The organism is Roseateles sp. (assembly GCF_965229315.1).
Lineage (GTDB): Bacteria > Pseudomonadota > Gammaproteobacteria > Burkholderiales > Burkholderiaceae_C > Pelomonas.
Window position 1 is genome coordinate 1319034 of record NZ_CBDDJA010000002.1, and the last position, 57125, is coordinate 1376158.

At 70.4% G+C, this 57125-nt stretch carries 47 protein-coding genes (1 of these 47 only partly in view); 25 read left to right on the plus strand and 22 right to left on the minus strand.

Translation table 11 applies throughout. The features are described from left to right. A protein-coding gene (locus ACO07H_RS10890; RefSeq protein WP_422013954.1) for an MFS transporter crosses the window boundary here: on the minus strand, window positions 1-141 show its 5' end (the start). 1077 nt of this gene lie to the left of the window's left edge; 141 of the gene's 1218 nt are visible here — the first part of the coding sequence; it begins with the start codon at window positions 139-141; its stop codon lies beyond the left edge, outside the window. A gap of 13 nt (window positions 142-154) precedes the next feature. Beyond that, window positions 155-1525 carry an amidohydrolase family protein gene (locus ACO07H_RS10895; protein WP_422013956.1) on the minus strand — a complete coding sequence of 457 codons (1371 nt, stop codon included), beginning with the start codon at window positions 1523-1525 and terminating at the stop codon, window positions 155-157. Window positions 1526-1772: 247 nt separating this feature from the next. Here ACO07H_RS10895 and ACO07H_RS10900 point away from each other — a divergent pair, with 247 nt between their 5' ends. From ACO07H_RS10900 to ACO07H_RS10925, 6 genes are all read left to right on the plus strand, one after another. Further along, the gene (locus tag ACO07H_RS10900) at window positions 1773-3773 is read left to right on the plus strand and encodes a DNA topoisomerase IV subunit B (RefSeq protein ID WP_422013958.1); all 2001 of its coding nucleotides are present in this window, start codon (window positions 1773-1775) and stop codon (window positions 3771-3773) included. Further along, window positions 3773-4804: a histone deacetylase family protein gene (locus ACO07H_RS10905; protein WP_422013960.1), complete on the plus strand. Its 1032-nt coding sequence runs from the start codon at window positions 3773-3775 to the stop codon at window positions 4802-4804. The genes ACO07H_RS10900 and ACO07H_RS10905 overlap by 1 nt, the downstream gene beginning before the upstream one ends. Next, window positions 4801-5325, plus strand: a complete 525-nt coding sequence (locus ACO07H_RS10910; protein ID WP_422013962.1) for a GNAT family N-acetyltransferase — start codon at window positions 4801-4803, stop codon at window positions 5323-5325. The genes ACO07H_RS10905 and ACO07H_RS10910 overlap by 4 nt, the downstream gene beginning before the upstream one ends. After that, window positions 5322-5978, plus strand: coding sequence for a lytic transglycosylase domain-containing protein (locus ACO07H_RS10915; protein WP_422013964.1), 657 nt, complete (start codon window positions 5322-5324; stop codon window positions 5976-5978). The genes ACO07H_RS10910 and ACO07H_RS10915 overlap by 4 nt, the downstream gene beginning before the upstream one ends. Next, entirely contained in the window at window positions 5975-8314 is a 2340-nt protein-coding gene (parC, locus tag ACO07H_RS10920; protein ID WP_422013966.1) for a DNA topoisomerase IV subunit A, read from the plus strand. Before ACO07H_RS10915 ends, parC begins: the two co-directional genes overlap by 4 nt. Before the next feature lie 196 nt (window positions 8315-8510). After that, window positions 8511-9008 (plus strand): FxDxF family PEP-CTERM protein, encoded by a 498-nt coding sequence (locus ACO07H_RS10925; RefSeq protein ID WP_422013968.1) that lies wholly within the window; start codon window positions 8511-8513, stop codon window positions 9006-9008. A gap of 24 nt (window positions 9009-9032) precedes the next feature. Here ACO07H_RS10925 and ACO07H_RS10930 read toward each other — a convergent pair whose 3' ends face one another. The 3 genes from ACO07H_RS10930 to ACO07H_RS10940 all read right to left on the minus strand — a co-directional run bounded on the left by ACO07H_RS10930 (window position 9033) and on the right by ACO07H_RS10940 (window position 11630). Next, the gene (locus tag ACO07H_RS10930) at window positions 9033-9533 is read right to left on the minus strand and encodes an outer membrane protein assembly factor BamE (protein ID WP_422013970.1); all 501 of its coding nucleotides are present in this window, start codon (window positions 9531-9533) and stop codon (window positions 9033-9035) included. A gap of 91 nt (window positions 9534-9624) precedes the next feature. Beyond that, on the minus strand, window positions 9625-10665 hold the full coding sequence (locus ACO07H_RS10935) for a quinone-dependent dihydroorotate dehydrogenase (RefSeq protein ID WP_422013972.1): 1041 nt from the start codon (window positions 10663-10665) through the stop codon (window positions 9625-9627). A 14-nt stretch (window positions 10666-10679) separates the two neighbouring features. Beyond that, on the minus strand, window positions 10680-11630 hold the full coding sequence (locus ACO07H_RS10940) for a LysR family transcriptional regulator (protein ID WP_422013974.1): 951 nt from the start codon (window positions 11628-11630) through the stop codon (window positions 10680-10682). 100 nt (window positions 11631-11730) lie between these two features. Between ACO07H_RS10940 and ACO07H_RS10945 the strand changes: the two genes are divergently transcribed. The 6 genes from ACO07H_RS10945 to rpiA all read left to right on the plus strand — a co-directional run bounded on the left by ACO07H_RS10945 (window position 11731) and on the right by rpiA (window position 17977). Then, entirely contained in the window at window positions 11731-12657 is a 927-nt protein-coding gene (locus tag ACO07H_RS10945) for a DMT family transporter (RefSeq protein WP_422013976.1), read from the plus strand. A gap of 28 nt (window positions 12658-12685) precedes the next feature. Further along, entirely contained in the window at window positions 12686-13819 is a 1134-nt protein-coding gene (locus ACO07H_RS10950; protein ID WP_422013978.1) for a 3-deoxy-7-phosphoheptulonate synthase, read from the plus strand. 233 nt (window positions 13820-14052) lie between these two features. Continuing rightward, window positions 14053-14727 carry a PEP-CTERM sorting domain-containing protein gene (locus tag ACO07H_RS10955; protein WP_422013980.1) on the plus strand — a complete coding sequence of 225 codons (675 nt, stop codon included), beginning with the start codon at window positions 14053-14055 and terminating at the stop codon, window positions 14725-14727. An 82-nt stretch (window positions 14728-14809) separates the two neighbouring features. After that, window positions 14810-15451: a PEP-CTERM sorting domain-containing protein gene (locus tag ACO07H_RS10960; protein WP_422013982.1), complete on the plus strand. Its 642-nt coding sequence runs from the start codon at window positions 14810-14812 to the stop codon at window positions 15449-15451. Window positions 15452-15456: 5 nt separating this feature from the next. Then, window positions 15457-17241: a glycoside hydrolase family 16 protein gene (locus ACO07H_RS10965; protein ID WP_422013984.1), complete on the plus strand. Its 1785-nt coding sequence runs from the start codon at window positions 15457-15459 to the stop codon at window positions 17239-17241. Window positions 17242-17293: 52 nt separating this feature from the next. Next, window positions 17294-17977 (plus strand): ribose-5-phosphate isomerase RpiA, encoded by a 684-nt coding sequence (rpiA, locus tag ACO07H_RS10970; RefSeq protein WP_422013986.1) that lies wholly within the window; start codon window positions 17294-17296, stop codon window positions 17975-17977. Between the two features lie 67 nt (window positions 17978-18044). Here rpiA and ACO07H_RS10975 read toward each other — a convergent pair whose 3' ends face one another. From ACO07H_RS10975 to ACO07H_RS11010, 8 genes are all read right to left on the minus strand, one after another. Then, on the minus strand, window positions 18045-19610 hold the full coding sequence (locus ACO07H_RS10975; protein WP_422013988.1) for a M4 family metallopeptidase: 1566 nt from the start codon (window positions 19608-19610) through the stop codon (window positions 18045-18047). Between the two features lie 231 nt (window positions 19611-19841). Further along, window positions 19842-21188 carry a methyl-accepting chemotaxis protein gene (locus tag ACO07H_RS10980; protein ID WP_422013990.1) on the minus strand — a complete coding sequence of 449 codons (1347 nt, stop codon included), beginning with the start codon at window positions 21186-21188 and terminating at the stop codon, window positions 19842-19844. A gap of 117 nt (window positions 21189-21305) precedes the next feature. Further along, window positions 21306-23198 (minus strand): FAD-dependent 5-carboxymethylaminomethyl-2-thiouridine(34) oxidoreductase MnmC, encoded by a 1893-nt coding sequence (gene mnmC, locus ACO07H_RS10985; protein WP_422013992.1) that lies wholly within the window; start codon window positions 23196-23198, stop codon window positions 21306-21308. Then, window positions 23195-23860: an NAD(P)H-binding protein gene (locus ACO07H_RS10990; protein ID WP_422013994.1), complete on the minus strand. Its 666-nt coding sequence runs from the start codon at window positions 23858-23860 to the stop codon at window positions 23195-23197. The genes mnmC and ACO07H_RS10990 overlap by 4 nt, the downstream gene beginning before the upstream one ends. A 56-nt stretch (window positions 23861-23916) precedes the next feature. Beyond that, a complete protein-coding gene (locus ACO07H_RS10995) occupies window positions 23917-25836 on the minus strand; it encodes a DUF3482 domain-containing protein (protein WP_422013996.1) in 1920 nt (639 codons plus the stop codon). A gap of 3 nt (window positions 25837-25839) precedes the next feature. Continuing rightward, window positions 25840-30084, minus strand: a complete 4245-nt coding sequence (locus ACO07H_RS11000) for a DEAD/DEAH box helicase (protein ID WP_422013998.1) — start codon at window positions 30082-30084, stop codon at window positions 25840-25842. A 75-nt stretch (window positions 30085-30159) separates the two neighbouring features. After that, window positions 30160-31686 carry a DEAD/DEAH box helicase gene (locus ACO07H_RS11005; RefSeq protein WP_422014000.1) on the minus strand — a complete coding sequence of 509 codons (1527 nt, stop codon included), beginning with the start codon at window positions 31684-31686 and terminating at the stop codon, window positions 30160-30162. 154 nt (window positions 31687-31840) lie between these two features. Then, window positions 31841-33412: an ABC transporter substrate-binding protein gene (locus ACO07H_RS11010; protein ID WP_422014002.1), complete on the minus strand. Its 1572-nt coding sequence runs from the start codon at window positions 33410-33412 to the stop codon at window positions 31841-31843. Window positions 33413-33590: 178 nt separating this feature from the next. Between ACO07H_RS11010 and ettA the strand changes: the two genes are divergently transcribed. The 4 genes from ettA (at window position 33591) to ACO07H_RS11030 (ending at window position 38296) form a co-directional block, all read left to right on the plus strand. Next, window positions 33591-35255 (plus strand): energy-dependent translational throttle protein EttA, encoded by a 1665-nt coding sequence (gene ettA, locus ACO07H_RS11015; protein ID WP_422014004.1) that lies wholly within the window; start codon window positions 33591-33593, stop codon window positions 35253-35255. Window positions 35256-35445: 190 nt separating this feature from the next. Further along, a complete protein-coding gene (locus ACO07H_RS11020) occupies window positions 35446-35934 on the plus strand; it encodes a Spy/CpxP family protein refolding chaperone (RefSeq protein ID WP_422014006.1) in 489 nt (162 codons plus the stop codon). A 91-nt stretch (window positions 35935-36025) separates the two neighbouring features. Continuing rightward, window positions 36026-36736, plus strand: a complete 711-nt coding sequence (locus tag ACO07H_RS11025; protein WP_422014008.1) for a response regulator — start codon at window positions 36026-36028, stop codon at window positions 36734-36736. Between the two features lie 165 nt (window positions 36737-36901). Continuing rightward, entirely contained in the window at window positions 36902-38296 is a 1395-nt protein-coding gene (locus ACO07H_RS11030; protein WP_422014010.1) for a HAMP domain-containing sensor histidine kinase, read from the plus strand. A gap of 1 nt (window position 38297) precedes the next feature. Here ACO07H_RS11030 and ACO07H_RS11035 read toward each other — a convergent pair whose 3' ends face one another. The 3 genes from ACO07H_RS11035 to trpS are packed head-to-tail and all read right to left on the minus strand — an operon-like array spanning window position 38298 to window position 41046. Then, a complete protein-coding gene (locus tag ACO07H_RS11035) occupies window positions 38298-39641 on the minus strand; it encodes an MATE family efflux transporter (protein WP_422014012.1) in 1344 nt (447 codons plus the stop codon). Beyond that, on the minus strand, window positions 39638-40048 hold the full coding sequence (locus ACO07H_RS11040) for a DUF3717 domain-containing protein (protein ID WP_422014014.1): 411 nt from the start codon (window positions 40046-40048) through the stop codon (window positions 39638-39640). Before ACO07H_RS11040 ends, ACO07H_RS11035 begins: the two co-directional genes overlap by 4 nt. After that, window positions 40045-41046, minus strand: a complete 1002-nt coding sequence (gene trpS / locus ACO07H_RS11045) for a tryptophan--tRNA ligase (RefSeq protein ID WP_422014016.1) — start codon at window positions 41044-41046, stop codon at window positions 40045-40047. The genes ACO07H_RS11040 and trpS overlap by 4 nt, the downstream gene beginning before the upstream one ends. Window positions 41047-41117: 71 nt before the next feature. Here trpS and purN point away from each other — a divergent pair, with 71 nt between their 5' ends. Beyond that, entirely contained in the window at window positions 41118-41750 is a 633-nt protein-coding gene (gene purN / locus ACO07H_RS11050; RefSeq protein WP_422014018.1) for a phosphoribosylglycinamide formyltransferase, read from the plus strand. 74 nt (window positions 41751-41824) lie between these two features. Here purN and ACO07H_RS11055 read toward each other — a convergent pair whose 3' ends face one another. Next, the gene (locus tag ACO07H_RS11055) at window positions 41825-42469 is read right to left on the minus strand and encodes a DUF1345 domain-containing protein (RefSeq protein ID WP_422014020.1); all 645 of its coding nucleotides are present in this window, start codon (window positions 42467-42469) and stop codon (window positions 41825-41827) included. Between the two features lie 36 nt (window positions 42470-42505). Here ACO07H_RS11055 and ACO07H_RS11060 point away from each other — a divergent pair, with 36 nt between their 5' ends. The 3 genes from ACO07H_RS11060 to ACO07H_RS11070 all read left to right on the plus strand — a co-directional run bounded on the left by ACO07H_RS11060 (window position 42506) and on the right by ACO07H_RS11070 (window position 45719). Beyond that, complete coding sequence (locus ACO07H_RS11060) at window positions 42506-43768, plus strand: RsmB/NOP family class I SAM-dependent RNA methyltransferase (protein WP_422014022.1); 1263 nt, start codon at window positions 42506-42508, stop codon at window positions 43766-43768. 141 nt (window positions 43769-43909) lie between these two features. Then, window positions 43910-45121 carry a DesA family fatty acid desaturase gene (locus ACO07H_RS11065; RefSeq protein ID WP_422014024.1) on the plus strand — a complete coding sequence of 404 codons (1212 nt, stop codon included), beginning with the start codon at window positions 43910-43912 and terminating at the stop codon, window positions 45119-45121. Window positions 45122-45221: 100 nt separating this feature from the next. After that, on the plus strand, window positions 45222-45719 hold the full coding sequence (locus ACO07H_RS11070) for a DUF3016 domain-containing protein (RefSeq protein WP_422014026.1): 498 nt from the start codon (window positions 45222-45224) through the stop codon (window positions 45717-45719). A gap of 211 nt (window positions 45720-45930) precedes the next feature. On the opposite strand, the gene rpmG is transcribed toward ACO07H_RS11070, so the two are convergent. The 3 genes from rpmG to trxB all read right to left on the minus strand — a co-directional run bounded on the left by rpmG (window position 45931) and on the right by trxB (window position 47507). After that, window positions 45931-46101, minus strand: coding sequence for a 50S ribosomal protein L33 (gene rpmG, locus ACO07H_RS11075; RefSeq protein ID WP_025564431.1), 171 nt, complete (start codon window positions 46099-46101; stop codon window positions 45931-45933). Between the two features lie 34 nt (window positions 46102-46135). Next, window positions 46136-46369, minus strand: coding sequence for a 50S ribosomal protein L28 (rpmB, locus tag ACO07H_RS11080; RefSeq protein WP_422014029.1), 234 nt, complete (start codon window positions 46367-46369; stop codon window positions 46136-46138). A 178-nt stretch (window positions 46370-46547) separates the two neighbouring features. Further along, a complete protein-coding gene (trxB, locus tag ACO07H_RS11085; protein WP_422014031.1) occupies window positions 46548-47507 on the minus strand; it encodes a thioredoxin-disulfide reductase in 960 nt (319 codons plus the stop codon). Window positions 47508-47670: 163 nt separating this feature from the next. On the opposite strand from trxB, the gene ACO07H_RS11090 reads away from it, so the two are divergent. The 5 genes from ACO07H_RS11090 to ACO07H_RS11110 all read left to right on the plus strand — a co-directional run bounded on the left by ACO07H_RS11090 (window position 47671) and on the right by ACO07H_RS11110 (window position 53616). Beyond that, window positions 47671-48339, plus strand: a complete 669-nt coding sequence (locus tag ACO07H_RS11090) for a Crp/Fnr family transcriptional regulator (RefSeq protein WP_056196243.1) — start codon at window positions 47671-47673, stop codon at window positions 48337-48339. A gap of 64 nt (window positions 48340-48403) precedes the next feature. Next, window positions 48404-50782, plus strand: a complete 2379-nt coding sequence (locus ACO07H_RS11095; RefSeq protein ID WP_422014033.1) for a DNA translocase FtsK — start codon at window positions 48404-48406, stop codon at window positions 50780-50782. A gap of 9 nt (window positions 50783-50791) precedes the next feature. Then, entirely contained in the window at window positions 50792-51397 is a 606-nt protein-coding gene (lolA, locus tag ACO07H_RS11100; protein WP_422014035.1) for an outer membrane lipoprotein chaperone LolA, read from the plus strand. 7 nt (window positions 51398-51404) lie between these two features. Next, window positions 51405-52718, plus strand: coding sequence for a replication-associated recombination protein A (locus ACO07H_RS11105; RefSeq protein WP_422014037.1), 1314 nt, complete (start codon window positions 51405-51407; stop codon window positions 52716-52718). Next, the gene (locus ACO07H_RS11110) at window positions 52696-53616 is read left to right on the plus strand and encodes an amino acid ABC transporter substrate-binding protein (protein WP_422014039.1); all 921 of its coding nucleotides are present in this window, start codon (window positions 52696-52698) and stop codon (window positions 53614-53616) included. Before ACO07H_RS11105 ends, ACO07H_RS11110 begins: the two co-directional genes overlap by 23 nt. On the opposite strand, the gene ACO07H_RS11115 is transcribed toward ACO07H_RS11110, so the two are convergent. After that, complete coding sequence (locus tag ACO07H_RS11115) at window positions 53613-54953, minus strand: sigma-54-dependent transcriptional regulator (protein WP_422014041.1); 1341 nt, start codon at window positions 54951-54953, stop codon at window positions 53613-53615. The genes ACO07H_RS11110 and ACO07H_RS11115 overlap by 4 nt on opposite strands. Beyond that, window positions 54946-56781, minus strand: coding sequence for a sensor histidine kinase (locus ACO07H_RS11120; protein ID WP_422014043.1), 1836 nt, complete (start codon window positions 56779-56781; stop codon window positions 54946-54948). The genes ACO07H_RS11115 and ACO07H_RS11120 overlap by 8 nt, the downstream gene beginning before the upstream one ends. Window positions 56782-57125 lie beyond the last annotated feature (344 nt).

A 57125-nucleotide genomic window follows, 5' to 3' on the forward strand; every position in this document is an offset into this window, starting at 1 on the left:
GCCCCGTTCGGTGATGACGGGCTGCAGCCAGAACCCGAAGCCGTGGCGTATGCCCATGGACATCGTGACGATGAGCGCGCCGCACATCAGCACCTGCCGGACGGACAGTGCGGGCGGGGCGGCGGTGTGGGCAGCGTTCATTCGCGCACTGTAATCAGCGCGCCTTCGTCTTGCTTGCCGCTTTGCCCTGGGCCTTGCCCTTGGGCGGTTTTTTCTTCGCCCTGGCCTTGGGCGCATCGGCCGTGGAGGTGACGGCCTGCGAGCTGGCGGCGGCGACGTCGGCCAGCCGGGTCAGCAGCCGGCCCTGCTTGACACGCAGCATGGGCATGTCGACCTGGGCCAGGTCGGCCAGCGGGTCGTCGCCCAGCACGAGGAAGCTGGCTTCGCAGCCGGGCTCGAAACAGCCCAGCTTGCGGCCGGGGAACAGCGCCCGCGGCGTGTCCTGCGTGGCCAGGCGCAGCAGCGTCGCGCGTTCCAGCCCCAGCGCGTCCAGCGCATGCAGCTCCATGCGCGACGTGCCGATGAAGACGTCCGAGCCGATCAGCAACTGCACGCCCGCCGCCTGGAGCCGGGCGAGGTTGGTGCGCTGCACCTCGCGCAGCGCAGCCAGCGCGGCGGGCTCCAGCTTGAACAGGCCGGTGGCGGCCGTCGTCGTGATGACGGCGGTGCGCTGGCGCGCCGCCTGGGCGGCCGCAGCCTCGCTGATGGCGAAGACCTCGGGCGCCTCGTCCAGCGTGTTGGCATAGCCGGGCAGGTGGCCGATGACGTCCACGCCCGCGGCCAGCGCGGCGTCGAAATCCGCGGCCGTCTCGACGTGCGCCACCACGCGCCGGCCATCGGCATGGGCCAGGCGGGTCAGCGTGGCCGCCGTGTCGGGGCGCAGCCCCAGGCGGCCGAACATCTGCGTTTGGCGGTGCAGTTCGGGTCGTTCGCTGTGGGCCAGCACCAGGCGCAGCCACTGGCCGCCGCGCGCCTTGATCGCGGGCCATTGCGCGTTGGCCTGTTCAGGGCTGTCCACCAGCACCAGTTGCTTCTGCGCCGCGGCTGTCTCGGGGCTGGGCTGGGGGAGCACCGTGGCCAGCGGGTAGCCGTCCGGCGAGGTGATGCAGGCCGTCACGAAGCTCATGTCCGGCGCGGCGGGCGCGGCGGCCAGCGGGCGCACCTCGGCCACGCCGTCCGGGTCGCCGCACAGCATGGCGGCGTACAGCACGCCGTGGTCGATGTAGTTGTCGGCGTACTGGCCCCAACCCCAGGCGGTCTGCAGGTTGTGGTTGTGTGCCTCGGCGAGCGGGTTGATCAGCACCTGGCCGCGCATGTCCATCTTGCGGTTGACCTTGGCCGGCTTCTTCGCGACGAAGACGCCGTTCTCGACATACAGGTTGCCGCGCTGGATCTTCTGGCCGTCGAACCAGCGGGCGTTCTTCAACTCCCACGAGAGCGGCGCGCTGGCCTGGTAGGGCTGGGCCAGGCAGGTGGCGGCGCACAGCAAGGTGGCCAGCGCAACGAGGAAACGGGACAGGGGCATGAGCGGGCAGTGTCGCCGCCACGGCGGCGGTCGGCAGGGCGGGGCATCCTAGCGAATGCACGGCCGACCTCACGGCAGACGCTTGTCAGACTTTGTGTCCTGTCACCGCCTTCATTCACTGCACCTGGAAGCGCCAGCGCACCGTCATCGTGCCGCCGTCCTAATTGGCGCCGCTGAGTTTGCGGGTCTGCACGCCGCTCTGGCTGCGCCGGCCTGCCAGAGACCCCCTGCATAGAATCCCGCCCCTATGTCCAGCCGACCGTCGTCCTCTCCCGCCACTGCATCCGCCGCTGCCGCCTACGGCGAAGCCTCCATCCGCGTCCTGAAAGGCCTGGAGCCCGTCAAGCAGCGGCCGGGCATGTACACCCGCACCGAGAACCCGCTGCACTGCATCCAGGAGGTCATCGACAACGCCGCCGACGAGGCGCTGGGCGGGTTCGGCAAACGCATCGACGTGACGGTGCATGCCGACGGCTCGGTGTCCGTCGCCGACGATGGCCGCGGCATCCCGTTCGGCCTGCACCCCGAGGAAGGCGTGCCGGTCGTCGAGATCGTCTTCACGCGGCTGCATGCCGGGGGCAAGTTCGACAAGGGCTCGGGCGGCGCCTACAGCTTCTCGGGCGGCCTGCATGGCGTGGGCGTGTCCGTGACCAACGCGCTGGCCAGGCGGCTGGAAGTGGCCGTCTGGCGGGACAAGCAGGTGGCCGGCATCGCCTTCGAGCATGGCGACGTGGTGCAGCAGGTCGTCACCCGCCCCGCCACGAGCGGCGACCGCAAGCAGGGCACGACGGTGCGCGTCTGGCCCGAGGCCAAGTATTTCGAGAGCGCCGAGTTGCCCAGGCATGAGCTGGTGCACCTGCTGCGGTCGAAAGCCGTGCTGATGCCGGGCGTGACCGTCACGCTGAAGTTCGAGAAGACCGGTGAGACGATCACCTGGCTCTACAAGGCCGGCCTGCGCGACTACCTGGCGCAGTCGCTGCACGCCGACCCGCTGATCCCGCTGTTCGAGGGCGAGGGCTTCGCCACCGCCGGCGAGAGCGAGAACTTCGCCGAAGGCGAGGGCGCGGCCTGGTGCGTGGCCTTCACGGAGGACGGCGCGCCGCTGCGCGAGAGCTATGTGAACCTGATCCCGACAGTCGCCGGCGGCACGCATGAGTCGGGGCTGAAGGACGGCCTGTTCGGCGCCGTCAAGGGCTTCATCGAGATGCATTCGCTGCTGCCCAAAGGCGTCAAGCTGATGCCCGACGACGTGTTCTCGCGCGCCAGCTTCGTGCTGTCCGCCAAGGTGCTGGACCCGCAGTTCCAGGGCCAGACCAAGGAGCGCCTGAACTCGCGCGACGCGCTGCGGCTGGTGTCGGCCTACGTGAAGCCGGCGCTGGAGCTGTGGCTGAACCATCACGTGGACCACGGCAAGAAACTGGCCGAGCTGGTCATCAAGCAGGCGCAGACGCGGCAGCGCGCCAGCCAGAAGGTGGAAAAGCGCAAGGGCTCCGGCGTGGCCGTGCTGCCGGGCAAGCTGACCGACTGCGAAAGCCGCGACCTGCTGCACAACGAGGTCTTCCTCGTCGAGGGCGACTCGGCCGGCGGCAGCGCCAAGATGGGCCGCGACAAGGAGACGCAGGCCATCCTGCCGCTGCGCGGCAAGGTGCTGAACTCCTGGGAGGTCGAGCGCGACCTGCTGTTCAAGAACAACGAGATCCACGACATCTCGGTGGCGCTCGGCGTGGACCCGCACGGCCCGAACGACACGCCGGACCTGTCCGGCCTGCGCTACGGCAAGGTCTGCATCCTGAGCGACGCCGACGTGGACGGCTCGCACATCCAGGTGCTGCTGCTCACACTCTTCTTCCGCCACTTTCCCAAGCTGGTCGAGACCGGCCATGTCTTCGTCGCCCGCCCGCCGCTGTACCGCATCGACGCACCGGCCCGTGGCAAGAAGCCTGCCGCCAAGCTCTACGCGCTGGACGACGGCGAGCTGACCGCCACGCTGGACAAGCTGCGCAAGGAAGGCGCGCGCGAAGGCTCGTGGAGCATCAGCCGCTTCAAGGGCCTGGGCGAGATGAACGCCGAGCAGCTCTGGGACACGACGCTGAACCCCGAGACGCGCCGCCTGTCGCGCGTCGAGTACGGGCAGCTGGACTTCGGCGCCACGGTGGAGGCCTTCAACAAGCTGATGGGCAAGGGCGAGGCCGCGTCGCGCCGCGAGCTGATGGAACTGCACGGCGACGCCGTGGAGATCGACATCTGATGCAGACGGTCTACAACGCGGTGCACGCGGCCCATGCGGCGACGCATGAGTTCTTCCGTGGGCGGCTGGTGCCGGCGTTCGAGGTGCCGTCGCGGGCCGACTACATCCTGCAGGCCGTGCAGGCGGCCAGGCTGGGCGACGTGCTGGCCCCGGTCGACCACGGCCTTGCGCCGTTGGCGCGCGTGCATGCCGCGCGTTATCTGAACTTCATCGAGGGCGCGCACGCCGAGTGGCTGGCCACGGGCGGCGAGGGCGATGCCTTCCCGGCCGTCTGGCCCGTGCGCACGCTGCGCAGCGATGTCGAGCCGGCGAGCTTCGCGGCCCGCATGGGCCTGTACTCGATGGACAGCGGCACGCCGCTGACGGCTGGCAGCTGGACGGCGGCCTATGCCGGTGCGCAGGCGTCGCTGACGGCGCTGGACCTGGTGCTGGCCGGCCAGCGCGCGGCCTACTGCCTGACCCGCCCGCCGGGCCACCATGCCGGCGCGGACTTCTTCGGCGGCTACTGCTTCATCAACCACGCCGCCGTGGCCGCGCAGGCCGCACGCGATGCCGGTCTGGCGCGCGTGGCCATCCTGGACGTGGACTACCACCACGGCAACGGCACGCAGGCCATCTTCTACGACCGCGCCGATGTGTTCTACGCCAGCGTGCACGGCGACCCGCGCACCGAGTTCCCGTTCTTCCTCGGCCATGCCGACGAGACCGGTGCGGGCGAGGGCGCGGGCTGCAACGCCAACTTCCCGCTGCCGCCGGGCGTGGCCAACGACGACTGGTTCGCCGCGCTGGCGCAGGCCTTGGCGCGGCTGACGGCGTTCAGGCCCGACCTGCTCATCGTCTCGCTGGGCGTGGACACCTACGGCGGCGACCCGATCTCCCACTTCAAGCTCGACGAGCCCGAGTTCCGCCGCATGGGCCGGCGCATCGCCGCCTTCGGCGCGCCGACGCTGTTCGTGCAGGAGGGCGGCTACGCGACCGAGGCCATCGGCCGCAACGTGGTCGCGGTGCTGGCCGGTTTCGAGGCGCCATGAGCGTGCGCCTGCGCCCCACGATGCTGTCCGACCTGGACTGGGTCGTCTCGCTGGAACGGGACGGCGCCAACCTGCCGTTCATCACGCCGTGGGAGCGCACGCAGCATGAAGGCGCCATCCGCTTCCCCGACTCGCGCCACTTCATTCTTGAAGAGGGTGACGAACTTGAACGTATCGGCTTCGTGATCCTGCAGGGCTGCCGCAACCCCAATGGCTCGGTCGAGCTCAAGCGCCTGGTGCTGCAGCCCAAGGGCCGCGGCCTGGGCCGGGCGGCGGTGCGTCAGTTGAAGGCGATGGCGTTCACGCAGCTCAAGGCGCACCGCTTCTGGCTGGACGTGAAGGCGCTGAACATGCGCGCGTTCGAGCTGTACCGCAGCGAAGGCTTCGTCGAGGAAGGCCGGCTGCGCGAGAGCGTGCGCGTCACGACCGATGGCGCCGACGGCTACGACTCGCTGATCGTCATGTCGCTGCTGGACCGCGAATACCAGGCGCGTGTCGCGCTGGGGCAGGAGGCCGCATGACGCGCTGGTTGTGCCTGCTCCTGCTCGCGTACGGGCTGCCCGCCAGGGCTGACCTCTGGGGCTTCGTGGACGCGGCCGGCGTGGCGCACTTCGCATCCAGCCGGCTTGACGCGCGTTTCAACCCCGTGCTCGGCGGTCCGCTGACGCAGCGCGTGCCCGGCAAGACCGACGCCGGCACCGCCCTGCTGACCTGGCTGGACATCGCCCCCGAGGTCAAGGCCGTGCAGCCCTGGGTGCGTGAGGCGGCCGAGAAGCATGGCGTGGACGCCGAACTGTTGAAGGCCGTCATCGCCGTGGAGTCCGGCTACCAGAAGGGCGCCGTGTCGCCACGCGGCGCGCTGGGCCTGATGCAGATCACGCCGGACACCGCCTCGCGCTATGCGTCGCCCGCCGACGCGGCACGGCTCATCGAGCCCCGCATCAACATCCACACCGGCGCCCGCATGCTGGCCGACCTGATCCGCCGTTTCGGCCGCATCGACGCGGCGCTGGCGGCCTGGAATGCCGGCGAGGGCGCCGTGCGACGCGCTGGCAACCGCGTGCCCGACATCGACGAAACCCAGGCCCATGTGCATCTCGTGCTCGAGTTGTACTGGGCTTTGCTGCAGCAGGGCCAGCCGGCCCGCGCGCAGCGACTGACCCTGCACCCATGAGTTCCCAGACCCCCATCGACTTCAGCTCGCCCGCCGACGGCGGCCCCCATGGCGACGACAGCAACGCGCTGACGCTGGCCGCCTACGCCCAGCAGGCCTATCTCGAATACGCGCTCAGCGTCGTCAAGGGCCGTGCGCTGCCGACCTATTCCGACGGCCAGAAGCCCGTGCAGCGCCGCATCCTGCACGTGATGCAGTTGCTGGGCCTGGGTTGGACCGGCAACTCCGGTGCCAAGCCCGTGAAGGGCGCCAAGGTCGTGGGCGATGTGCTCGGCGACTTCCATCCGCACGGCGACCAGTCGGTCTACGACGCGCTGGTGCGCATGGCGCAGGACTTCTCGCTGCGCTACCCCCTCATCGACGGCCACGGCAACTTCGGCAGCCGTGACGGCGACGGCGCCGCGGCGATGCGCTACACGGAAGCGCGGCTGGCACCCATCGCCCGCCTGATGCTCGACGAGATCGACGAAGGCACGGTGGACTTCCGCACCAACTACGACGGCCGGTTGCAGGAGCCCGTCGAGCTGCCGGCCCGCCTGCCGTTCGTGCTGCTCAACGGCGCCAGCGGCATCGCCGTGGGCCTGGCGACCGAAATCCCCAGCCACAACCTGCGCGAAGTGGCTGAAGCGGCCGTGTTGCTGCTCAAGAACGACAAGGCGAGCGACGACGAGTTGTTCGAGAAGATCCCCGGCCCGGACTTCCCCGGCGGCGGCCAGCTCATCAGCGCGTCCGACGACATCCGGTCGGCGTACACCTCGGGGCGTGGCAGCCTCAAGGTGCGCGCGCGCTGGAAGATCGAGGACCTGGCCCGCGGCCAGTGGCAGCTCGTCGTCACCGAGCTGCCGCACGGCACCAGTGCGCAGAAGGTGCTGGAGGAGATCGAGGAGCTGTCCAACCCCAAGGTCAAGGCCGGCAAGAAGACGCTGTCGGCCGAGCAGCTGCAGCTCAAGGCCGGCCTGCTGGCCGTGCTGGACGGCGTGCGCGACGAGTCCAGCAAGGACGCTGCCGTGCGCATCGTCTTCGAGCCCAAGAGCCGCACCGTCGAACAGCAGGACCTCATCAACACGCTGCTGGCGCACACCAGCCTGGAGAGCAGCGTGTCGGTCAACCTGACCATGATTGGCGACGACGGCCGCCCCACGCAGAAGAGCCTGCGCGAGGTGCTGGTCGAGTGGGTGGGTTTCCGCCAGACGACGGTGCGCCGCCGCACGGAGCACCGCCTGGCGCACGTCAACGACCGCATCCACGTGCTGGAAGGCCGGCAACTGGTGTTGCTGAACATCGACGAGGTCATCCGCATCATCCGCGAGTCGGACGAGCCCAAGCCGGCCCTGATCGAACACTTCAAGCTCAGCGACCGCCAGGCCGAGGACATCCTCGAGATCCGCCTGCGCCAGCTGGCGCGCCTGGAGGCCATCAAGATCGAGCAGGAGCTGGCCAAGCTGCGCGACGAGCGCGCCAAGCTGGAAGACATCCTCGGCTCCACCACCGCGCTGCGGCGCACCGTCATCAAGGAAATCGAGGCCGACGCCAAGCAATACGATGACGACCGCCGCACCTTGATCCAGGCCGAGAAGCGTGTCACCGCCGAGGTCCGGATCGTCGACGAGCCGGTCACGGTCATCGTCAGCCAGAAGGGCTGGGTAAGGGCACTGAAGGGCCACGAGGTGGACATCGCGGCGCAGACCTTCAAGGCCGGCGACGCGCTGTGGGGCGCGTTCCGCTGCCGCAGCGTGGACCCGCTCATCGTCATGGGCAGCAACGGCCGTGTGTATTCGGCGCCGGTGTCGGCGCTGCCGGGTGGCCGCGGCGACGGCCAGCCGATCACGACGCTGATCGAGCTGGAGCCCGGCTCGCAGATCGCGCATTACGTGGCCGGCGCGCCGACGCAGCGTCTGGTCATGGCCGGCACGACCGGCTACGGCTTCATCGCCCAACTGGGCGACCTGGTGGGCCGCCAAAAGGCAGGCAAGACCTTCCTCGCACTGGACGCCGGCGAGGCGCCGCTGCTCGCGGCCGTGCCGGGCGACGCCGTCGCGCTGCAACTCGGCGTGCTCAGCGCGCAGGGCCGGCTGCTGACGTTCCCGCTGGACGAGCTCAAGCACCAGCCCAAGGGCGGCAAGGGCCTGATGCTGATGGACCTGGAGGCCAAGGACAGCGTTGTGTCCGTCGCCTGCTTCACGACGCAGTTGCGCGTGCTGGGCAGCGGCCGCGGCGGCAAGCCGCGCGAGGAGCTGCTGAAGAACCAGTCGCTCGCGGCCCACGCGGGCAAGCGCGCCCGCAAGGGCAAGGCGGTGGATGGCCTGCAGAAGGTGGCGCAGCTCTCGGCCACGTGACGGGCGTCGCAACACCGCGTCATAAAACACCCCATCCAGGTGCAGAACTGACAGGGTGAGCGCCGGGTTAACACCCCGCTACAAGATGGGCCGGCGGCCTCCCTAGCACGAAGGGTGGCGAGGCCTGTTCTTCAATTTGCTGCGCCGCACAATGACTTCGGCGGTTGATCTTGACCGTCGTGTCAGGAGCCATGCCATGAAGTTGAAAACCATCACCGCCGCCTCTTTGGTCGCATTGACCACACTGGGCAGCCAGGCTGCGGACCTCGGCTGGGGCGAGCATTCGCTGCTCGAAAGCGCCTTTGGCGTCACCGCGGGGGGCGTCATCTTCGACACCTACTCGTTCTCGTTGGGCGTGCAGTCGGACGTCGCCAGCAGCGTGAGCTCGCTGGGCGCCATCAGCTCGGGCACCTACAGCCTGTTCGGCGTGGGCCTGGACGGCCAGGTCGGCACGGCGGACGACGTCGGCCTGGGCGCCTGGACCTACGGCGGCGCACCCACGGTGAACTCGCTGTCACTGGCCGCGGGCGACTACTACTACTCGGTGTTCGGTTTCGCCACCGGCGCGGCGGCGTATTCGCTCAACTCGGCCGCTACGGCGACGCCGGTCCCCGAGCCCGAGTCCTACGCGCTGCTGGCCGCCGGCCTGGGCGTCATCGGTGTCGTCGTGTCTCGCCGCCGCCGGCCATCCTGAACTGCGGGTGCCGGCGAGGTCGCCTCAGTCGTCCAGACCCGGGAAGCGCCGGTCTCGGAACACCATGCTCTGCGAGGTGCGCAGCACGACGCCGTCCTTGAAGTGCACGTTGAAGCGCAGGCCGTAGCTGCCGGGCTGGTCGGGCTCGATGGTCCAGTCCCAGACGTCCTCGCCGCTGTTGCGGTAGAGCACGCGGCTGCGTTCGGTGCCGAGGAGGCGGCTGACCTGCTCGGGCGTCATGCCGGACACGATGCGGGCGCGGGCGGCCGGGGTCAGCGTGTCCTCCACGCTCACCAGCCGGCCGTCGCCCGACAGCCGCACCATGTAGCAGTGCTTGCCCATCGGCTGGCTGGAGTATTCCAGCGTCCGCCCGCCGTCGGTCTCGGGCCAGATGCGCCGGGGCTGGCCGTACAAGGCCATCACGTCGGCCTCGCGGCTGGCGCCGGCGGTCAGCCGGGCGTCACGGTCGGGCGTGGCACAGCCGGCGAGGCAGGCGGTGCAAAGAAGCAGGGCGGCGAGGCGCATGGCGGTTCTCCAGGGGCTGCGGCAGGTGCATCGGCGGCGGCAATCGGGCTGCCTGCGCGGCGCGATGCCCGTGGCGCCGGCGGGCGCGGCGTCAGCGCCGGGCCAGGGCCCGCGCGCAGTCGCTGACCAGGGCCGGGCCCTTGTAGATGAGGCCGGTGTAGACCTGCACCAGGTCGGCGCCGGCCGCGATCTTCGCGCGCGCGTCCTCGCCGCTCAACACGCCGCCCACGCCGATGATGGGATAGCCGGCGGGCAGCGCCGCGCGCAGCAGGCGGATGACGCGGTTGCTCGCCTCGAACACCGGCGCGCCCGACAAGCCGCCGGTTTCGTTGGCGTGCGCAAGGCCTTGCACGGCGTCGCGCGCGATGGTGGTGTTGGTGGCGACCACGCCCGCGATGCCGTTGGCCGTCAGCGTGCGGGCGATGACGGCGACCTGGTCTTCTTCCAGGTCCGGCGCGATCTTCACGAACATCGGCACGCGCCGGCCGCTCTGCGCGTCCAGCTGCTGCTTGCGCTGCTGCAGCGCGCCCAGCAGCGCGTCCAGCGCGGCATCGCTCTGCAGCGCGCGCAGGTTCTTGGTGTTGGGGCTGGAGATGTTGACGGTGATGTAGTCGGCATGCGGGTGCACACCCTCCAGCCCCAGCAGGTAGTCGTCGGCCGCCTGCTCGATGGGCGTGGCGGCGTTCTTGCCGATGTTCAGCCCCAGGATGCCGCCGGCCTTGCGAAAGCTGTGCGCACGCTTCACGTTGGCGATGAAGCTCTGCAGCCCCTCGTTGTTGAAGCCCAGCCGGTTGATCAGCGCATTGGCCTCGGGCAGGCGGAACATGCGCGGCTTGTCGTTGCCGGGCTGCCCCTTGGGCGTCACGGTGCCCACCTCGATGAAGCCGAAGCCCATCGCGCCCAGGCCGTCGATGCAGCGGCCGTTCTTGTCCAGCCCGGCGGCCAGGCCCATGCGGTTGGGGAATCGCAGGCCGGCGATCGTGACCGGGTCGCTGATGCGCTCCCCACACCACAGCGCCTGCGCGGGCGTGTTCTGCAGCCGGGCGATGCCGTTCAGCGTCAGCTCGTGCGCGTGCTCGGGGTCCAGGCCGAACAGGAAGGGGCGGGTGAGGGCGTAGGGGATCAACGGCATAGCCGGCAATTCTCTCAGGCGACCTCGTCACGATCCCACGGCGGCACCTCGCCCATCTTCTCCAGCATGAAGTCGATCAGCGCGCGCACCTTGGGCGCCGCATGCCGGTTGGGCAGGTAGACGGCGTACAGCGTGTCGGCGTCTGCCAGGCCGCCCACCGGCTGCCAGTCGGGCAGCACGGCGCGCAGCCTGCCGGCACGCAGGTCGGCGCCGATGGCGTACGTTGGCAGCACGGCCAGGCCCATGCCGGCCAGCGCGGCCACGCGCAGCGACTCGCTGCTGTTGGCCGTCAGGCCGCTCTCGAAGCGCAGCGCGCCGCGCGTCTCGACCTCCGCCTCGCCCAGCGCCGCGTGCTTGAAGCGCCAGCGGTCCGGCGACTGCAGGTAGCCGAAGCGCAGGCAGCGGTGGCCGCCGATGTCCGGGACGGCCTGCGGTTCACCCTGCGCGGCGAGATAGGCCGGCGACGCGCACAGCACGAAGCGGATGGCCGCCAGGCGCCGCGCCACCAGCCCGTCCGACGGCTTGTTCGTCAGCCGCAGCACCACGTCGAAGCCTTCCTCGGCCAGGTCCACGTAGCGGTCGTTCAGCCCCAGCACCACGTCCAGCTGCGGGTGGCGGGCGCAGAACTCGGCCATCAGCGCCGTGAACTGCAGGTTGCCGAAGGCGGTGGACACCGACATGCGCAGCACGCCGCGCGGCTCGTAGCGGCGACCGGCCAGCTCGGTCTCCAGCGCCAGCGCCTCGTCCAGCAGCCGCAGCGCGCGGTCGTAGACGGCGCGGCCTTCGGCCGTGGGGCTGACGCTGCGCGTCGTGCGGTGCAGCAGCCGCGTGCCGAGTTGGTCTTCCAGCCGCACGACCTGCTTGCTGACGGCGGATTTGGTGGTGCCCAGCAGCCGGGCCGCGCCGGAAAAGCCGCGCGCGTCGACGACGCGGGCAAAGGCTTGCAGGTCTTCGAGGCGGCCCATACGTTGTGCTCCGTTTGGAAACTCTGAATCGACTTTTGACTGGATTGTGTCTTGATTGGTTGATTTCTAGAGTGGCGGCCTGCCTGTTCAAGGAGTTGCCATGTCCACCTTGTCGTCGCCCTGTCTGCCGGCGCGGTCCTTCCAGCCCAGCGTGTTCGAGCGGCTGCTGGCCACCGCGGCCGCGTCCAGCCTGCCGCTGGTCTTCATCGTGCTGTGGAGCAGCGGCTACGTGGCCGGCAAGCTGGCGTTGCCGCACACCGGGCCGCTGACGCTGCTGACGCTGCGCTTCGGCCTGGCCGCTGTCGTGCTGCTGGCCGTGGCGCTGGCCACCGGCGCGCCGTGGCCGCGCAAACGCGCGGACTGGGGGCATCTGGCCGCCGTGGGCGGGCTGATGCAGGTGCTGCATTTCTCCTGCATCTACTTCGCGCTGCAGTGGGGGCTGAGCGCCGGCATCGCCGGCCTGCTGATCGGCCTGATGCCGCTGGCGACGGCGCTGGGCGCGCACCTGTGGCTGGCCGAGCGCCTGACGCTGCGCCAGGGCGCGGGGCTGCTGGGCGGCCTGGCCGGTGTGGCGCTGGTGGTCGCCGACAAGCCGCTCGGTGGCGCCTGGCCCGCCTATGCGGCCGCGGGCACAGGCCTGCTGGGCCTGGTGGCCGGCACGCTGTACCAGAAGCGCTTTTGCGCCCACATGGACCTGCGCAGCGGCGCCGGCATCCAGATGGCCGTCTCTGCGCTGGCGGTCGCGGCGGTGGCCGGGCCGACCGAGCACTTCGCCATCGCCTGGGGGCCGGAGCTGATCGGCGCGTGGCTGTGGCTGGGCCTGGTGAACTCCATCGGCGCGTTCAGCCTGATGTTCATCATGATCCGCCGCGGCCAGGCGGGCCGGGTGGCGAGCCTGTTCTTCCTCATCCCGGGCGTGTCGGCGCTGATGGGTTTCGTGGTGCTGGGCGAGCGGCTGGCGCCGCTGGCGCTGGCGGGATTCGGGCTCTCTGCGCTGGCCGTGTGCGCGGCCGTGGCCAAGCGGTGAAAATAGCGGGCTTGCCTGGAGCCCTGCGATGAAACCTTTGGACGCCCCCCACCACGCCCGCCTGTTGGATCACGAAAGCGGCTCCCGCGACGCCACCCACGACATCACGCGCACCGACGACACCCGCATCGGTGCCGTGCGCGCGCTGATCAGCCCGGCGCTGCTGTTCGAGGAACTGCCCGTGCCCGACGCCGCGCTGGAACTGGTCGAGCAGTCGCGCCAGCAGATCAGCGACGTGCTGCACGGCCGCGACGACCGGCTGCTGGTCATCGTCGGCCCCTGCTCCATCCACGACCATGACCAGGCGATGGACTATGCCCGCCTGCTCAAGGTCGCCCGCGATGAACTCAAGCGCGATCTGCTGATCGTCATGCGCGTGTATTTCGAGAAGCCGCGCACGACGGTGGGCTGGAAGGGCTACATCAACGACCCGCGCCTGGACGGCAGCTTCCACATGAACGAAGGCCTGCGCCTGGCGCGCCAGCTGCTGCTGGACATCAGCAGCCTGGGCCTGCCGGCCGGCACGGAGTTCCTGGACCTGCTGTCGCCGCAGTACATCTCCGACCTGATCGCCTGGGGCGCCATCGGCGCGCGCACGACCGAGAGCCAGAGCCACCGCCAGCTCGCCTCAGGCCTGTCCTGCCCGGTCGGGTTCAAGAACGGCACCGACGGCGGCGTCAAGGTCGCCAGCGACGCCGTGCTGGCCGCGCGTTCGGCACACGCCTTCATGGGCATGACCAAGATGGGCACGGCCGCGATCTTCGAGACGCGCGGCAACGAGGACTGCCACGTCATCCTGCGTGGCGGCAAGGCGCCCAACTACGACGCGGCCTCGGTCAACGCGGCCTGCGAATCGCTGAAGGCCTCGGGCCTGCGCGAGCAGGTCATGATCGACTTCTCGCACGCCAACTCCAGCAAGAAGTACGAGCGTCAGGTCGACGTGGGCCGCGACGTGGCCGCGCAGATCGCCAGTGGCGACCGCCGCGTCACCGGCGTCATGATCGAAAGCCACCTGCAGCCCGGCCGCCAGGACTTGGCCGAAGGGCAGACCCGCGCCGACCTGAAGCCCGGCGTGTCCATCACCGACGCCTGCCTGGGCTGGGCGCAGACGGAGCCGCTGCTGCGCGAGCTGGCGGCCGCCGTCCAGAAGCGCCGCGGTTGACGGCTGCGGTTGCGGGCCGGCGGGCCCGGCAACCGTTCTCCCCCCTAGTTCATCGGTAGCGGCTTGGCGGTGACCGAGGGCAGCCCACATTGACAGCGTGCCGGGGCGGTCCTATGGTCCGCCCGGCACTGAAAGCGCTTTCAGAAAGCGCTTTCAGTGCCGGGCGACCGGCTTGCAGTTCGTCGTCGCCTGGTGCCGGGACACAGATCCCTTCCAAAACCAAAGGAGACGACATGCTGACCCTGAAGGCGACCTTCGCCACCCTTGCGCTCGCGGGTCTCACCGGGCTTGCCGGTGCGGACACCACCAACGGCATTGCCAACGGCGGCTTCGAAACCGCCGCGACCGACCCCGCCTACTTCGCCGCGGGCTGGCTGGCGGCGCCCACCGGCAGCCCGGCGCTGCTGTCCAACGTCGCCCACACCGGCGCGCATTCGGCGCTGCTGACCGTGCCTGCCGGCTTCGGTGCCTCCACGCTGTTCCAGGACTCGTCGGCGCACGGCGGCCTGCCGCAGCTCACCGCGGCCAACGTGGGCGACACGCCGATGCTGAGCTTCTGGGCCATGGGCGACGTCGGCACCACGGGCAACATCCTGTTCGCACTGCGCTATGTCGGCCCCGGCGGCATCCTGGCGGACAGCGGCAACCAGTTCTTCCAGGGCGCGATCAACGCCAGCGGCTGGACGCAGATCAGCTTCCAGGCCGGCGCCATTCCCGCCGGTGCGACGTCGGTGTTCCTGGAGATGAGCACGGCCGTGGGCCCGCTGCTCGACGGCCGCGCCAACGCCGTCTACATCGACGACATCCAGCTCACGCTGACCACGGCCGTGCCCGAACCGGCCAGCGTCGCGATGCTGATCGCCGGCCTGGGCGCGCTGGCTGTCCTCGCCCGCCGCCGCCGCGCCTGAGCGCCGGCCGACCCGCTTCTTTGCCACCTTTCGCACGCATGCGCCGGCCCGGCCAGGGCGGCGCATCCATGGAGACATCCGCATGAATTTCCACCCCCAACGACTGATGACCCTGCCCGCGCTGCTGCTGTGCGGGCTGACCGCCCACGTGCACGCGCAGACCGTGGTGCTCGACTCCTTCGGCCCGGGCGACGCCGTGGACGGCTGGCCGTCGCTGCTTTACCAGAGCGCCTCGGGCCGCCAGGACGTGGCCATCCCGTTCACGCTCAGCAGCGCCACGACCATCCAGTCCATCCTCACGTCCATCGACGGCCTGGGCGGCGTGACGCTGGGCATCCTGGCCCGCCAGGGCGCCGTGCCCACGGGTGCTGCCTGGCTGTACAGCAGCCACCTCGCCAACCCGACGGCCAACTCGCTGCTCACGCCCACCGGCTGGACGCTGGCGGCCGGCACCTACTGGCTGGCGGCCGTGGCCGACAACGGCTTCTCCGGCTCCTGGCAGAGCGGCACCGACGACTACACGGCCAACTGGGCCTACACCAACAGCGCCGGCGCCTGGCAGGAGGTGACGACCCAGTTCACCGGCCTGCCGGCCGCGCGCATCACCGTCACCGCCGTGCCGGAGCCGGCCAGCTTCGGCCTGCTGGGCGCGGGCGTGCTGCTTGTCGCCGCCGCCAGCCGCCGCAAGACCGCCCAGCAAGCCAACGCCAGCCAGCAAGGATGAACGCCATGCGTCAACAACCCACTTCCCCGCGCGCCTGGATGCGCGCCGTCGTCGGCGGCCTGCTGGCCGCGTGCAGCCTGGCCGCCTCGGCCAGCGTGACCAGCCCGGTCATCGGCCGGCTGCTGTGGTCCGAGGAGTTCAACGGCGCGAGCCTGGACACCAGCCTGTGGACCGCCATGGACGGCAACGGCTGCCAGATCGGCCTGTGCGGCTACGGCAACCAGGAGCTGCAGTACTACCGACCGGGCAACGTCGGCATCGCCAGCGTGCCCTTCGAGCCCGGCACGCGGGCGCTGGCCATCACGGCGCGGCGCGAGACCGTGGGCAGCAACGCCTTCACGTCCGGGCGCATCAACTCGTCCGGCAAGGTGCAGGTCAAGTACGGCATGGTCGAGATGCGCATCGCCACGCCGCAGGTCGGCATCGGCCTGTGGCCGGCCGCATGGCTGCTGGGCACCAGCCCGCAGTCGTGGCCGCGCAACGGCGAGATCGACATGATGGAAATGGGCGGCCGCCAGCCGGCGGGCATGCCCGCGGTTTCGCCCGACCAGTTCGTCGGCGCCAACGTCATCACGTTCCAGCAGGACGCCTGCGTGCCCGGCAACGAAAGCTGCGCCGGCTCCACCGCCTGGCAGAACAAGAACTGGTACACGCCCAGCCGCTCGCTGGCGAACCGCTTCGTGCTGTACCGCCTGTACTGGACCGACACGCAGATGCGCTTCACCGTCGTCGACAACGGCCGCGAGGTGGACATGTACAAGGCGCCGCTCGCGGTCAACTCGCCCGCGCTGAAGGAGCCCTTCTACCTGCTGCTGAACCTGGCGGTGGGCGGCAACTTCACGCCTGCAGCCACGCCGGCGCAGATCACCGCACCGCTGCCAGCCACCATGTACGTGGACTACGTGCGCATCTACGAGCTCGACGGCCTGGGCGAGGTCAAGCTGGGCGTGGGCACGCAGCCCGAGGTCGGCAAGTTCGGTGTCTTCACCGACCTGACGCCGGTCAACAACGGGCAGGTGCCGGGTGTATCCGCAGACGTCTTCATCTGGAACCAGGGCTCCATGACCGCCGGCGACATCGCGCCGTTCGAGGGCACGAATGTGCTGGCCTTCCGCTACTTCGCGCCGGGCCAGTGGTTCGGCGGCAGCATCCAGTCGCGCCAGGTGCACGACATGAGCGGCTTCCGCAACGGCCACATCAAGCTGAAGATCAAGGCACCCGCCAACGTCGCGTTCAAGATCGGCATCTACGACACCTACACCAACCAAAGCGCGGTGACCTTCCCGGCCAACACCACCGCCTACGGCCTGGTGCGCAACGGCGACTGGGGCACGGCGACCATCCCCGTGGCCGAGATCGCCGGCCCGCTGATCGCGCTGCAGTCCATGCTGGACCTGTTCCAGTTCTTCAGCGTGGACGGCGCGCTGCCGGGTGCGGAGTTCCAGATCGCCTTCGACGACATCATCTGGGACTCGGGCACGGGCAGCACGCTGAAGGTGCGCGCGCCCGTCACGGAAGTCGCCAAGGCGGCGGCCGCAATCACCGCGACCACGCAGACCGGCGCCAGCACGCTGGAGTTCGCGGCCACGTCCGCCGGCTGGGCCGACGTGCACTACAGCGTCAACGGCGGCGACACGCAGACCGTGCGCCTGCGCCAGGACGGCGCCAGCAGCCGCTACGCCGTCGGCGGGCTCAAGCGAGGCGACGTGGTCGAGGTCCGCTTCACGACCTGGGACGCCCAGCGCCGGATCGCCGTGGATTCGGCGGCCAGCCGGGTGGTCATGAAATGAGCGCGGCGGGTCGGCGCGGGCCCGCCCGCTCCGATCCCGCAAAATTGCGGCCATGAACCAAGACCAGCTCAAGCACCTCGTCGGCCGCGCGGCCCTGGACTACGTCCCCGCCGGCCAGATCATCGGCGTCGGCACCGGCTCCACGGTGGACTGCTTCATCGATGCGCTCGCGGCGCGGATCGCAGAGACGGGATTGGCCGTGGCCGGCGCCGTGTCCAGCTCCGAGCGCTCCACGCAGCGGCTGCAACGGCATGGCATCCACGTGCTGGACGCGGGCGAGGTGACGGGCCTGGGTGTCTACATCGACGGCGCCGACGAGATCGACGGCCAGGGCTGCATGGTCAAGGGCGGCGGCGCGGCGCTGACGCGCGAGAAGATCGTCGCCGACCTGGCCGAGCGCTTCGTCTGCATCGCCGACGAATCCAAGCTGGTGCAGACGCTGGGTGCCTTCCCGCTGCCGGTCGAGATCATCCCGATGGCCGCCGCGCAGCTTACGCGGCGCTTCGCGGCGCTGGGCGGCCAGGCAACGCTGCGCGCCGGCGTGCTCACCGACAACGGCGGCCACATCCTCGATGTGCGCGGCCTGTCCATCACCGACCCGCTGGCCTTCGAGACCGAGGTCAACCAATGGCCCGGCGTCGTCACGGTGGGCGTGTTCGCGCGCCACAGGGCGAAGGTCTGCCTTCTGGGCGAAATGAGGGGCGGCGCCGGCGGCGTCAGGACGTTGACGTTCTGAGGCGGCTCCGCATCACAAAAAGGGGCGCCATCGGCGCCCCTTGTCCTTGCCCTTGCGGCGGGCCGGGTCAGTTCACGCCCACCGCCGTCCAGGCCGCGGCGACCTTGCTGGAATAGTCGGTGCCCAGCGTCGCGGCCAGTTCCTGCGCGGCCGTGATCGTCGCCTTGCGGGCGGCGGCGTAGGTCGTGCTCGTCGTGAACTTGGTCGTCAGCGCGCGGTACCAGATCTTGGCCGCCGCGGCGCGGCCGATGCCGGTCAGCGTGCCCGAGCCCGTGGCCACGCGCGTGTTGCCGGACACGCACGTCGGGCTGGTGCCGTAGCTGCTGCTGGTGCCTTCGGCCAGTAGGAAGAAGAAGTGGTTGGCCACGCCCGAGCTGTAGTGCACGTCCAGGTTCTTCAGCGTGGTGTACCAGCAGTCCGCCGAGCCGCCGTCGCTGCTGGGCTTGACCATGCTGCGCAGCGCGCCGCCGCCCACCATGATCTTCTCGCCGATCAGGTAGTCGCCCGGGTCGCTGCCGTTGGCCGCGTAGAACTCGACCATGGTGCCGAAGATGTCCGACGTGGCCTCGTTCAGGCCGCCCGACTCGCCCGAGTAGATCAGGCCGGCGGTACGGCTCGTGACGCCGTGCGTCATCTCGTGGCCGGCCACGTCCAGCGCCACCAGCGGCTTCATCGACGTGCCGTCGCCGTCGCCATAGGTCATGCAGAAGCAGGAGTCCGACCAGTACGCGTTGTTGTAGCGGGTGCTGTAGTGCACGCGGTTGTAGGCGCCGGTGCCGTTGTTGGCGATGCCGTTGCGGCCGTGCACGTTCTTGTAGTAGTCCCAGGTCACGGCGGTGCCGTACTGGGCGTCGGCGGCGGCGCTGTTGGTGTCGCTCGTCGCGTTGTTGCCCCAGACGTTGTCGGCATCGGTCGCAATGCTGCCGCCGCTGGTGGCGTTGCGCAGGTTGATCGTGTAGGTGTTGCCGCGCGTCGGGTCGCGCAGCTCGTAGCCGCCGCTGATGCTGTTGGTGGTCAGCGTGACGTTGCCGCTGTACAGCGTCTTGCCGGTGCCATTGGCCGCCGCCGTGTGGATGTCGTCCCAGACGTCGAGCTGCCGGCCGTTGTCGGCGTCGATGATGACGTGCTTCTCGTACGGCGTGCCGTCGGCGGCCTCGCCGCTGACGCGCACTTCCCAGGCGATGCGCGGCTGGTCCTCGCGGGCCCAGACCACGCGCTCCACGCCCTTGCCGACCACACCGCCGGGGAAGGCGTCCGCCACCGCCTTCATCGCGGCCAGCGAACTGAGGGCCGTGCGCGCGGACGTCGCCAGCGCGGGCAGCAGCGCGACGCTGCGGTGCATGGTCGCGAGGTTGCCGAAACGGTCGGTCTGCACGATCAGGTCGGCGCCGATGGCGCGCAGGCCGCCGATGCGACGGTCCAGGTGCACGTGCGCGGCGCCGTCGTCGTCGACGACGATGTCGCGCACCTCGTAGCTGTGATCCTGGGCGTCGAGGCTGAGACCCGGGAACTGTTTCACGTAGCCTTGCGCGGCGGCGCGCAATTGCGCCTCGCGGGCGGCGTCCTGCGCCTGTGCCGCCGAGGTGAGGGCGGCCAGGGCGAGGAGGGTCAGCTGGTGGCTGGTTCGGAACATGGTGGGAACTCCGGTCGTTGGTGATGGCTGCTGGAGTACTGCGGCAGCGGCCCGCGGTGCGGCGCCGGGGCGCGACTATGCGTGTCACCTCACCGTGCAGCCAGCAGTGCCGCCCTGTCGCTCCGCTTGGGGACGGGAAGCCCCGGGTTCACAACCGGGCGCCGAAAAGCGCAGAGCCGGGCGAACCCGGCTCTGGCGTGCTGATGCGGTCGCGGCGCGAGGCCGCCAGCGTCAGAAGGTTTCCCAGTCGCCGTCGTCTGCGGGCGCCGGTGCTGCGGCCTTGCGTGCCGGTGCCGGTGCCGCGGCAGCCTGAGGCGCAGGGGCGGGCACGGCGGCGGGCCGCTTGATGGTGCTGGCGGCCGGGCGGGTGACGTGCGCTGCCGCTTTCTGCACTGCCGGCTTGTGCACCGCGGGTTTTTGCACGGCGGGCTTTGGCGCCGCCGCGGCCTTGGCTGGGGCGGCGCGCCGCGCGCCGCCGGCGAGCCTGAACACGCCGATGACCTCCGCCATGCGGGCCGACTGCTCGCGCAGGCTCTCGGCGGCGGCGGCGGACTCCTCCACCAGCGCCGCGTTCTGCTGCGTCATCTGGTCGAGCTGCACGACGGAGCCGTTGACGACGGCGATGCCCTCGCTCTGCTCGCGCGCCGCGGCGCTGATCTCGCCGATGATGTCCGTCACGCGCTGCACGCTGGCGACGATCTCTCCCATCGTCGTGCCGGCGGCCTGCACCTGCTGCGTGCCGGAGTCGACGCGCTCGACGCTGGCACCGATCAGCGTCTTGATCTCCTTGGCCGCGCCGGCCGAGCGCTGGGCCAGCGACCGCACCTCGGCCGCGACGACTGCGAACCCGCGGCCCTGTTCTCCGGCGCGGGCGGCTTCCACGGCCGCGTTCAGCGCCAGGATGTTGGTCTGGAACGCGATGCCGTCGATGACGCCGATGATGTCGTTGATCTTGCGCGAGCTCTGGCTGATCTCGTCCATCGTCGCCACCACCTGCGACACCACCTCGCCGCCACGGCGGGCGACGCTGGCGGCCGAGCTGGCGAGCTGGTTGGCCGTCATCGCCGCGTCGGCCGTCTGCTTGACGGTGCCGGTCAGCTCCGCCATCGACGAGGCCGCGTTCTGCAGGTTGCTGGCCGTCTGCTCGGTGCGCTGGCTGAGGTCCAGGTTGCCGGTGGCGATCTCCGCGCTGGCCGTGCCGATGCTGTCGGCCGCGCCGCGCACCTCGCCGATGAGCTTCTGCAAGGCCTGCTGCGTGTCGTCCAGGGCGCCCAGCAGGCGGCCCACCTCGCCGCTGCCGCCACGCGGGATGGCGTGGGTCAGGTCGAACCGGGCGAGCGCCTGCGCGGCCTCGGTCGCGGTCGTCAGGTCGCCACCACTGCCGGCGGTCAGCCATGCGAAGAGGCCGGCCCCCCAGGCCACGGCCAGGCTCAGGCCCAGCCAGGCCTTGGCCGCGCCGGCGTCGGCGCCCAGGCCCGCGAACGCCACCGCCGCGCCCACGCTCGTCACCACCAGCGCCACGCCCAATGCCGTGGCCAGGCGCTGTGCACCGCTGGCCGTACCGAACAAACCGCTCATGCGTCGTCTCCAACTGGAAAAAGAAACGCCGGCAGGCCGGCACCGCGGCGCAGTGTGCCGCCGCAGGCCGCTGGCGGACGGCCGGCCGGCGCGGCAAAGCGGCAATAGTTGCCGCGCTCAGCGACCGGCGTGCGCCGGGCGGCGCGCGCGGCGCACCGAAAAGCGCAGCGGGTCCACGGCATCCAGCAGGTCGGCCTCCAGTGGCCGGGGAGAGCCCAGGGCCAGCGCGGCCGTGAGGCGACCGCACAGCGCCGCCCAGGTGATGCCGCGCGACGCGAACGCCGTGCAGACCACCAGGCCGGGTCGGCGCGGACGCAGCCGCAGTTGATCGGCGTCGGCACCGGGGCCGTCGGCCGCCAGGCCGCCGACCAGCGGCAGGCGGTCCGGCGCGATGAGGCGCCAGGCCACGCGGCCCGAAAGCGGCGCCTGCGGCGGCGCGGCCAGGCCGGCCAGGCGTGCATAGCGCGCGAGGTTGTCGGCCTGGTCGGCGTCGCGCAGCGCGGGGGCCAGGTCGCCGTCGTGCGTGGTCGCGCCGCACCACACGCCGCCGTGGCCGTCGGCGATCGCATAGCCTTCGCCGGCCACGGGCACGGCGGGGCACCATGGCGCGTCCGGCAGGTGGCTGAGCTGGCCGCGCTGCACGACCAGCCCGGCGCCGGCCGTCCCCAGCAAGGGCAGCTGCCGGTGGCCGCCGGCCAGCACGACGAGCGGCGCGCGGGCGATGACCTGGCCGGCGTCGTCCAGCAGGCACCAGCCGCCGCCGTCCTCGCGCAGCGCGGCCACGGGGCGGTGCAGCCGCAGCGCGGCGCCACTGGCCTGCAGCATCGCCCGCGTGTAGGCGGCCGGATCGAGCGCGCCGCCGCCGGGGTAGAACCAGGCCGGATGCGCCAGCGGCGCGCCCGCGCGGGCGGACGCCTCGGCGGCGCCCAGCGCATCGACATAGCCCGGCACGGCCTGCATGCGTGACGGGTCCAGGCGAGTTTCCAGCCGCAGCAGGCCGCGCTGGTGCGGCAGCGCCAGGTCGGCCAGCAGCGCCTGCGTGGCCAGTGCCGCGGCGCGGTTGAAGCGGGCGTGCGGGCCGTCGTCGGGGTTCAGCGTGCCGTGGAACAGGCCCGCCGGGTTGCCGGAACTGGCCTGGGCGGGCGCGGCCAGCGCGTCGACGACGGTGCAGGCCACGCCCTCGCGCGACAGCGCCAGCGCGCAGGCCGCACCGGCCAGGCCGGCACCGACGATGACGGCGTGCGTCGCGCCCGGCGCCAGCGCTTCGCGGCCGGCCGGGCGCTGCGGCGTGTGGCGCGGCGCGAAGCGGGCGACGGTCATCTCGGGCTTGTTGGCAAAACCCGGCGCCAGCCCGACCTCGAAGCCCAGCGCGGCCAGCGACCTGCGCATCGGTCGGTGGATGCTCCACGTCGCGGCCGTCGTGCCGGGCACGGCGTGGCGGGCCAGGCTCTTCAGCAGCCACTCGTCCCACAGCGCCGGGTTGCGCTGTGGCGCGAAGCCATCAAGATAGAGCGCATCGGCGTCCAGCACCAGCTCACGCAGAAACTCGCGCGCGTCGCCCAGGCCCAGCAGCAGCGCCACCCGGCCGCCCTCGAAGCTCAGCGTGTGCAGGCCGGCCGTCAGCGGTGGCCAGCGGTCCAGCAACTGGGTGGCCAGCTCGGGCAGCGGGCTGGCGGCGTGCGCGCGGGCCAGGTCGTCGCGGTGCAGCGGGTGCTTCTCGACGCTGGCGAACACCAGCCGCCCGCAGCGTGCCGGGTCTTGCCGCCAGGCATCCCAGGTGGCGAGGAAGTTGTGGCCCAGGCCGAAGCCCGTTTCCAGCACGACGAAGCGCTCGCGCCCCTGCCAGCGGCCGGGCAGGCCGTTGCCGGCGACGAACACGTGGCGGGCCTGCGCGAGCGCGCCGGCGCGCGAGTGGTAGACATCGCCGAAGAGCGGCGAGGCCGGCGCCTGCGGGTCGGAGAAGTCGACCTCGGCGGGTGCTACCGCCACCGTGCGTGCCGCCGGCTTCATGCGCCCAGCTGCTGCATCTCGCCGGACTCGATGACGCGAACGGCCGGGCCGGGAGCGTCCAGCGCCAGCCGCATGGCGCGCGCGATGCGCCGCGGCGAGATCGGCCGCCACGCGGCGGGGATCAGCCCGGCGAGCGGCCGCGCGAGCTTCAGCGTCCAGGCCTCGGCGCTGCGGCGGGGCTGGTCCAGCGTCGCGCGCTCGCCATCCAGCAGCGAGGGCCGGGCGATGACCAGGCGCTCGAAGCCGAGCGCGACCAGCGCGTCCTCGGCTTCGCCCTTGACCTGGTTGTAGAAGACCGCCGAGCGCGTGCTGGCGCCCAGCGCGGAGACCAGGCCGCAGTGCGTCGCGCCGGCCTCGCGCGCGGCGCGGGCGACGGTCACGACGGCGTCGAGATCGGCGGCGCGGAAGGCCGCGCGCGAACCGGCCTGCGCCATCGTCGTGCCCAGCGCGATGAACACGCGGGTGGGGGCGGGCAGGGCGGCGAAGGACCCGGGCTGCGTGTAGTCCACGCGGGCCGTCTGCAGGCCTGCGGTGGCAGGCAGCCCGCTCGCCGGCCGGCGCAGCAGGGCCAGCACGGGCTGGCCCGCCAGTTCGGCCAGCAGCGCGCGGCCCACCAGGCCGCTGGCGCCGGCGACCCAGTTCAATTCAGCGGTGTGCGGCATGGGCGGGATTGTCGCGGTGCCGTGCGGCCCGCGCGGCGATCAGGCGTCGATGCGCGTCAGGGCTGACCCGCCAGCGCATCCGCCTCGCGGAGCAGCGCCTCGCAGGCGTGCGCGAGCAGCGTGCCGAGCTGCAGCTGCACCTGCGGCGGCTTGCCCTGCAAGGCCTGGCCCCAGGCCTGTGCGGCGATCAGGGCTTGCAGCCTGGCCGCCGGCAGCTTCAGGCCGATCTGCGCCTGCCAGACCTCCAGCACCTCGCCGACCAGCAGCGGCGCGGCGTCCGTCAGCTCGATGTGCAGCGAGGCCGTGCGCCGGCCCTGGCGCCGGTTCAGCCACTCCGTGAGGCCGCTGCCCGCCACGCCGCCCACCACCGCGCCCAGCAGCGCGCCGGCGCCCAGCGTCAGGCCACCGGCGGCGAGGTCCGCCCCCAGGCCCGTGGCCGCACCGCCGATCGCGCCGCCCAGCATCGAATGGCGCGCGACCGGCCGGGGGCGCACCACCTGGTGCGGCCAGCGGTCCGCGGCGGACGGCGCCATGTCGGCGGCGGCCTCCTGGCCGTAGAGCTCGCGCAGGCGATCCGCCAGCACCTGCAGCTGCTGCGCCACGGCCTTGCTCAGCTGCGCCTGCGGGTCGGCGCCTTCGGGCAGGTGCAGCGGCTGCAGGCACAGCGTGGCCAGCGCCTGGGCCATGAGCTGCCGGGCCTGGCCCTCGCACTCGCGCACCGGTGCCTCCCAGGCTTGCAGCAGGCGCTGCCAGGCCGCTTGCCGGTGCGGTGGCCACAGTGGGCCCAGGGCGAGCAGTTGGCGGCGCTGCGACGGCCACCCTGGCTGCACGACGGGCAGGTCGTCGGCCGCGATGCGGGCATCGAACGCCGGGGCCGCCACGGGCACGGCGCTCAGCCGCGCCAGCGCGCGGGCGTGCCAGGCGACGGGCAGGATGGCGGGGGCGGCATCGGCCCGCGCCACCAGCAACCGGTCGCCCTGCGGGCTGCTCAGCCGCTCGCCGGCCTCGCCCAGCAGGCTGCCTGCCAGCACGCGCCGCGGGTCGATCACCAGCAGGCGCAGGTCGGCGGGGCCGCTGCCCACCCGCAGCGGCAGCGCCCGCGCCAGCCGCCAGCTGCGCTGGCCGGCGTGCAGCACCAGCAGCAGGCGCGGCAGTGCCACGAGCGCCACCGTCGCGGCCAGCAGATGCAGCCAGTCCGCCGCCAGCGCCTGCGGGCCTTGCAGCGCGCCGTGGCGCAGCGGGCCGACGTCCGGCACCGCCAGGCCGGTCAGCCAGGCGGCCGGGGCCAGCAGCACGTCGGCCAGGCGCTGCACCTGGGTGGCGTCGAGGTAGGTGCTTTCCCAGCCGATCAGGATCTCCAGCCCCAGCGCCCGCAGGTACAGGCCGGCGATCAGGCCCAGGCTCATGCCCAGCAGCGCGAGATGCCACAGCAGCGCACACCGCGCCGCCTGCAGCGGCAGGCTGAGCCGCCACCAATGCGCCAGCGCCTGGCCCGCGCGCCCGCGGGCACCGGGCGTCAGCAGGCGCCGCCACAGGCGCATGACCCAGCCGTCGTCGGTCAGTGGGCGGGGCCCCTTGAACGCCAGCGCCAGCAGCACACCGTAGGCCAGCAATTGCAGGCCGAGGAAGGTCCACAGCGGCAGCGCCAGCAGGTTCAGCTGCTGCCCGCCCAGCCGGTCCATGCCGATGCCCAGGGCCAGGCCTGCCGCTGCCGCCACCAACGCCCAGCGCAGCGACCACAGGCGCCGCGCCAGCATCTGCGACAGCCGGTCGTCGCGCTCGCCCAGGCGCTGCGCGGCATGGCGCGCACGCGCCAGCCGGAAGTCGGCGGCGCCCTCGGCCCGTGCCTGCTGCGTGGCCCAGCGGGCGTCATCGGCCGACCACAGCGCGCCCACGTCATGGCTCTCGGCCCAGTCCAGCAGCGCCACGCGCCGCGCAGCGGCCTCGGGCGCGACGACGTCGGGTTCGGGTCGCAAGGGTCAGTCCTCCAGCAGGGCCGCCAGCGCCTGCGCGTCCAGCGGGCCGGCCTGCTCATGGCCTTCCAGCATGCCCTCGGCCAGGCCGCGTTTGTCGCGGTGCAGCTCGATGATGCGTTCTTCCACCGAGCCGGCCGTCACCAGCCGGTAGACGGTCACCGGCCGCTGCTGGCCCATGCGGTGGGCGCGGCCGCTGGCCTGGTCCTCGGCGGCGGGGTTCCACCATGGGTCGACGATGAGCACGTAGTCGGCCATCGTCAGGTTCAGGCCGAAGCCGCCGGCCTTCAGGCTGATGAGGAACACGTCGCCGCCGTCCGCGCCGCCGCGCTGGAAGGCCGCGACGCGCTTGGTGCGCTCGGCCTGGGGCGTGCTGCCGTCCAGGCGCTGGTGCGGCACGGCCATCTGCGTGAGGCGCTCGCCGAGCAGGTCAAGGTAGTCGGTGAACTGGCTGAAGACCAGCGCCTTGTGCCCGCCGTCGACCAGCTCGCGCACGATGCGCTCGAACTCCGCCATCTTGCTGCCGATCAGGCCCAGCTCGGGCGACACCAGGCGCGGGTCGCAGGCGGCGCGGCGCAGCCGCATCAGCTCGGCCAGCACCTGCATGGGCGCGGCGCGCTCGTTGCCGGCCGCGGCGGCGGCCACGGCGGCCTGGGCGTCGCGGCGCAGCGCTTCCAGGAAGTGGCGCTCGGGCTCGCTGGGCTGCACGCGGTGGACGATCTCGGTGCGGGCGGGCAGGTCCTGCAGCACCTGCGCCTTGGTCCGGCGCAGCAGAAAGGGCGCGACCAGGCGGCGCAGCCGCGCGCGCGCCGGCGCGTCCTGCTGGCGCTCGATGGGGCCGGCGAAGCGCTCGTTGAACTGCTGCGGCGAGCCCAGCAGCCCGGGGTTGATCAGGTTCATGATGGACCACAGGTCCGCCAGCCGGTTTTCCACCGGCGTGCCCGAGAGGGCCAGGCGGAAGTCGGCATCGAATTCGGCGACGGACTTGGCCCGCTTGGTGGCGGCGTTCTTCAGCGCCTGCGCCTCGTCCAGCACCAGCGTGGCCCAGCGGCGGCCGGCGAAGGCCTCGGCGTCGATCTGCGCCAGCGCGTAGCTGGCGACGATGACGTCGCCCGGCCCGGCGCGCTGCAGCAGCGCGGCGCGGTCGCCGGCCTCGCCGTAGACGTGGCAGCTCAGCGCGGGCGCGAACGTGGCGCACTCGGCCTGCCAGTTGCCGCAGACCGACGTGGGGGCCAGCACCAGCGCCGGGCCGCCGGCCGACCGGTCCAGGAGCAGGGCCAGTGCCTGGAGGGTCTTGCCCAGGCCCATGTCGTCGGCCAGGCAGGCGCCGAAGCCGGCCGCGGCCAGGCGGCTCATCCAGGCATGGCCCTCGGCCTGGTAGCCGCGCAGCTCGGCCTTCAGGCCCGCCGGCACCCGGGGCTGCAGCGCGGCGGCGGCGCCGAGCTGGGCCAGGCGCTCGCGCCAGGGCTTGTCGCCGCCGAGTTGGGTGCCGGCCAGGCCGTGCTCCAGCCAGGCGGCGCCGGCCTGGGGCAGTTGCAGCTCGCCTTTCTTGAGCTGGGCCAGCGCGTCCAGGTCGCGCAACTGCTGGCGCAGTTGTTCGGAGAGCGCCAGGTAGTGGCCCTCGGCCAGGCGCACGAAGCGGCTGCGGCTGCTGCGGCTCAAGGCCAGCAGCTCCTGCAGGCCCAGCACGCGGCCTTCGTCGACGCGTGCCTCGCCGGTCAGCCCCAGCCAGTCGCGCCCGCTGCTCACCTGGATCTGCACGGCGTCGCTGTCCAGCGGCTTGACCCGTACCGGCTTGCCCTTGGGCCAGTCCAGCGCGGCGATGCCGGGCAGGCCGGGCAGGCGCTCCACGGCGGCGAGGGCCTGCTCGGCGTCGTCCAGCAGCCAGGGCTGGTCGCCGGGCTGTTCGGGGTCGAGGAAGGGCAGGGCGTCGATCACGTCGGCGCGGTGCCGGGTTTCGGCGGCAAGGTCGCGCTCGGTGGTGAGGCTCACGCCCTCGTGCAGGCACATCAGCCGCGCACGGCCCTGGCCGGGCGTGACGACCGGGCCGAAGTCGCCGAACGGCTGGGCCACCAGCAGCAGCGAGAGGCCGTCGCCCTGGGGCGTGAGGCGGGCGCGCAGGCGGCTGTCGCCGCGCACGGGTTCGCCGGCTTCGGCGTCGCTGTGCAGCTGGAAATGACCGGTCAGCACCTGCAGCGCCGCGCCCAGCTCGGCCGTGGCCTGCGCCGGCACGCGCCAGCCCTGCGCCACCAGCTCGGCCACGCGGCGCTGCGTGGGCGTGATGCGGATGAGGCGCGCGCGCCCCGGGCCTTCGCGCAGCACGCGCTGGGCATCGCGGCGCTCTCGCTCGGCCTCGGCCTGGGCGCCGAAGCGCGCGCCGGCGTGGGCCGGCTCGCCGGTGACCAGCGGCGGATGCAGGTGGAACTCGAAGGCTTCCTCGGCGCCCTGGCCCACGCGCCTGACCTCCAGCTCGGGCTGGCCCTCGCCCAGCTCCACCCACTGCCCGGGCGCGTCGGCAAACATCAGGTGCGGGTGGCCGATCAGCGCCAGGAGGGCCTGGCTCACGTCCAGGCGCAGGTCGTGCACGCCGGCCCAGGCGTCGCGCTCGATGTGGCGCAGCACCAGGTTGTCGCGGCTGCGCTGCGCGCCCTGCTTCTTCAGCCGGGCCAGCGTCACGGGCTTGAACTTGAGGCCGCCGCGGGCGCCGGTGTGCATCTCCAGCGGCTCCAGCGTGTGCACGCGGCCGGCGGCGTCCAGGCTGAGCTGCCAGGCCAGCTCGGGCTTGGCGGCGCTGGCGGCGGGCTTGCCGTCGTCGCTGAGGGCGACGATGGCGGCCAGCGCGTCCTGCCAGGCCTGGCGCGGCTGGCCGAGGAAGTTGGCGACGCGCGTGGGTTCGGCGCCGCCCAGCTCCAGGCGTTTCAGGGCCGGGCGCAGGTACTCGGCCAGCAAGGTCTCGTCGGGGCCGAGGCCGGCGAGCAGGTCCTGCGCCAGTTCGGGCGTCCAGCCCGGCGCCGGCTTGCCCAGCCAGGCGGCGAGCAGCAGGCGGTCCACCGGCGCGGCGTCGCCCGGCGCGTGGGGATGAAAGGCGGCTTCGAGAAAGCTGTCCTCGCCCAGCTTGACACCGATGCCATGCGCCCACAGCCCCCAGCCCTCATAGGCCGTGGGGCTGCGGCTGCCAGACTCGGCGACCGCGTACTTGCGCGCCTGCGCCCAGGCCTTGGGGTCGTCCTGGGCCAGCAGGCCGAGCAGGTACAGGCGGGCGGTGTCCAGCGACAGCGCGTTGCGGCGGCTGCGGCTGGCCGAGTGGATGGCCTTGATGGCGGCCCCGAAGCCGGCACTGGCCTCGGCCCAACGGCCTTCGACGAGGGCGCGCGTGGCGGCCAGCAGCGTGACGCCGGGGCCTTCGAGGCCGCGCAGATGCTGCGCCGCACGGTCCAGTTCCAGGGCCAGCATGTCGGCCTCGGCCAGACGCGCGCGCATCGGGATGCTGAGGGCCTGGGTGCCGGCCTGCAGCCAGGCGCGCAGCTCGGCGCGAATGGGGTGGCCGGCGGGCAGCACGTCCAGCAACCGGCCCAGCAGGTCGTCGCGCAGCTCGGGGTCGATCTGGCCCAGCAGCCTGGGGCACCAGGGGTCGATCAGCGCCTGCATGGCCAGCATCGGCGGGCTCAGCTCCTGCAGGCGCGTGTTGATCAGCTCGCGGTACTCGGCCGCCGGCATGCCCGAGAAGATCATCAGGCGCAGCACGGTGCGCATGTCCTCGGCGTTGCGGAAGTTGACCCAGGCGATGGGGTCCTGCCAGTCGCCCCGGCCGGAGCCCAGCAGCCACAGGCGCTGGCGCCAGTAGCGCTCGTGGCCGGGTGCGGCCAGCAGTGTCTGCAGGCGCTTGGCATGGTCGGCCAGCGAGACGCGCGTGCCCTTGCCGTACAGCCCCTCGGCGCGGCGCTGGGCGACCAGCGCCTGCAGGCCGTCGCGCGTGGCGTAGTGGTCGAAGGCCTCGCCATGGGCGCGCTCGCGGCCCGTCAGCGACAGCCATTGCAGGACGGCATTGATGCTGGCCGTGCCGCCCAGCAGCAGCAGGGCGTCGAGCAGGGTCTGCAGGTCGGCCTCGGGCAGCGCGTCGGGCGCGGCGCGCTGCTGCGTGCGCTCGGCCGCCTTGGCCTCCTGGATCTTGCGCAGCATCTCCTGGGCGGTGACGACGGTGCCGTCGGGCAGGTTGAACTTGAGCGAGTTGTCGAGCGGGGGGCGGGCCATGGGGCGGGATTAGATCAGCGCACCGGCAAAAAAACGGCCCGCACAGGGCGGGCCGCTTGGCAATGCGCGGGAGGCTCAGCGTTTGGGCTGGGTCAGGCGCGGGCCGTTGTTGTGGCGGGGTGCGCCGCCGTTGCTGCCGCGGGCGGGCTGGGCGCCAGCCGCGCGCGGTGCATGCTCGGCATGCGGCTTGGGCGCGGTCTTGGCACCGCCCACGCCGGTGTGGCCGCCAGGCTTGCCGCCCGGGCGGCCCTGGCCTTCACGGCCGCCGTCGCGCGAGCCGCCACGGCCAGCACCACCACCGCCGCCAGGGCGGCCGCCACGGCCACCGCCATTGCCGCGGCCTCCGCTGCCGTTGGCCCCGGCCGGCGGGTTGGGGTTGCGGCCCCGGCTGCCGTTGGGGTTCAGCACGGTGCGGCCCAGCACGATGGGCTCGGCCCGCTCGTTGGGGTCAGGGGCGAAGCCGGGCACGACTTCCTTCGGGATCTCGCGCTTGATGAGGCGCTCGATGTCCTTGAGGAAGCCGTTCTCATCGATGCAGACCAGGCTGACCGCCTCGCCCTGCGCGCCGGCGCGGCCGGTGCGGCCGATGCGGTGGACATAGTCCTCCGCGACATTGGGCAGCTCGAAGTTGACGACGTGGGGCAGCTGGTCGATGTCGATGCCGCGGGCGGCGATGTCGGTGGCCACCAGGCAGGTCAGGTCACCGGCCTTGAAGTCGGCCAGCGCCTTGGTGCGCGCACCCTGGCTCTTGTTGCCGTGGATGGCCATGGCGCTGATGCCCTGGTCGTTCAGGTAGTCGGTCAGGCGGTTGGCACCGTGCTTCATGCGCGTGAAGATGAGCACCTGGTGCCAGGGCTCGCCACCGTGGCCGCCCTTGATGAGGTGGGCCAGCAGTTCCTTCTTGCGCTCGCGGCCGACCGGGTGGACCTTCTGCGCGATGGCGTCGTTGGTCTGGTTGCGGCGGGCCACCTCGATCAGCGCCGGGGCGTTGAGCAGGCGGTCGGCGAGGTTCTTGATCTCGTCGCTGAAGGTGGCGCTGAACAGCAGCGACTGCTTCTTGGCGGGCAGCAGCGCGAGCACCTTCTTGATGTCGTGCACGAAGCCCATGTCGAGCATGCGGTCGGCTTCGTCCAGCACCAGGATCTGCACCTGCGACAGGTCCAGCGTGCCTTGCTGCGCGTGGTCCAGCAGGCGGCCGGGCGTGGCCACGAGGATGTCGACGCCGTCGCGCAGCTTGTTGATCTGCGGCTGCATGCCGACGCCGCCGAACATGACCATGCTCTTGAGCGGCAGGTACTTGCCGTAGGTCTGCACGCTTTCCTCGACCTGGGCGGCCAGTTCGCGGGTGGGCGTCAGCACGAGGGCGCGGATGGCGACCTTGCCGCGCTTGTTGAGCAGCTTCTCGCCGGTGGACAGGCGGTGCAGCATGGGCAGCGTGAAGCCGGCGGTCTTGCCGGTGCCGGTCTGCGCGCCGGCCAGCAGGTCGCCACCGTTCAAGACAGCGGGAATGGCCTGGGCCTGGATGGGGGTGGGGGTGGTGTAGCCAGCGTCAGCAATGGCCTTGAGCAGCGGAGCCGCCAGGCCGAGGGAATCGAAACTCATCGAGAAAGGGAGTGAGCACGCCTGGTCGCATCGCCTGCCGCGCCGCGGAGAGCGGCGCCAGTCTTCGGGCAGGGCGGGCAGCGTGCAGGGGCTGAAAAAGAGAACGCCGCGCAAGACTGAGAAGCGCGGCGATCGGCTCATTCTAGCCGTTGGTCTATTTCCCGACCGTGACCCAGTCCATGCTGGCCCAGTTGTTGGGCGAATGCGGCAGGGCCACGTCCTTGCGCATCGCCCACGGGATGACCTGGCGGTGCAGCGGAATGATGTTGACCTGGTCGCGAAAGCCCTGCAGCGCGGCCTTCACGAGCGCTTCGCGCTTGTGCGGGTCGGTCTCGACGGTGGAGGCGGCCGCGAGCGCGTCGGCCTCGTTGTTGATGGAGCCGCCGTAGTTGGACACGCCCACGCCCTGCTCGCCGCGATTGCGCAGCACGGGGGTGAGCATGACGTCGGCGTCCGTCGAGCCGCCGCCCCAGCCGGCGAGGTACAGGCTGGTATCGAACTTCTCGACCTTGGGGAAGAACAGCGTGCGCGGCATCGCGTTGACCTTGACCTTCACCTTGATCTGCGCCCACATGCTGGCCAGCGCGATGCAGATGCGCTCGTCGTTGACATAGCGGTTGTTGGGGCAGTCCATCGTCACCTCGAAACCCTCGGCGTAGCCGGCCTCGGCCATGAGCTTCCTCGCAGCCGCCACGTCGTAGGGCAGGCGGGTTTCCAGCCTGGGATCGCCGTAGGCGCCGCGTGGCGACGAGGTCAGGCCGCCGGTGGGCTGGGCGTAGCCGTTCATCAGCTTGGTGCGGATGGCCTCGATGTCGATGGCGTGATACAGCGCGCGCCGCACGCGCAAGTCCTTGAACGGATTCCTGCCACCGGGCACCTCGCCGTACAGCAGCCGGTCGCGCGCCTGGTCCATGCCGATGAAGACGAGCCGGTTCTCCTCGCCGTCCAGCACCTTGAGCCCGGGCTGCGTGCGCAGGCGGGCGACGTCGCGCGGCGGCGGGTCCAGCACGAAGTCGACCTCGCCCGTGATCAGCGCGGCGGTGCGCGTGGCGTCGTTGGCGATGGGCAGGTAGGTGAAGGCCTGCAGGTTGCCTTCGAACGTGCCCCACCAGGCGGGGTTGCGCCGGAACACCGTCTTCACGCCCGGCTGGCGGCTGACGAGGATGAAGGGCCCCGTGCCGTTGGCGTTCTGGCTGGCATACGACTCCTCCTGCTTCTTGAAGTCCAGCGGCCGCGTCACGCGGTGCTGCTCGCACCAGCGCCGGCTCATGATGAAGAGGTTGGCCATCAGCTCGGGCACGACGGGGTTGGGCTTGTCCAGCGTGAAGACGACGGTCAGCGGGTCCACGGCCTTCGGGATGCCCACCGCGTTGGCGAACACGCGCTGCGGCGCGTTGGCGTCGCGCAGGCGCTGCATCGAGAACACGACGTCGTCGGCCGTGAACGGCGTGCCGTCGTGGAACCTGACGCCGGCGCGCAGCTTGAAGCGCCAGCTGGTGGGCGAGAGCTGCGTCCATTCGGTGGCCAGCGACGGCCCCATGGTCATGTCCTTCATGCGCCGCGTCAGGCCCTCGTAGACCTGGCTGTTCAGGCTGTTGGTCATGAGCTCGTTCTGCGAGTGCGGGTCGGTGGTCTGCATGTCGCCCTGGCTGGACCAGCGCAGGGTCTGGGCCTGGCACAGGGCCGCGAGCACGGTCATGACGGCGGTAGCAAGCAGTCGGCGCATGGTCGTCCTTCCTGGAAGAGGCCCCAGTCTGCGTGCAACGCCTGTGCGCCGTCTCAGCAGGAACCCGCGTGACCAGGGCGCCGGCCAGCCTCTGCGACAATCACGCGCATTGCGGGCCTGGTGCGTTGGCGCCAGGGCCCGCGTTCGCTTTTCCGATTCCCAGAACCACGCGAGCACCATGGCCCAGTACGTCTTCTCGATGAACCGTGTGAACAAGACGGTTCCCCCCAAGCGCCACATCCTCAAGGACATCTCGCTGAGCTTCTTCCCCGGCGCCAAGATCGGCGTGCTGGGCGTGAACGGCTCCGGCAAGTCGACCATCCTGAAGATCATGGCTGGTGTCGACAAGGAGTACGAGGGCGAGGCGATCCCGATGCCCGGCATCAAGATCGGCTACCTCGAGCAGGAGCCGCGCCTGAACCCCGAGCAGACCGTGCGCGAGGCGGTGGAAGAAGGCATCGGCGGCGTGCTGGCGGCCAAGAAGCGGCTGGACGAGGTCTATGCCGCCTATGCCGAGCCTGACGCCGACTTCGACGCGCTGGCCGCCGAGCAGGGCGAGCTGGAGGCGATCATCGCCGCCGCCGGCTCGGAGAACACCGACCTGCAGCTGGAGCTGGCCGCCGACGCGCTGAACCTGCCGCCCTGGGACGCCGTCATCGGCGTGCTGTCCGGCGGCGAGAAGCGCCGTGTGGCGCTGTGCCGCCTGCTGCTGTCCAAGCCCGACATGCTGCTGCTGGACGAGCCCACCAACCACTTGGACGCCGAGTCGGTCGAGTGGCTGGAGCAGTTCCTGCAGCGTTTCCCCGGCACCGTGGTGGCCATCACCCATGATCGCTACTTCCTGGACAACGCCGCCGAGTGGATTCTGGAACTCGACCGTGGCCACGGCATCCCGTGGAAGGGCAACTACTCCGACTGGCTGGACCAGAAGGAAAAGCGCCTGGAGCAGGAGCAGAAGTCCGAGGACGCCCGCGCCAAGGCGATGAAGGAGGAACTGAAGTGGGTCCGCTCCAACGCCAAGGGCCGCCAGGCCAAGAGCAAGGCGCGCCTGGCCCGCTTCGAGGAACTCTCGGACGTCGAGTACCAGCAGCGCAATGTCACCAACGAAATCTTCATTCCCGTGGCCGAGCGCCTGGGCAATGAGGTCATCGAGTTCGAGAACGTCAGCAAGAGCTTCGGCGACCGCGTGCTGATCGACAACCTGTCGTTCAAGGTGCCGGCCGGCGCCATCGTCGGCATCATCGGCCCCAACGGCGCCGGCAAGTCGACGCTGTTCCGCATGCTGCAGGGCGTGGAGCAGCCGGACAGCGGCACGGTCAAGATCGGCAAGACGGCCAAGATGGCTTTCGTGGACCAGAGCCGCGAGAGCATGGAAGCCGACAAGACGGTGTGGCAGGACGTCTCCGGCGGCCTGGACAACATCATCGTCGGCAAGTTCATCATGCCCAGCCGTGCCTACCTCGGCCGCTTCAACTTCAAGGGCAACGACCAGCAGAAGCTCGTCGGCGCGCTGTCCGGCGGCGAGCGTGGCCGCCTGCATCTGGCCAAGACGCTGGCCCAGGGCGGCAACGTGCTGATGCTGGACGAACCGTCCAACGACCTGGACGTGGAAACCCTGCGCGCGCTGGAAGAGGCGCTGCTGGAGTTCGCCGGCTCGGCCATGGTCATCAGCCATGACCGCTGGTTCCTGGACCGCATCTGCACGCACATCCTGGCCTGCGAAGGCAACTCGCAGTGGTTCTTCTTCGACGGCAACTTCCACGAGTACGAAGCCGACAAGAAGAAGCGACTGGGCGAGGAAGGCGCGCGCCCGAAGCGCATGCGCTTCAAGCCGATCAAGTGAGCGGCATAGAGCGTCCGCGCGACGGGCGGCAGCCCGCTCGGGCGGGCACCGCGCCGCTGCGCGCCAGAGGGCTTTCCCGCTGGTGTCCGTCTGGTGAAGACAACGGGACACAGTTCTTTACCGTGGTCCCATAGATGCCACACAGGGGGGTTAGAAGATGACTTCACCCCACTCTTCAAGGAGCCCCCTGATGACGATCTCCCGACTCCAGACCCTGTTGCGCACCGGTGCCGTCGCCGTGGCGCTGGTCATCGGCGGCGCCGCCGCGCACGCCCAGCCCGGCCCGGGCGGCCACCGCGGCGGCCCGGACATGATGGCCCCCGGCGGCCTGTTCGGCGGCCATCTGGACCATGTGCTCGAACTGGTCAACGCGACCGACGCGCAGCGCAGCCAGATCGACGCGATCTTCAAGGCGGCGCGTACCGACCTCGCGGCCCAGCGCAGCGCCGGCAGGCAGTTGCACGACCAGCAACTGGCGCTGTACACGGCCACCAACATCGACGCCGCCGCCATCGAAGCGCTGCGCGTGCAGATCAGTGCCCAGCACGAGGCGGCCTCCAAGCGCCTGAGCCAGGCCAGCATCGATGCCGCGCGCGTGCTGACGCCCGACCAGCGCACCAAGATCGCCGACCTGATGAAGAAGCGTCAGGCCCGCATGGCCAATCGGCCAGCCAACTGATTGCTTCAGGGCGAGGAGTTCTGCGATGCTTGAGCTTCGTACCCCCGGCGCGGAAACGCGCCGTCCCCTGTTCCTTTCGCAGGCCCCGCTGATGAGTGCCCGACTGCTGTTGATTGACGATGACGCCCGCCTGACCGGCATGGTGGGCGACTACCTGCGCGCCGCCGGCTTCGAGGTCAGCACGGCCGGCACCCTGGCGCAGGCGCGCGAGGCGCTGGCCCAGGGCCGCTTCGAGCTGATCGTGCTGGACATCATGCTGCCCGACGGCGACGGCCTGGACTTCTGCCGCTGGCTGCGTGGCGACGCGCGCTGGCGCCACCAGCCGGTGCTGATGCTGTCGGCCCGCGGCGAGCCCATGGACCGCATTCTGGGCCTGGAGCTGGGCGCAGACGATTACCTCGCCAAGCCCTTCGAGCCGCGCGAGCTGCAGGCCCGCGTCAAGGCGCTGCTGCGCCGGCTGGAGCCCAAGCTCGACGGCGATGAGGTGTTGCGCTTCGGCCGCCTGGAGATCGACCTGGCCGCCCGTGTGGCGCGCCTGGACGGCAAGATCTGCGACCTGACCAGCCACCAGTTCGACCTGCTCGTCGTGCTGGCGCAGAGCCCGGGTCGCGTGCTGAGCCGTGACCAGATCATGGACGCGCTCAAGGGCCATCCGCTGGAGGCCTTCGACCGCTCCATCGACGTGCACATCTCGCGCATCCGCGCCGTCATCGAGGAAGACGCCAAGAACCCGCGCCGCGTGCTGACCGTGCGTGGCGCAGGCTATGTCTTCGCCCGCAAGCAGGATGCCGACGCGGATTGAGATGCAGCCCTTCGTCCGGCCTTGCGTCGCTGAACGCGAGCGAGTGCTGTCCGTCCGCCTGATGGACGGCGATGCTTGCGGCACTGAGCCGCAGGCTCGTCGCCAGTGCGGGCCGGTTTGGCAGGAGCGGCCCGGCGCTCGGCCCGCAACAGTCGTGCGCCCCAGATGAAAAGCCTCTACGTTCGTATCTACCTGACGCTGGTGGCGCTGCTGCTGGCGTTCGCCTTCGGCTCGGCCTGGCTGTTCCAGCGCCACATCGAGCAGGAGCGCGGCAGCGTCGAGACCGCGGCGGGCGAGCGGCTCAATGCAATGGCGGCGTTGCTCAAGCTGGCGATGCCGCCTGCCACCGCGCCGCGCGAGGAGCAGGCCGCGGCGTTCGCCGACTGGGGCCAGCGCCTGCGCATGGCGATCGCGCTGGAGGATGCGGATGGCAAGCGCATCGCCACGACGCAGATGTTCCAGCGCCGCGTGGACGAACCCGGCGCCATCGTCGTCAGCACCGGCCTGGGGGATGGCCGCAGCCTGGAGATGGTGCGCAGCGTGCGCCCGCCGGGCCAGCCCGATTCGCGCATGGCCGGGCAGATGGGTCCGGGCGCGGCCAGCCCGCCGTGGCCGGGCGCGAGCCGCCCGCCGCGCCTGGACGACGGCCCCTGGGCGGGGCCTTGGCTGCACCGGCCCGTGTCGCCCGGTGCGCCGGCGGTGTCCACGCTGGCCATCGTGCTGCTGCTGCTGTTCATCGGCGTGGCGGTGGGTGCCTACCCGGTCGTGCGCCGGCTCACGCGGCGGCTGGAAGCGCTCAAGCGCGGCGTCGAGCAGTTCGGTGCCGGCCAGCTGGCCCATCGTGTGGACGACAGCGGTCGCGATGAAGTGGCTGCCGTGGCCGCCAGCTTCAACCTTGCCGCCGGCCGCATCGAGACGCTGCTGCGTTCGCACCAGACATTGCTGGCCAACGCCAGCCATGAGCTGCGCTCGCCGCTGGCGCGGCTGAAGATGGCCTTTGCGATGCTGGATGGCGCCGGGTCCGCCCAGCGCGAGAAGCTGGCGCGCGAGATCGACGTGAACATCGCCGAGCTCGATGCGCTCGTCGAGGAAGTGCTGCTGGCGAGCCGGCTCGAGGCCGGCAGCGCGCTGGGCGAGACGCACACGGTGGACCTGCTGGCGCTGGGTGCGGAGGAGGCGGCCCGCGCCGAGGTGGCCTTCGAGCCCGAGACCGATTCGGCCCGCATCCAGGGTCAGGAGCGCCTGCTGCGCCGGGCGCTGCGCAACCTGCTGGACAACGCGCGCCGCTACGGCGGGCCGGATGTCGAACTGGTGCTGCGGCCCGTGGCCGGCGGCCACGAGTTCGTCGTGGCCGACCGCGGCCCAGGCGTTCCCGCCGAGCTGCGCGAGCGCATCTTCGAGGCGTTCTACCGCCTGCCCGGGCATGCCGAGATGGCGGGCGGCGTGGGCCTGGGGCTGAGCCTGGTCAAGCAGATTGCCGAGCGCCATGGCGGCAGCGTGCGCTGCCTGCCGCGGGACGGCGGCGGCAGCCGCTTCGTGATCTTCCTGCCGGCGCGCTGAGTCAGCGGTTCTCGTCGAACACGCGCCTGAGCAGCAGGCCCAGCAGCAGCGCGGCCATCAGCAGGCCGGCCGTCGCGGCCTGCCAGAAACCCACGGCACCGGCCGCAGTGTTGCCGAAGGCCAGCACATAGCCGCCGCCGATGCCCAGGCCCCACAGCGCGACGACGTAGATGACCATGGGCAGCGTCGCGACCTGGTAGGCCCGCAGCACGTAGGCGGCGACGGTCTGCAGCGCATCGCCCAGGTGGAAGAACCACACCCACACCAGCAGCGGCAGCGCTGCCGCCGCGGCCTCCGGGCTGGACGTGTAGAGCGCGACGATGGGCTCGCGCGCCCAGGCGACGACCGCACCCACGCCTGCGGCCACCAGCGCGGCCAGCGTCATCGCATGGCGGCCGACGATGCGGGCCTCGCGCGTCTGCGCGGCACCCAGGTGCTGGGCGACCAGCGTGCCGGCGGCGGTGGCCAGCGCCAGCGCGATCATGAACATCATCGCGACGAGGTTCACGGCGATCTGGTGCCCGGCCACCGGCGTCGCGCCCAGCCGCGCGATGAAGAAGGCCATGAAGGTGAAGCCCGTCACCTCCACGAGGATGGAGCCCCCCATGGGCAGGCCCAGGCGCACCAGGCCCCACAGGTCTGCCCAGCGCGGCCGCGTCTGCCACAGGTGCGGGATCAGGAAGGGCTGGTAGAACGCATCGCGCCTGAGCATCACCTGCGCGGCCAGCAACTGCGCCGTCATCGCGATGGCCGTGGCCCAGCCGCAGCCGGCCACGCCCATGGCCGGGATGGGGCCCCAGCCGAACACCAGCACCGCGTTCAGCGGCACCTTGGCCGCCAGGCCCGTGAGCTGCATGGCCATGACGGCCTTGGGCCGGCTCACCGCCGTGGAGAAGCCGCGGAACGCTGCGAACAGCAGCCCCGCCGGCAGCGCGAAGGCCTCGGGCCGCGTGTACGCGCGCACCTTGTCCGCCTGTGCGGCGTCGAGCTGCGCGAGCCAGATGAACGGGTCGGGGAACCACAGCGCCAGGCTGCCCGGCACGCACAGCAAAAGCGCCAACCACTGCGCCTGCACGAAGCTGCGGCCCGAGCCGGGCAGGTCGCCGGCGCCGAACTGCCGGCCCGCGATGGGGCCGACCGCGAGCACGATGCCCATCAGGCCGACGAAGATGGACACGTAGGCCGCCGAACCCACGGCCAGGCCGGCCAGGTCCTGCGGGCCGACGCGGCCCATCATCAGTGTGTCCACCGTGCTGAACATCATCACGGCCAGTTGGCCCACGAGCACCGGCCAGGCCTGCGGCACCAGGCGGCGCACGCTGTCGATGAAGCGGATGCGGGTCACTTCGGCACCCGTTCGGCATAGCGGTTGAACCGCCAGGCCGTGCCTTCGTGCGTGATGCGCTGCCACACGAGGCGCTTCTCGAACGGGTCCAGCCCCGGCCACTGCTGCACCTCGTCGAAGCTGCGGCCGCAGCCCTTGCAGACCGGGTCGCCTTGCGCGGTGGAGCAGATGGCGATGCAGGGGGAGTCGGGCGTGGTTTCGTACCAGGCCAGCCAGGCTCCCAGTGCCTTGTCGCTCAGCGCGTCGACGTCCAGTTCGCTGTCACGTTGCCAGGCCAGCAGCGCATAGGCCTCGGCCAGCGCGCGCACCTCGGGCGCGGCGCTGATGCCGTCGGGCGACGGCGAACGCTCACGCCACCAGTTGATGGCGGCTTCGAGGTCGGTGACATGGATGATCTCGACGCTCAAGCCACCAGCCCCATGGCCGCACGCACCTCGCGCAGCGTCTTGCGCGCCACGGCGCGGGCGCGTTCGGTGCCCACTTCCAGCGTCCACTGCACCTGCTGTGGGTCCAGTGCCGCGGCGCGTTCGCGCCAGGGCGCCTGCTCCTGCTGGATGGCTTCGATCAGCGGTTGCTTGCAGTCCAGGCAGCCGATGCTGGCGGTGCGGCAGCCGGTGTCGCAGGCCGCACGCGTGGCGTCGTCGGTGTAGATCTGGTGCAGCGGCCAGACCGGGCAGCGGGTCGGGTCGCCGGCATCGGTGCGGCGCACGCGCTGCGGGTCGGTGGGCATGGTGCGGATCTTGACGGCGGTGACTTCGGGTTCGTCGCGCATCGCGATGGCGTTGTCCAGGCTCTTGCTCATCTTCTGGCCGTCCAGGCCGGGCACGCGGGCGGTCTCGGTCAGCAGCGCCTGCGGCTCGACGAAGATGGGCGCGTTCCCGGCGTAGAGCCGGTTGAAGCGCCGCGCGACCTCGCGGGTCACCTCGACATGGGCCGCCTGGTCCTCGCCCACCGGCACACCGGCCGGCTTGTAGAGCAGGATGTCGGCCGCCTGCAGCAGCGGGTAGCCGAGGAAGCCATAGGTCGCCAGCTCGGGGTCGGCGGCCACCTGGTCCTTGTAGCTGGGCATGCGCGCGAGCCAGCTCGACGGCGTGCACATCGCCAGCAGCGTGAACAGCTCGGCGTGTTCGGGCATGCGGCTCTGCAGGAACAGCGTGCAGCGCTCGGGGTCGATGCCGGCGGCGAGCCAGTCGGTGACCATCTCGTAGACGTGGCGCGTCAGCGTCTCGCCGCTGGGGCGCTGCGTGGTCAGCGCGTGCCAGTCGGCGACGAAGAAGAAGCCCTCGTGGCTGTCCTGCAGCCGCACCCAGTTCTTGATGGCGCCGTGGTAGTGGCCGAGGTGCAGGGCGCCGGTGGGGCGCATGCCGGAGAGCACGCGCGGGCGGGTGGGGGCGGGGAGGGACATGGGGCGCGGATTGTCGTTCAAGGCCGTTGTCCTGCCGGTGGCCATGGCCGACAGTCCTAAACTGCCGCCCCATGAAAAGGCTGGTGATTCTGATTTCCGGGCGTGGTTCCAACATGCAGGCCATCGTCAAGGCGTGCCAGGCCGAGGGCTGGCCGGCCGAGGTGGCGGCCGTCATCAGCAACCGGCCCGACGCGGGCGGTCTGCCGTTCGCCGCGTCGCACGGCATCGCGACGGCGGTCGTGGACCACAAGGCCTTTGCCAGCCGTGAAGACTTCGACGCCGAGCTGGCCCGCGTCATCGACGGCTTCTCGCCCGACCTCGTCGTGCTGGCGGGCTTCATGCGCATCCTGACGCCCGCCTTCACGGCACGGTACGCGCGCCGCATGCTGAACATCCACCCGTCGCTGCTGCCCGCCTTCACGGGCCTGCACACGCATGAGCGTGCCATCGCGATGGGCTGCAAGGTGGCCGGCGTGACGGTGCACTTCGTGACCGCCGAACTGGACCACGGCGCCATCGTCATGCAGGCCGCCGTGCCGGTGCTGCCGGGCGACGACGCGAAGGCGCTGTCGGCGCGCGTGCTGGCGGCCGAGCACCGCATCTATCCGCAGTCGGTGCGCTGGTTCATCGAGGGTGCGCTGGTGTGGAACGGCGAGGTGGTCAGCCACCGCGACGGCGCTGCGCAACAGCTTTTGCTTGCCTAGGCCTCACGCGGCCGTCGTGTCTTCAATCGGGCCGAGCGCTGGGCCGCTCCCGAGCCGGCCCGTCGGGCGAGGGGCTAGCTGATCAGCCCGGCCAGGATATTGATCGACAGCGCCAGCACGCCGGTGTTGAACACGAAGGACAGCAGCGCCTGCAGCAGCACCAGCCGGCGCATGGGCCGCGAGCTGACGGCGATGTCCGAGGTCTGCGACGTGGCTGCGACGGTGATCGAGAAGTACAGGAAGTCGCCGTAATCCGGCGGGCCGTCGTCGCAGGGGAACTCCAGGCCGTGCGCCTTCTGGCCGCGCCGGTGGTAGAGGCTCGCGTAGGCCAGGCCGAACTCCACCGGCAGAAGCAGCCAGGAGCCGGTCACCGTGGCCAGTGCCAGCCCGATGTAGCGCGTGTCGTGCGCCTGCTTGGCGGCCTGCAACTCCAGCGTGATGGCCGCCATGCTGGCCAGCGCGCCCAGTGCCGCCAGCAGCAGCATGGCCGGGATGCCCTCGCTCAGGTCCCGCGCCTTGCGCTGCACGTCGATGCGGTCGCCACGGGCCAGCATCATCCACAGCACCAGGGGCAGGTAGATCCAGATCACCAGGTTCCAGCCCAGCAGCGCGCGGGTGACGGCGGACAGCGGTGTGGGCCAGGCCCAGGCGATGATGCTGCCGACCAGCAGGGCCGTCAGCAGCCGGGGGCGCAGCCGCAACTGCTTCAGCAGATTCATGTGAGGTGGCGCGAAGGGCCTTGGGATAATGGGGCGATGCATCCTAATGCCCTGCTGGAGCTGTGCGGCGAGTTGATCGCCGCCGTCAACAAGCTCGACGCGCCCGCCGACGCCACCGTCTCGGCCTTCTTCCGTCAACACAAGAACCTGGGCCAGCGCGAGCGTGCCAGCCTGGCTGAAACCGTCTACGCGCTGCTGCGCGAGCGGCTCAAGTTCCAGAACCTGGCCCAAAGCGGCAGCGGCCCGCTGAACCGCCGCCTCGCCATGCTCGCCTGGCGTGGCAGCGACACGTTCCTGCGGGGCGCACTGAGCCCGGCCGAGCAGCAGTGGCTGGCTCAGGTGCAGGCCATCTCGCCGGCCAGCCTGCCACCCAAGCTACGCCACAACATGCCTGACTGGCTGGCGGAGCCGTTGCTGGCCCGGCTGGGCGAAGAGGAGTTCTGGCAACTCGCCGCGTCGCTGAACGAGGCGGCACCGCTGGACCTGCGCGTCAACACGCTGAAGCTCAAGCGCGAGGAGGCGCAGGCCCAGCTCGCCGCGGCCGGCATCGAGGCGGTCCCCACGCCTTATTCGCCGCTGGGCCTGCGCGTGGATGGCAAGCCGGCGTTGAACAAGCTGGCGCTGTTCACCAGCGGCGCCATCGAGGTGCAGGACGAGGGCAGCCAGTTGCTGGCCCTGCTGCTGGCGCCCAAGCGCGGCGAGATGGTGGTGGACTTCTGCGCCGGCGCCGGCGGCAAGACGCTGGCGCTGGGCGCGGCGATGCGCAACACCGGCCGGCTCTACGCCTTTGACGTGTCGGGCCATCGGCTGGATGCGCTCAAGCCACGCCTGGCGCGCAGCGGCCTGTCCAATGTCTATCCCGCCCAGATTGCCCACGAGCGCGACGAACGCATCAAGCGGCTCGCGGGCAAGATCGACCGCGTGCTGGTCGATGCGCCGTGCTCGGGACTGGGCACGCTGCGCCGCAACCCGGACCTGAAGTGGCGCCAGTCGCCCCAGGCGGTGGTGGAGCTGCAGGCCAAGCAGCGCGCCATCCTCGCCAGCGCGGCGTGCCTGGTGAAGCCGGGCGGGCGCCTGGTCTACGCGACCTGCAGCCTGCTGGACGCCGAGAACGAGGTCATCGCGGCCGAATTCGCGGCCGCCCACCCCGACTTCAAGCCCGTGGCCGCGGACGAGGCGCTGGCCAAGTCGCAAGTGGAGCGTGCGGGCGAACTGGTGGAAAACGGTGCCCTCCGGCTGTGGCCTCACCGGCATGCGATGGACGGCTTCTTCGCCGTCGCCTGGGAGCGTGCGGCCTGAAATCGGCTTGATCGCGGTCAACAAAGCGTCGATTCACACGCCGACCGCCCGTTTGAGGTGCATCAAACCCCTTGAAATTGGGGGGAGGCCTCTACAATCGAGGTTCCTTTGCATGGCCGGCTTGGCCGAGGTCCTGGACGCATGAACGACATCCTGAACGCACTGCTGAACTGGCTGGCCAATGGCTTGGCCGACTTCAGTGCCTGGCAACTGGTGGTCTACACCCTGGTGGTGACCCACATCACGATTGCTGCCGTCACGATCTTCCTGCATCGTGCCCAAGCCCACCGTGCGCTTGACCTGGGACCCATCCCGTCGCATTTCTTCCGCTTCTGGCTGTGGCTGACCACAGGCATGGTCACCCGCGAGTGGGTCGCCATCCACCGCAAGCACCACGCCAAGTGTGAGACCGAGGAAGACCCCCACAGCCCGCAGACCCGCGGCCTGAAGAAGGTGCTGGCCGAGGGTGCCGAGCTCTACCGCGCCGAGGCCAAGAACGCCGAGACCATCGCCAAGTACAGCCGCGGCACGCCCGAGGACTGGATCGAGCGCAACCTCTACACCCGCTACAGCTGGCAGGGCGTGGCGTTGATGCTCATCATCAACATGGCCTTGTTCGGCGCCATCGGCGCCTCGATCTGGGCCGTGCAGATGATCTGGATTCCGATCTGGGCCGCTGGCGTCATCAATGGCATCGGCCACTACTGGGGCTACCGCAACTTCGAAGCGCCCGACGCGTCCACCAACCTGACGCCGTGGACGCTGATCGTGGGTGGTGAGGAACTGCACAACAACCACCACACCTATCCGACCTCGGCCAAGTTCTCGGTCAAGCCGTACGAATTCGACATCGGCTGGATGTACATCCGTGGCCTGGAGATGCTGGGCATGGCCAAGGTGCGCAAGACGGCGCCCAAGCTGAGCCTGGGCGAGATCAAGCCGGCCGATGCGCGCACGCTGGAGGCGCTGATCGCCAATCGCTATGAGGTCATGGCCCACTATGCCCGTGAGCTGAAGGCCGCCTGCGCCGCCGAGCTGGCCAAGGTGAAGGCCGAAGGGGGCAAGCACAGCGAGCGCTTCACGCAGTTCAAGCAGGCCAAGCGTTGGCTGCACCGCGACGAGGACCGCATCCCCGCTTCCGTGCATGGTGATCTCGCCCATGTCCGCGCGGCCAGCCCTGTCATCGACAAGCTGGTGACCATGCGCGAAGAGCTGCGCCAGATGTGGACGCGCACGAACGTGTCGGCCGAGCAACTGGTTACCGACTTGCAAGCCTGGTGCCGCCGGGCCGAGGAGAGCGGCATTGCCGAGTTGCAGGCGTTTTCGATGCGCCTGCGTGCCGCGCACGCCTGATTGCGTCACACGGATGTAAAAGGGCGCCCCTTGGGGCGCCCTTTTTTCTTGACTGGCCTAGACTCAAAGAAGCAAGCTGCTGAATCCTAGGAGGCATGCCATGAAGTACCGCTGGATCGCTCTGGCCCTTTTTCCCCTGGTTGTCGTCGCTCACGCAGACGTGAAGGTGGATTTCGTCAACCCAGAGAAGTTCTCTGACATCCGCGACAACACGGGGTTCACCAACAAGGCCGTACTCAAAGATATCGAGGCCTATCTGGTGACCCAGTTCGGCAAGCGGATGCCCGGCAAGGAGGTGCACATCTCGGTGACCGACGTGAACCTGGCTGGGGAAATCGAGCCAGTTGGCGGGATGGCACAGTGGTTGCGCGTCATGCGCACCGTGACGTCGCCATCGATGGAGCTGACATACGAGATCCGCGACGGCGACAAGGTGGTGCAGCAGGGTACGGCGAAGCTCCGGGACATCGATTACCAGAACAGCTTCAACTCCATGTCGAGCAGTGATCCGCTGCGCTACGAGAAGCACATGATGGACCGCTGGATGGATCGCGAATTCGGCCGTGCCGTTGCGGCTGGTTCGCCGGAAGGGCGATGACACTGCCGAGAAGCCACTGGGTCGAATTTGGTTTCCAAGCCCGCTAGGCAGAGGTGTTTTGCCCGCTTTGTCTGTCGGATGAGCTTGCTTCGAGGCGAGGCACTTCTGTTGTTCAAGTCTTCGCCACCGGGCATGTTTTCGAACCGGTTCCAACCTGAGACAGGCAACAAAAAACCCGCCTAGGCGGGTTTTCTGCTTTGGGCTCCAAGCCTTACTTCAGCTTGATTTCCTTGTACAAGACGTGCTTGCGCGCCTTGGGGTCGAACTTCATGAATTCGAGCTTTTCGGGCGTCGTCTTCTTGTTCTTGTTGGTCGTGTAGAAGTGGCCGGTGCCCGCGGTGGACTCCAGCTTGATCTTTTCGCGTCCGCCTTTGGATGCCATGGTCGTGTTCCTTCAGTAGGTCAGTGGGCGTCGATCAGAGCGCGCCCTTGGCGCGCAGATCGGCGATGACTTGGTCGATGCCGACCTTGTCAATCAAACGCAGAGCGGCGTTGGTGATGCGCAGACGCACCCAACGGTTCTCGGACTCCACCCAGAAACGGCGGTATTGCAGGTTCGGCAGGAACCGGCGCTTGGTTTTGTTGTTGGCATGGGAAACATTGTTCCCGACCATGGGCTTCTTGCCCGTGACTTGACAGACGCGTGCCATGACGCTTCTCCACTCTGATGTTTGACCAGTCACCCAAGCTCCTCGGGCAACCCTATGACCGCAATACCTGCCAAACCCGGCCCGACGAAACGGGCCAAGCGCGGTCTATCCAGCAGGCAAGCCGACGAGTATAGCGGAAAACCCGTGAGGCCGTGAGGGGCTTGGCGGCGTCGTCCGCTCAGCCGTTCTCCTGCTCCAGGAAGCGCTGCGCATCCAGCGCGGCCATGCAGCCAGTGCCGGCGCTCGTGATGGCCTGGCGGTAGACATGGTCCTGCACGTCGCCTGCAGCGAAGACGCCCGGCACGCTGGTCATCGTGGCGAAGCCAGCCAGCCCGCTCTTCGTGATGATGTAGCCGTCCTTCATCTCCAACTGGCCCTGGAAGATGTCGGTGTTGGGGTGGTGGCCGATGGCGATGAAGCAGCCGTGCAGCGGGATGTCGGACGTGCTGTCGTCCAGCGTGCTGCGGATGCGCACGCCGGTGACGCCCGATGCGTCGCCCAGCACCTCGTCGAGTTGCTGGAAGAAGTGCAGCACGATCTTGCCGGCGTCCGCCTTCTCCTTCAGCTTGTCGATCAGGATGGGCTCGGCGCGGAACTTGTCGCGGCGGTGGATCAGGTGCACGGTGCTGGCGATGTTGGACAGGTACAGCGCCTCTTCGACGGCCGTGTTGCCGCCGCCCACGACGCAGACCTCCTGGCCCCGGTAGAAGAAGCCGTCGCAGGTCGCGCAGCCGCTGACGCCGCGGCCCATGAAGGCCTGCTCGGACTCCAGGCCCAGGTACTTGGCCGAGGCACCGGTGGCGATGATCAGCGCGTCGCAGGTGTAGGTGCCGCTGTCGCCGACCAGCGCGAACGGCCGCTTGGAGAAGTCGACCTGGTTGATGTGGTCGAACACGATCTGCGTCTGGAAGCGCTCGGCATGCTGCTGGAAGCGCTGCATCAGCTCCGGCCCCTGCACGCCCATCACGTCGGCGGGCCAGTTGTCGACCTCGGTGGTCGTCATCAGCTGGCCGCCCTGGGCCATGCCGGTGATCAGCGTGGGCTTCAGATTGGCACGTGCGGCGTAGATGGCGGCGGTGTAGCCGGCCGGGCCGGAACCGAGGATGAGCAGGCCGTGGTGTTGGATGGATGCGGTCATGGCTGGGGAAATGAGGGCAGTGGACGGGCTTGCAAGTTGGTTCCGCGGTGAAAACCCCGACCCCAACCATTGAGGCAAGCCCTGCCGGGTGTGCACAATGCACGCCATTTTAGGCAGGCGACTTTTCGTGCGCCGGCTTGGGCCTCAAAACTGGAGAATGCATATGGCGATGATTTCCAACCTGGACCTGATCCGCCGGGTTCCGCTGTTCTCGATGCTGACCACCGACCAGGCCCAGTCCATCGCCGACAGCGTCGTCAAGCGCCGCTTCAAGCGTGGCGAGCTGATCGTCGAGCAAGGCACGAAGTCCAACGCGCTGTTCATCCTGCTCAACGGCCGCGCCCGGGTCTTGACGGCCGACCACCGGGGCCGGGAGGTCATCCTGGCCGTGCTGCAGTCCGGCGACTACGTCGGCGAGATGAGCCTCATCGACAACGAGCCGCATTCGGCCACCGTGCGCGCCGAGGTGCAGACCGACATGCTGGTGCTCGGTCGCCTGGAGTTCGCGCGCTGCCTGCCCGAGAGCAGCAGCCTGTCCTACGGCATCCTGCGCGGCCTCGTGGCGCGGCTGCGCAATGCCGATCGCCAGATCGAGTCGCTCGCGCTGCTGGACGTCTACGGCCGCGTCGCGCGCACGCTGCTGGACATGTCCGAGGACGAGAAAGGCATCAAGCTCATCCGCGGCAAGGTCTCGCGCCAGGACATGGCCAAGGTCGTCGGCGCGTCGCGCGAGATGGTCAGCCGCGTCATGAAGGACCTGGAGGAGCGTGGCGTCATCGAGACGCTGGAGAACGGCTCCGTGGTCATCAAAGAGCGCCTGACGCACGACTGAAGTCGGCTGAAGCTCGCCTGATTCGGCGACAGGTATCCAGGAGAGGCCGGGGCACAATGCCGGCATGAGTTTTCCCCTGGGTTCCCTGCTGGGCGGCGACGCGGCCGCCAGCGAAGCCGCCACTCCCGCCAAGCCCACCCGCCGCAGCGCGCCCAAGCGCGAGGCCAGCCCGCCGTCGACGACATCGCGGTTGCTGCGCACACCGCTGTGGCTGGCGTTGACCGCCTTTGCGCTCGCGCTGCTCGTGCTGTCGCTGGCCACGCACGATCTGCGCGACGCCGCCTTCAGCACCAGCGGGCAGCGTGATCTCGTGGGCAACCGCGTCGGCGCCTTTGGCGCCTGGGCGTCGGACGGCCTGCTGTTCCTGTTCGGTTTTTCGGCCTGGTGGCTGCCGTTGCTGGCGCTGCGCGGCTGGTTGACGAGCCTCGCAGGCCTGCTGCGCCACGACGTGGCGCCCGTGCTGCGCTGGAGCCAGCGGGTGCGCTGGTGGGCGGGCATCGTGCTGCTCATCGGCGCGAGCTGCGCGCTGGAATGGAGCCGCCTGTACGCGCTGGAGCCGCGCCTGCCCGGCCACGCCGGCGGCCTGCTCGGCTACACGCTTGGGCCCTTGGGCATGAAGGGGCTGGGCTTCGCGGGCTCCGGCGTCGTCTGGATCGTGCTGCTGCTGACCGGCATGTCCTGGGCGCTGCGCTTCTCCTGGGGGCACCTGGCGGAGCGCATCGGCGAACGTCTGGAGCAACTGCGCGAGCAGCACATCGAGAAGCGCGAGATCAAGGCCGACCAGAAGGCCGGCGAGCAGGCGGTCAAGGAACGCGAGCACGAGGTCGAGGTCGAACGCCAGATCGAAAGGCAGGTCGAGGCCGAGCACGCGCCGCTGGTCATCGAGGCCCCGGTGGTCGAGGTGCCGCAGTCCACACGCGTCGCCAAGGAGCGCCAGCAGACGCTGTTCGTCGACGCGGGTGACGCCAAGCTGCCGCAGGTCGACTTGCTGGACGCCGCCCCCGGCCGCCAGGAGACGGTGACGCCCGAGTCGCTGGAGATGACCAGCCGTCTCATCGAGAAGAAGTTGCGTGACTTCGGCGTCGAGGTGCACGTCGTGGCTGCGTCGCCGGGCCCGGTCATCACGCGTTACGAGATCGAACCGGCCACCGGCGTGAAGGGCTCGCAGATCGTCGGCCTGGCCAAGGACCTGGCGCGCAGCTTGAGCCTGGTGTCCATCCGCGTCGTCGAGACGATCCCCGGCAAGAACTACATGGCGCTGGAGCTGCCCAACGCGCGCCGCCAGACCATCCGCCTGTCCGAGATCCTGGGTTCGCAGGTCTATGCCGACGCGGCCTCGCAGCTGACCATGGGCCTGGGCAAGGACATCGTGGGCCTGCCCATCGTCGCCGACCTCGCCAAGATGCCGCACTGCCTGGTGGCCGGCACGACTGGTTCCGGCAAGTCGGTGGGCATCAACGCGATGATCCTCAGCCTGCTCTACAAGGCCGAGGCGCGCGACGTGCGGCTCATCCTCATCGACCCCAAGATGCTGGAGATGAGCGTCTACGAGGGCATCCCGCACCTGCTGGCGCCGGTCGTGACCGACATGAAGCAGGCCAGCAACGCGCTGAACTGGTGTGTCGGCGAGATGGAGCGGCGCTACAAGCTCATGTCCAAGATGGGCGTGCGCAACCTGGCCGGCTACAACAAGAAGATCGACGAGGCCAAGGCCAACGGCATCAGCATCCCGAACCCGTTCGCGCTGAACAACGACGAACCCGAGCCACTGGAGCGCCTGCCCTTCATCGTCGTCGTCATCGACGAACTGGCCGATCTGATGATGGTCGTCGGCAAGAAGATCGAGGAGCTGATCGCGCGCCTCGCGCAGAAGGCGCGCGCGGCCGGCATCCACCTGATCCTGGCCACGCAGCGGCCGTCGGTGGACGTCATCACCGGCCTCATCAAGGCCAACATCCCGACGCGCTTGTCCTTCCAGGTCAGCTCCAAGATCGACAGCCGCACCATCCTCGACCAGATGGGCGCCGAGGCGCTGCTGGGCATGGGCGACATGCTCTACATGCCCTCTGGCACCGGCCTGCCCATCCGCGTGCACGGCGCCTTTGTCAGCGATGACGAGGTGCACCGCGTGGTGCAGTACATCAAGTCGCAGGGCGAGCCGAACTACATCGAAGGCATCCTCGAAGGTGGCGTGCTCGACGGCATCGACGGCGAAGCGCCCGCGCCGGGCGAGGCTGCGGGCGAGACCGACCCCATGTACGACCAGGCAGTGGCCATCGTCCTACAGCACCGCAAGGCGTCCATCTCGCTGGTGCAGCGCCACCTGCGCATAGGCTACAACCGCGCCGCGCGGCTGCTGGAGCAGATGGAGAAGTCCGGCCTCGTGGGCGCTCTGGCGTCCAACGGCAGCCGTGAATTGATCATCCCCAAACGCGACGAATAAGCGACACGCATGAAGCAGATCCTCATCGCCCTGACCCTGTGCGCGGCCGGCCTGGTGCACGCCGACGCCGTCGACGCGCTGCGCGATTTCGGCCGCGACGTGAAGAGCGGCAAGGCCAACTTCACGCAGACGGTCACGTCGCCTGACGGCAAGCGCAAGAAGGTGTCTTCCGGCAGCTTCGAGTTCCAGCGCCCCAACCAGTTCCGCTTCGCCTATGCCAAGCCGTTCGAGCAGGTCATCGTGGCCGATGGCAGCAAGGTGTGGATCTATGACGCCGACCTGAACCAGGCCAGCTCGCGCAAGCTGTCCGATGCGCTGGGCGCCACGCCGGCCTCGCTGCTGGCGGGCAACAACCTGGAGCGTGACTTCACGCTGAAGGCCTTGCCCGGTGAAGGCGGGCTGGACTGGGTGCAGGCCGTGGCCCGGCAGTCCGAATCGACGCTGCAGTCGCTCAAGCTCGGCTTCAAGGGCAGGGAGCTGGCGGCCATGGAGATCGTCGACGGCTTCGGCCAGCGTTCGCGGCTGGACTTCACCGCCGTGCAGGCCAACGCCGCCGTGCCGGCCGAGCGCTTCCAGTTCAAGCTGCCGGCCGGCGCGGACCTGATCGAGCAGTGACCCGGCCGTGAGCAACGCGTCGCTCTTCGACGCCGACCCGGCCGCGCTGGGCGGCGTGCCGCTGGCGGAGCGCCTGCGGCCCAGGACGCTGGACGAGGTCATCGGCCAGCGCCACCTGCTGGGCCCCGGCATGCCGCTGCGCGCGGCCTTCGATGCCGGCCGCCTGCAGAGCATGATCCTGTGGGGCCCGCCGGGTGTCGGCAAGACGACGCTGGCGCGGCTGATGGCCGGCGCCTTCGACGCGCAGTTCATCCCGATCAGCGCCGTGCTGGGCGGCGTGAAGGACATCCGCGAGGCGGTCGACCGCGCGCAGATCGCCGCGCAGCAGGGCCGTCGCACGGTCGTCTTCGTGGACGAAGTGCACCGCTTCAACAAGGCGCAGCAGGATGCCTTCCTGCCGCACGTCGAATCGGGCCTGTTCACCTTCATCGGTGCGACGACCGAGAACCCGAGCTTCGAGGTGAACTCGGCGCTGCTGTCGCGCGCGCAGGTGCAGGTGCTCAAGAGCCTGGACGCGCAGGCGCTGGGCCAGCTCATCGCACGTGGTGCGCAGGAGCTGGGCATCCAGCCGCCCACACAGGAGGCGGCCGACCGCCTCACCGGCTATGCCGACGGCGATGCGCGGCGGCTGCTGAACGCGCTGGAGTCTGCTGCGGCGCTGGCCAATGGCCAGCTCATCGACGAAGCGCTGCTGGAGCGCACGCTCGGCGAGCAACTGCGCCGCTACGACAAGGGCGGGGACCAGTTCTACGACGTCATCAGCGCGCTGCACAAGTCCGTGCGCGGCAGCCACCCGGACGGCGCGCTGTACTGGTTTGCGCGCATGCTGGATGGCGGCGTCGATGCGCGCTACATCGCGCGCCGCCTGATCCGCATGGCCAGCGAGGACATCGGCCTGGCCGACCCGCGCGCGCTGCGCATCACGCTGGACGCCGCCGAGGCCTACGAGCGCCTGGGCTCGCCCGAAGGCGAGCTGGCGCTGGCCGAGGCGGTCGTCTTCCTGGCCGTGGCGCCCAAGTCCAACGCGGTCTACAAGGCGTTCAACGCCGTCAAGGCCTTCATCAAGCAGGACCAGTCCCGCCCCGTGCCCGAGCACCTGCGCAACGCGCCCACGCGGCTGATGAAGGACCTCGGCTACGGCAAGGCCTACCGCTATGCGCACGACGAGCCCGGCGGCTATGCGGCCGGCGAGCAATACCTGCCGGACGGGCTGGACGGCCAGCGCTGGTACGAGCCGGTGCCGCGCGGCCTGGAACAGCGCATCGGCGACAAGTTGGCCGAACTGCGCCGGCTGGACGATGAAGCGGCTGCCCAGGGCTAGCGCCGCGCTGCTGGCGCTGTGGCTGGGCTTCATTGCCGCGCACGCCGCGCACGCCGCCGATGGCCCGACGCTCGCCCGCGTGAAGAGCACCGGTGTCATCGTCATCGGCTACCGGCCGGCGTCGCTGCCGTTTTCGTACCTGGACGCGCAACTGCGCCCCACCGGCTACACCGTCGAGCTGTGCGACCGCATCGTCGCCGCCGTGCGCAGCAAGCTGCAGCTGCCGGACCTGGAGGTGCGCCGCGTGGAGGTGGCCTCCGCCACGCGCATGCCGCTCGTCATCAACGGCACGCTGGACCTGGAGTGCGGCATCACGACGAACACCGCCGAGCGTGCGCGCCACCAGGCCTTCTCGCTGACCATCTTCGTCGCCGAGACGCGGCTGATGACGCGCTCCAGAGAGCGGGTGCAGGGCCTCGCCGACCTGCGCGGCCAGACCGTGGCCACGACCATCGGCACCACCAGCATCCAGCACCTCGCGAAGGTCAACGAGCAGCAGGCCCTGGGCATCCGCATCCTTGGTGGCCTGGACGACCCCGAGGGCTTCCAGATGCTGCGCAGTGGCCGCGCGTCGGCCTTCCTGATGGACGACGTGCTGCTGCGCAGCCTGCTCGCGCAGCAGGGGCCGGGCGCGGACGATTACCGCATCTCCGACCAGGCGCTGACGGTGGAGCCCTACGCCATCGGCCTGCGCAAGAACGACCCGCAATTCAAGGCGCTGGTCGACGAGGTGCTGGCGGGCCTGTACCGCAGCGGCGAGATCCACGCCATCTACCGCCGCTGGTTCGAGTCACCGCTGCCGTCGCAGGGCCTGAACCTCAAGCTGCCGATGAGCGCGGCCTTCCGCCGCGTGATCGCGAACCCGACGGATTCGCCCGACCCCGAGAAGTACCGCTAGCGAAAGTCGTCCAGCACGATGCCGTGCCGGTTCAGCTTGTCGTACAACGTCTTGCGCGGCGTGCCCAGCAGCTCCATCGCGGCAGGCACCTTGCCCTGGCAGCGGCGCAGCGCCTGCTCGATCAACGTCTTCTCGATGAGGTCCATCTGCCGCGCCAGGTTCAGCGCGGGCAGGGCCTGCAGCGCGGCCTGCGGGTCCAGATCGTCCAGCGCCAGTACGAAGCGGTCCGCTGCGTTGCGGATCTCGCGCACGTTGCCGGGCCAGTCATGCGCCATCAGCTCGCGCAGCTTCTCGGGCGTCAGCTCCGGCGCCGCGCGCTCGTAGCGGGCGCAGGCCTGGGCGACGAAGTGCTCGAACAGCAGCGGGATGTCCTCGCGGCGCTCGCGCAGCGGCGGGATGAGCAGCGTCGCGATGTTGAGGCGGTAGTAGAGGTCGCTGCGGAACTCGCCTTTGGCCGACTGCTCCTTCAGGTCGGACTTGCTGGCGGCGATGAAGCGCACGTTGACCGGCAGTTCCTCGTTGGAGCCCAGCCGCTCGATGCGGCGCTCCTGCAGCACGCGCAGCAGCTTGATCTGCAGCGCGATGGGCATGGTCTCGATCTCGTCCAGCAGCAGCGTGCCGCCGTTGGCGTGCTCGATCTTGCCGATGCGCCGCTTGGCGGCCGACGTGAAGGAGCCCGGTTCGTGGCCGAACAGCTCGCTCTCGAACAGCGCCTCCGGCAGGCCGCCGCAGTTGATGGCGACGAAGTGGCGGTCGCGGCGCCGGCTCTGGTCGTGCAGGCAGCGGGCCACGAGCTCCTTGCCGGTGCCGGTCTCGCCGACGATGAGCACGTCGGCCGATGTGCCGGCCAGGTTCAGCACCTGGCGGCGCAGGTGCTGCATGGCCGGTGACTGCCCCAGCAGCGCGGCCTCGATGCCGCTGGCGCGCTGCAGCTGCACGCGCAGTTCGTCGGCCGAATGGCGCAGCGTGCGCAGGTCCAGCGCACGGCGCGCCACGTCCACCAGCCGCTCGGGGGCGAAGGGCTTCTCGATGAAGTCGTAAGCGCCAGCGCGCATGGCCTGCACGGCCATGGTCACGTCGCCGTGGGCGGTGATGAGGATGGTGGGAATGCCCGGGTCCGTGGCCTGCACGTGCGCCAGCAGCGCGCGGCCGTCCATGCCGGGCAGGCGCACGTCGGTGACGACGACGACGGGCGCGCCGGGCTGGATGTGGGGCAGGGCGTCCTCGGCGCTGCGGCAGGGCACGACGGCCAGGCCTTCCAGCTCCAGCGTCTGCGTGAGGCTGACCCGCACCGGCAGGTCGTCCTCGACGAACACGACCTTGTAACCTTCAAACATCGTGGCTCTCCGCTGTCGTCGCCCAAGTCTCGACGGTGAGGTCGAACTCGAAACTCATGCCTCGTTCGTCGCCTGGCAGGCGCTGGGCGCGCAGCGTGCCACCGAACTCGTGCACGATCTTGGCCGAGATCACGAGGCCCAGCCCCAACCCTTCGCCGGCCGGCTTGGTCGTGAAGAAGGGCTCGAAGAGGTGGGACATCTCGGCCTCGCTGACACCCGCGCCGCTGTCCTGCACCTTGACGAGCACGCGCCGGCCCTCCTCCTGCGGCAGGGCCTGCACGCGCAACCGCCGCGTGGCCTCGTGCTGCATCGCATCCAGCGCGTTGCCGATGAGGTTGACGAGCACCTGCTCCAGCCGGTTGGCCTCGGCGCGCACGCGCAGGCCCGGCGCGATGTCCACATCGGCCTGCACACCCAGCGCGCGGCTGCGGTGCTCCAGCAGCAGCAGCGCGTTGCGCACGCTGTCCAGCAGCGACTGGCTGCCGGTGACCTGCTCGTCGGCCTTGCGCGCGAAGCTCTTCAGCTGGCGCGTGATCTGGCTCATGCGCTCCACCATGTCGTCCATGATCTGCAGGTTGGCGGCCACGGCGTCCTGGCGGCCGGCCTCCAGCAGGCGCATCGAGTTGCGCGCCAGCGCCCGCAGCGCGGTGAGCGGCTGGTTGACCTCGTGCGACAGGCCCGCCGACATCTGGCCCAGCACGGCCAGCTTGCTGGCCTGCAGCAGCTCGCCCTCGGTCTGCAGGCGCTGGGCGATCTGCAGCTTCAGCGCCTCGTTGGTCTGGCGCAGCTCGGCCGTGCGGCTGTCCACGAGCTGCTCCAGCTGCCCGTGCGCCTGCTGCAGCGCGGTCTGGGCGTTGGTGAGCTGGCGCAGTGCGCGCCGGCGCGACGACAGGTACAGCACCAGCAGCCCGACGCTGGCGCCAAAGGCCGCACCGCCCCACGCGGCGAGCTGGGCACGCTGCCGCACCTCGGTCAGGTCGGACAGCGCCACCAGCCGCAGCCCCAGCGGCACGAGCTGGCGTTGCTGCGCCAGCATGGGCCTGGCCCCGGCGGCATGGGGCAGCGGCAGCCTCACCTGCTGGCCCTGGTGCACCTCCAGCGACGCCGGCAGGTCCAGGTCCGGCCCGATGGCCTGCGGGTAGCGCGCGCTGGCCTGCAAAGCCTGGCGGCGCGACGGATCGGCGTGGTCCAGCACCGCGTACTTCCAGGCCTGCACCGAGCTCATGATGACGACATCCTGGTCGTCGGCGACGAGGATGCGTTCGCCTTGCGACCGCAGGCCCATGTCCACCCAGGTGGCCTCCAGCGGCGCGAGGTTGAAGCGCACGACGATGACACCCAGCAACGCCTGGGCCTGGCGCAGCGGGTGCAGCAGGTAGAAGTCCGTGCTGCCGGTGGCCGGGTCGGCGGCGAAGAAGTGGCTGCGGCCCTGGGCCAGCGCCTCGCGCAGCCGTGCCGGCGGCGCCAGTGGCTCGCTGGCCGACAAGACCTGACCCTGGGCATCGGCCACGAAGATCTGGTGCGTGCCAGCGCGCACGTTAACGCGGGCCAGCATCTGGCTCACGGCGTTGCGGCGGCTTTCGTCCTGCGGCGCCTGCAGCAGCGACTGCAGCGTGGGGTCGATGGCCAGCAGGCTGGGCAGCGAGGCATGCCGGCCCAGTTCGGCCGCGAGGTTGGTGGCATAGAGCTCCAGCCGCTCGGTGCTCAGCGCCGACAGCTGCTCGCGGCCGCTGCGTTCACTCAGGCGGTGCGCGAGCGCGAAGCCCAGCACCATCAGCAGGCCCGTGAGGAACAGATGGAATCCGGGCCGGCCCAGCAACAGGAACAAGCGCACCGCGGAGGAGCGCGTGCGTGACGGAAGCGGCGAAGAGGAATGCACAAACATGGCGAACGGGCCGCGTAGTTTGCCCATGGCGTGCGGCGCTGCGCAGGCCGGACCGCTGTTTTTTCGGTGGTGGCGAAGAACCGCCCGGCGCGCGGTGCGGTTTGTGCGGATTTCCGCCCAGTCCGGCGGGCGCCAAACTGGCATCCTGCGGCCCCGATGAGCCAGGTCGGGGGGTTCTGGCAGTCAACGGCTCGCTACCGTCGGTGAATACCCTTGAAACCCGGCTGCATATGCAGTTTTGGCACGAGGGTTGCGATTTAACGCAGGTCGCATGGCGCATGCTGTGC

Coding starts and splice junctions, on each gene's coding strand:
- ACO07H_RS10895 (WP_422013956.1), bottom strand. CDS start 1,525: ATGCCCCTGTCCCGTTTCCTCGTTGCGCTGGCCACCTTGCTGTGCGCC.
- ACO07H_RS10900 (WP_422013958.1), top strand. CDS start 1,773: ATGTCCAGCCGACCGTCGTCCTCTCCCGCCACTGCATCCGCCGCTGCC.
- ACO07H_RS10905 (WP_422013960.1), top strand. CDS start 3,773: ATGCAGACGGTCTACAACGCGGTGCACGCGGCCCATGCGGCGACGCAT.
- ACO07H_RS10910 (WP_422013962.1), top strand. CDS start 4,801: ATGAGCGTGCGCCTGCGCCCCACGATGCTGTCCGACCTGGACTGGGTC.
- ACO07H_RS10915 (WP_422013964.1), top strand. CDS start 5,322: ATGACGCGCTGGTTGTGCCTGCTCCTGCTCGCGTACGGGCTGCCCGCC.
- parC (WP_422013966.1), top strand. CDS start 5,975: ATGAGTTCCCAGACCCCCATCGACTTCAGCTCGCCCGCCGACGGCGGC.
- ACO07H_RS10925 (WP_422013968.1), top strand. CDS start 8,511: ATGAAGTTGAAAACCATCACCGCCGCCTCTTTGGTCGCATTGACCACA.
- ACO07H_RS10930 (WP_422013970.1), bottom strand. CDS start 9,533: ATGCGCCTCGCCGCCCTGCTTCTTTGCACCGCCTGCCTCGCCGGCTGT.
- ACO07H_RS10935 (WP_422013972.1), bottom strand. CDS start 10,665: ATGCCGTTGATCCCCTACGCCCTCACCCGCCCCTTCCTGTTCGGCCTG.
- ACO07H_RS10940 (WP_422013974.1), bottom strand. CDS start 11,630: ATGGGCCGCCTCGAAGACCTGCAAGCCTTTGCCCGCGTCGTCGACGCG.
- ACO07H_RS10945 (WP_422013976.1), top strand. CDS start 11,731: ATGTCCACCTTGTCGTCGCCCTGTCTGCCGGCGCGGTCCTTCCAGCCC.
- ACO07H_RS10950 (WP_422013978.1), top strand. CDS start 12,686: ATGAAACCTTTGGACGCCCCCCACCACGCCCGCCTGTTGGATCACGAA.
- ACO07H_RS10955 (WP_422013980.1), top strand. CDS start 14,053: ATGCTGACCCTGAAGGCGACCTTCGCCACCCTTGCGCTCGCGGGTCTC.
- ACO07H_RS10960 (WP_422013982.1), top strand. CDS start 14,810: ATGAATTTCCACCCCCAACGACTGATGACCCTGCCCGCGCTGCTGCTG.
- ACO07H_RS10965 (WP_422013984.1), top strand. CDS start 15,457: ATGCGTCAACAACCCACTTCCCCGCGCGCCTGGATGCGCGCCGTCGTC.
- rpiA (WP_422013986.1), top strand. CDS start 17,294: ATGAACCAAGACCAGCTCAAGCACCTCGTCGGCCGCGCGGCCCTGGAC.
- ACO07H_RS10975 (WP_422013988.1), bottom strand. CDS start 19,610: ATGTTCCGAACCAGCCACCAGCTGACCCTCCTCGCCCTGGCCGCCCTC.
- ACO07H_RS10980 (WP_422013990.1), bottom strand. CDS start 21,188: ATGAGCGGTTTGTTCGGTACGGCCAGCGGTGCACAGCGCCTGGCCACG.
- mnmC (WP_422013992.1), bottom strand. CDS start 23,198: ATGAAGCCGGCGGCACGCACGGTGGCGGTAGCACCCGCCGAGGTCGAC.
- ACO07H_RS10990 (WP_422013994.1), bottom strand. CDS start 23,860: ATGCCGCACACCGCTGAATTGAACTGGGTCGCCGGCGCCAGCGGCCTG.
- ACO07H_RS11000 (WP_422013998.1), bottom strand. CDS start 30,084: ATGGCCCGCCCCCCGCTCGACAACTCGCTCAAGTTCAACCTGCCCGAC.
- ACO07H_RS11005 (WP_422014000.1), bottom strand. CDS start 31,686: ATGAGTTTCGATTCCCTCGGCCTGGCGGCTCCGCTGCTCAAGGCCATT.
- ACO07H_RS11010 (WP_422014002.1), bottom strand. CDS start 33,412: ATGCGCCGACTGCTTGCTACCGCCGTCATGACCGTGCTCGCGGCCCTG.
- ettA (WP_422014004.1), top strand. CDS start 33,591: ATGGCCCAGTACGTCTTCTCGATGAACCGTGTGAACAAGACGGTTCCC.
- ACO07H_RS11020 (WP_422014006.1), top strand. CDS start 35,446: ATGACGATCTCCCGACTCCAGACCCTGTTGCGCACCGGTGCCGTCGCC.
- ACO07H_RS11025 (WP_422014008.1), top strand. CDS start 36,026: ATGAGTGCCCGACTGCTGTTGATTGACGATGACGCCCGCCTGACCGGC.
- ACO07H_RS11030 (WP_422014010.1), top strand. CDS start 36,902: ATGAAAAGCCTCTACGTTCGTATCTACCTGACGCTGGTGGCGCTGCTG.
- trpS (WP_422014016.1), bottom strand. CDS start 41,046: ATGTCCCTCCCCGCCCCCACCCGCCCGCGCGTGCTCTCCGGCATGCGC.
- purN (WP_422014018.1), top strand. CDS start 41,118: ATGAAAAGGCTGGTGATTCTGATTTCCGGGCGTGGTTCCAACATGCAG.
- ACO07H_RS11055 (WP_422014020.1), bottom strand. CDS start 42,469: ATGAATCTGCTGAAGCAGTTGCGGCTGCGCCCCCGGCTGCTGACGGCC.
- ACO07H_RS11060 (WP_422014022.1), top strand. CDS start 42,506: ATGCATCCTAATGCCCTGCTGGAGCTGTGCGGCGAGTTGATCGCCGCC.
- ACO07H_RS11065 (WP_422014024.1), top strand. CDS start 43,910: ATGAACGACATCCTGAACGCACTGCTGAACTGGCTGGCCAATGGCTTG.
- ACO07H_RS11070 (WP_422014026.1), top strand. CDS start 45,222: ATGAAGTACCGCTGGATCGCTCTGGCCCTTTTTCCCCTGGTTGTCGTC.
- rpmG (WP_025564431.1), bottom strand. CDS start 46,101: ATGGCATCCAAAGGCGGACGCGAAAAGATCAAGCTGGAGTCCACCGCG.
- rpmB (WP_422014029.1), bottom strand. CDS start 46,369: ATGGCACGCGTCTGTCAAGTCACGGGCAAGAAGCCCATGGTCGGGAAC.
- trxB (WP_422014031.1), bottom strand. CDS start 47,507: ATGACCGCATCCATCCAACACCACGGCCTGCTCATCCTCGGTTCCGGC.
- ACO07H_RS11090 (WP_056196243.1), top strand. CDS start 47,671: ATGGCGATGATTTCCAACCTGGACCTGATCCGCCGGGTTCCGCTGTTC.
- ACO07H_RS11095 (WP_422014033.1), top strand. CDS start 48,404: ATGAGTTTTCCCCTGGGTTCCCTGCTGGGCGGCGACGCGGCCGCCAGC.
- lolA (WP_422014035.1), top strand. CDS start 50,792: ATGAAGCAGATCCTCATCGCCCTGACCCTGTGCGCGGCCGGCCTGGTG.
- ACO07H_RS11110 (WP_422014039.1), top strand. CDS start 52,696: ATGAAGCGGCTGCCCAGGGCTAGCGCCGCGCTGCTGGCGCTGTGGCTG.
- ACO07H_RS11115 (WP_422014041.1), bottom strand. CDS start 54,953: ATGTTTGAAGGTTACAAGGTCGTGTTCGTCGAGGACGACCTGCCGGTG.